Origin of the sequence: Lutibacter sp. (assembly GCF_016342705.1) — a bacterium.
Classification (GTDB): domain Bacteria; phylum Bacteroidota; class Bacteroidia; order Flavobacteriales; family Flavobacteriaceae; genus Lutibacter.
On the sequence record NZ_JAEINV010000005.1, the window covers coordinates 115,344 to 173,014 of the forward strand.

Genomic DNA, 57,671 nt, shown 5'->3' on the forward strand with positions numbered 1-57,671 from the left:
TAGGAATGGCTATTGCTTCAAAAATTAAAGGTAATTTTAAAAAACAACATATTGCTGTTATTGGTGATGCTTCAATTGCAAGTGGAATGGCTTTTGAAGGATTAAATCATGCAGGTGTAACAGATGCCAACTTATTAATTATTTTAAATGACAATACTATGGGAATTGACCCAAGTGTTGGAGCTTTAAAAAATTATTTCACCAATGTAAAGGCTGGTAAAAAAGTTAGAAAAAATAATATTATTGAAGCTTTAAATTTTAGTTATTCTGGCCCCATTGATGGTCATAATTTACCAGCTTTAATTATAGAATTAGAACGTTTAAAATCTATAAAAGGCCCTAAGTTTTTACATGTGATAACTACCAAAGGAAAAGGATTAAAGAAAGCGGAACAAGATCAGGTTAAATATCACGCTCCAGGAAAATTTAATAAAGAAACTGGCGAACTTGTTCCAAAAACTACTGAAATTCAACCACCAAAATACCAAGATGTTTTTGGAGAGACCATTGTTGAATTGGCTAAAAAAAACCCTAAAATTGTTGGAATTACCCCAGCAATGCCCACAGGAAGTTCTTTAAAACTAATGCTTGATGAACTTCCTGAAAGAGCTTTTGATGTTGGTATTGCAGAACAACATGCAGTAACTTTTGCTGCAGGTATGGCAACACAAGGATTAATTCCTTATTGCACCATATATTCAACTTTTTTACAACGTGCTTACGATCAAATTATTCATGATGTAGCATTGCAAAATTTACCTGTTATTTTTTGCATTGATAGAGCTGGACTTGTTGGTGAAGATGGCGCAACTCATCACGGTGTTTTTGACATTGCTTATTTAAGATGCATTCCAAATTTAGTGGTTTTTGCTCCTTTAAACGAAATTGAGTTACGAAACATCATGTATACAGCTCAATTAGGAATTAATTTCCCATTAGCAATTCGCTATCCAAGGGGTAATGGAACGCTCATAAACTGGAAGCTCCCAATGCATACAATTGAAATTGGGAAAGGCGAATATATTTTTCAGGGACAAGAAATTGCAATCCTTAGTATTGGAACCATCGGAAATTCAATAATTGAAATTAAAAATGAATTGCCTAAAAACAAATTCTCGTTATATAATATGCGTTTTGTAAAACCTTTAGACGAAGATTTATTGCATTTCATATTCAAAAAATACAAAACTATTGTTACTATTGAAGATGGAACTGTAATTGGCGGGTTTGGTAGTGCTGTTTTAGAATTCTCCTCAAAATTTGGTTATAACAACACTAAAATTAAGCAATTAGGAATCCCAGACACTTTTATTGAACATGGCAAAAATTACGAATTATTCAAAAGTATTGATCTTTCTAGTCAAAAGATATTACAATTATTACTAAAACTATAATTTTAACTACTTTTTATACTAAAATTAATAAATTTACGTTTTATTTTTTTATTAAAATTACACCATGAAATTTAAACTCTTCACCCTAATAGTATTACTAACTGTTTTATCAATAAATGCTACTATATTAAATGATTCTTTAGCACTTAAAAAAGATTCCATAAGCAATTGGAAAAACACCAATAAAGTACGTTTAATATTCACCCAAAATTCTTTTGTTAATTGGAGTGCTGGCGGAAATAATTCTATTGCAGGAATAGTGAAAATTAACTTATTAAGAAACTATAAAAACAATCATACAACTTGGTTTAATGAATTAAAAACCAATTACGGATTAAACAAAGAAGAAAAAAGAGAATTAAGAAAAACAGAAGATTTATTTGAAGTAAATTCTACATTTGGCTATAGACAAAACACCAAATCAAATTGGTATTATTCTGCAAAATTTAATTTTAAAACACAATTTACAAATGGTTATAAATACCCAGATACAGAAAAACCAATTTCAAAGTTTTTTGCACCTGCATATTTATTTTTAGGTGTTGGTACAGAGTACACAATTAAAGAATCAAACTTTAAACTGTATTTATCTCCTCTTACCAATAAAACTACTTTTGTTTTTGATAAAACCTTAGCAAATGAAGGTTCTTTTGGTGTTAAAAGGGCTATTTATGATGCTGATAAAAACTTAATTACAGAAGGAGAAAATACAAAAATTGAATTTGGAATGTTAGCAACCGGAGAATGGAAATCTGAGGTTATGAAAAACATTCAAATGGCACATAAATTAATTTTATATTCAGACTACTTAAATAATTATGGAAATATTGATGTTGACTGGGAAATAAATTTTGATTTAACCATTAATAAATATGTGACCGCCAATGTTGGTTCTCATTTTCTTTTTGATGATGATGTAAAACAAAAAGAAGATGTTAACAATGACGGTACATTAGATATTTTAGGCCCTAAAATTCAAATTAAACAACTTTTAGGAGTTGGTTTTATATATAATTTTTAAGAATCTACAAATCAAATTTTATACCTTGAGCAAGCGGTAATTCCGTTGTGTAATTAATAGTATTTGTTTGTCTTCTCATATAAATTTTCCAAGCATCAGAGCCAGATTCACGTCCGCCGCCAGTTTCTTTTTCACCACCAAAAGCACCTCCAATTTCAGCACCAGAAGTTCCTATGTTTACATTTGCGATTCCACAATCTGAACCTGCAACCGATAAGAATTTTTCCGCTTCACGTAAATTAGTGGTCATAATTGCAGAAGATAAACCTTGCACAACACCATTCTGAATTTCTAAGGCATTTTCAACTTCACCACTATATTTTAATAGATATAAAATTGGTGCAAAAGTTTCGTGCTGAACAATTTCAAAAGTATTTTTAGCTTCGGCAATTGCAGGTTTTACATAACAACCACTTTCATAACCTTCCCCTTTTAAAACACCACCTTCAACCAATAATTTTCCACCTTCTTCAACTACTTTTTTCAACGCATTTTCATACATTTTTACTGCATCTTTATCAATTAAAGGGCCAACATGATTTTTCTCATCTAGCGGATTTCCTATTCGTAATTGCTTATATGCATCAATTAATGTGTTTTTTACTTGCTCATACATAGATTCATGAATAATTAATCTACGAGTTGATGTACAACGTTGTCCGGCTGTACCAACAGCACCAAAAACAGCACCAATAATACTTATTTTTAAATCGGCGTTTGGCGTAATAATAATCGCATTATTTCCTCCTAATTCTAATAAAGACCTTCCTAAACGTTCTGCAACAGTTTTAGCAACAATTTTACCCATTCTAATAGAACCAGTTGCTGAAATTAATGGAATTCGATTGTCAGTTGTCATAAATTCACCAACTTTATAATCACCATTTATAATACAAGAAATACCTTCAGGTAAGTTGTTGTTTTTTAAAACACCAGCAATAATCTGTTGACAAGCAATACTGCACAGAGGTGCTTTTTCTGAAGCTTTCCAAACACACACATCTCCGCTAATCCAAGCCAAAGCAGTATTCCAACTCCATACAGCTACAGGAAAGTTAAATGCTGAAATTATTCCAACAATTCCCAAGGAATGATATTGTTCGTACATTCTATGTCCAGGACGTTCCGAATGCATTGTTAAACCGTGTAATTGACGCGATAAACCTACGGCAAAATCGCAGATATCTATCATCTCTTGTACTTCACCCAAACCTTCTTGTAATGATTTTCCCATTTCATAAGAAACTAACTCACCTAAAGGTTGTTTTAGTTCACGCAATTTATCGCCAAACTGACGTACAATTTCACCTCGTTGAGGAGCAGGAACTATTCTCCAAATTTTAAATGCTTTTTGGGCGCTTTCAATTACTTTTTCGTAATCTTCTTTTGTTGTAGTTATAACTTTTCCTATTAATTTTCCATCAACTGGAGAGTAAGATTCAATTTGCTCACCATTTCCAAAGGATATTGTACCGGTTGACGTTCCTTGATTTATATCTTTTAAATTTAATGATTTAAGTGATTTTTGAAGTTTTGAAGTTTCCATAATTGGATTTTATATATTTTGTTATTAACAAATTTACAAATAATAAATGGTCTAAATAAAAAAGCCGTTTTAAATTTAAAACGGCTTTCAACATTCAATATTTGGTAACCAACCAAATAATAAACCAACTAAAACTTATAATTTAAACCTGTATAAACTCCTAAATAATAGGGTTGTAAACTACCGGAGTTTTTAGAAAAGGTATTTGTTTGCATTTTAAACATTGGAGATACATTTATGTATAGATTTTTATGAATTAAATAATCTATATCTACTCCAATATTTCCACTAAAATTAATGGATCTTAAATTGTTTGATGAGCCTAAACTTTGAGAAAAATCATTGGTTTCAATAAAAACTTCATCTCTATTTAATAATAATGTACTAAAACCACCAACTAAATTCACTCCAAATTTTCCATCAGTAACGCTATATTTTAATTCAATAGGAATTTCAACATAGCCAAATACTTGATTTAAACTTCCTTTATTTGAATCAATTGAATTGCTTTTTGCAGTATCCATTGTAGTGCTTCTTGATAAAAGTGGCTCGGCCGATAAGTTTGAAAATCCTACAACTGCAACTGAAGGATTTACATATATGTCATTTGTTGTAAAACCTAAATTTATAAGATTGACACCAGATTGTAATGTGAATTTATTATTAAGTTCGTAAGCAAATTTTACGCCGTAAGAATAGGATGAATTACCAGAGGATGCGTTGTTGCTAAATTGAGAATCTACTCCAGTTCCATCACCCAAAGAACTTATATAAATTGGAGCAAAAATAGTAGCAACGGTAAATTTACTATTTCTGTTTGGTGCTTTTCTACTTTCATTTATATTTTTAAAAGGCTTTTTATTGGACTCTGATGCTGAAAATTTACCAAAAGTATTTTTAGAACTTTCTCTGGTGGTCACTTCATCATTATTAAATTCATTTTCACTTTTATTAATATTTGAACTTAACTGTGATGCTTTCAATTTTAGATTGGTAGTAGTGGTAATTTTTTTAACCGCTTTTTTATTCTTATTTTCAATTTCAGCAGTTACATCTTTGTTTAGTGTGTCATTTTTAACAGCCCTATCTAATAAAGAATTTATAGAAAATTTACTTTCAGGCATTAAATAAATTGTGCCAATACTAAAAAACAATACAAATATTGCTGCTATACTAGCTATTTTTAGCCAAAAAGGAACGCGACTTTTTACAGGTTGCACAGCTATTTGTTTTTCAATAGCAGTCCAAGCTTTATTTGGGGGAAATACTTCAAAGTCTTTTAAATTCTCCTGAAATATTCTGTCAATATTTTTATAATCTCTCACTTCTACCTTTTATCTTAAACAGATTGTTGTCCTCTTTGATGTATCTCAATTTTTTGCTTTAAAATTGCACGTGCTCTTGCTAAATTGGATTTTGATGTTCCTTCAGCAATTTGCATCATTTCTGAAATCTCTTTATGAGAACATCCATCAAGTACATAAAGGTTAAAAACCATTCTGTATCTATCTGGCAGTTCTTGAATTAGATTCAGTAAAAAATCTAAAGAAATTTCATCATCATCAATGTCAACAATCACCTCGTCAGGAATTTCTTCTGTAACAATATTTAGCACTGTTTTTTTTCTATACTTTAATAAAACAGTGTTAACCATAACGCGTTTAATCCAACCTTCAAATGATCCTTCAAAATTAAATTGCCCAATTTTATTAAAAATGGTTATAAAACCATCTTGAAAATTATCCTGAGCTTCTTGCTTATTTTTTGAATATTTAAGACATATTGAAAACAACTTACCTGCAAAAAGTTGGTAAATTTCTTTTTGTGCCCTTTGATCATTCTTCGCACATTGTTTTATGAGTTTATTTAAACCCAAATGCTAGCGTTTTAATTGTTAATAAGATACCTAAAAAGATAATAGGTTGCGTAAATTTACATTACTTTTGCGATGTTTCACAATTTTATGAAGAAAATTAACAGTCTAAAATCTAATAATTCTCCTGATTTCGAGAAACTTGCACTTGAAATATTTCAATTTCAGGCAAAACACAATTTGGTTTATAAAGAATTTATAGATTTATTACATATAAATCCGAATAAAATTTTCAAAATAACAGAAATTCCTTTTTTACCTATTGAATTTTTTAAATCAAGAAAAATTGTTTCTACTAATGCTGTTGTTCAACAAACATTTTTAAGCAGTGGCACAACAGGAAGTTCACAAAGTAAACATTTTGTTGCCGATCTCTCTTTATACGAAGAAAGCTTTTCAAAAGGATTTGAATATTTTTATGGAAATATTGAAAATTATACAGTTTTAGCTTTATTACCGGCATATTTAGAGCGCGAAGGCTCCTCTTTAATTTACATGGTAGATGATTTTATAAAAAAATCTAAAAAACCAAAAAGTGGATTTTATCTGGATAATTTAGAAGAATTAGCCAAAAATTTAAAAGAATTAGATAAAAAAGGTGAAAAAGTACTACTTATTGGTGTTTCTTTTGCTTTGCTAGATTTAGTTGAAACCTATAAGTTTCAGCTAAAAAACACCATAATAATGGAAACTGGCGGAATGAAGGGCAGAAGAAAAGAATTAATTAGAGAGGAATTACACCAAATTTTAAAAGATGGTTTTGATGTAGAAGAAATACATTCTGAATACGGCATGACGGAGTTATTAAGCCAAGCCTACTCCAAAGGAAATGGTGTTTTTGAATGTCCCCCCTGGATGAAGGTTTTAACGCGCGACACTGAAGATGCATTAACTATTTTAACTGAAGGAAAATCTGGCGGAATTAATGTTATTGATTTAGCGAACCAAAATTCGTGCTCCTTTATTGCAACACAAGATTTGGGAAAAACCAATAATAAAGGAACTTTCGAAGTGTTAGGCCGTTTTGATAATTCCGATATTAGAGGTTGTAATTTATTGTTGATGAAGTAAAAAAGTATTAGATGATTAACAGTTTCAATTTAAAAATAATAAAATTTTATACACTTTTCTTTATCTCCATTATAAGTTATTCGCAAAATGATACCTTACCTTTTAGAGTTGATTCTTTTTTTGATTTTAGCAAACCGGAAACATTAGGGTTGCCAGTTGCCAAAAATAAAGAAACAATTACTATTTTTTCTCCTCATAAAAATTCTAATAAATATAACCATGGTGTTGTGGTATTTCCGTTTAAAGATATGCTTTATGCACAATGGCAAAGTTCATCAATAGATGAGGACGGGTCCGATACACAAGTTTTTTATGCACGAAGTATGAATGGAAAAGATTGGAGTAAGCCTATTGCTTTAACATCGAAATGTGAAAATGGAATTAAAACAAATGGTGGTTGGTGGAGTGATGAAGAAACTTTAGTTGCTTATATATGCATATGGCCGAATACTGATAAAAATATTAAAGAAGGTTATACAGAATATATAACTTCAATAAATGGAATAGATTGGACTTTTCCTAAAAGTGTTTTAAATAAAGATAAACAACCAGTTCTTGGAATTATTGAACAAGATATTCATAAATTACCAAATGGTAGAATTATTACAGCTTTTCATATGCAACCAGGCTTAACAGTAACGCCTTATTTTACTGATGATCCATTAGGTCTTTTGGGGTGGACTGCTGGGTTAATGAAGAATTTACCTTCAAAAAGGAACATGAGTAGAGAGCTAGAACCTAGTTGGTTTTATAGAAAAAAAGACAATGGAATAGTCATGATTTTTAGAGATCAGGAAAGCACTTTTAAAAAATTAGCATCGGTAAGTGTTGACAATGGAAATACTTGGACTACTCCACAAATTATTGATACACCAGATTCTAGAGCCAAACAAAGTGCTGGAAATTTACCAAATGGCATAGCATTTATGGTTAGTAATCCATCGGGAAATAAAAATAGATTTCCTTTAGTAATTACTTTGAGTAAGGATGGTTTTGTTTTTGATACATCATATTTATTAAGGAGTGGATCAGAAAGTGATCTACAACCAATGCGATATAATGGCAAGTACAAAAGAATAGGTTACAGTTATCCTAAAAGTGTTATTTGGAATGAATACCTTTATGTTTCCTACGCCACAAATAAGGAAGATGTTGAATTAACTAGAATTCCTATTAGCAGTTTAGAATATTAAACATTGAAAAACTATTTTATATGGCAAAAAAAAAACTGCAAATTAAGCAGCCTTTTTTATCTTTATTGTTATTTTTAGTGAAGATTTAAATTAAATAACTTTCAATAAAAAATAACTTTTTTTACCGCGCTGTAATAACACAAATTTATCGGCAATTAAATCAGAAATTGTAATTACAAAATCATCTTTCACCTTTTCTTTATTTACAGAAATTGAGTTTTCACTTAAAGCTCTTCTCACTTCTCCGTTAGATTTTAAAAAGCTTGTTTCAGAAAAAGCAGGCACTATTTCTAATCCATTTTCAATAACAGAACGCTCAATATCGGCTTGAGGAACTCCATCAAAAACATCTAAAAATGTTTGTTCATTTAAACTTTTTAAATCTTCAGCGGTTGAGTTTCCAAATAAAATATTGGATGCTTTTATAGCGTTTTCATACGCTTCAACACCATGGGTCATTTTGGTTACTTCTTCTCCAATTTTCTTTTGAAGAATGCGTAAATGTGGTGCTTGTTTGTGTTCTGCAATTAAAGCTTCAATAGTTTCTTTATCTAAAAAAGTAAATATTTTTATATAGCTTTCCGCATCTTCATCCGATGAGTTTAACCAATATTGGTAAAATTTATACGGTGAAGTTCTGTTAGCGTCTAACCAAACATTTCCACCAGCAGTTTTTCCAAATTTAGTTCCGTCTGCTTTTGTGATTAATTTACAAGTTAACGCGTATGCTTTTCCTTGTGCTTTTCTTCTCACTAATTCAGTTCCAGTGGTAATATTTCCCCATTGATCTGAACCTCCCATTTGAAGTACACAATTTTTTTCCTTAAATAAATGGTAAAAATCGTATCCTTGAAATAATTGATATGTAAATTCAGTAAAACTCATTCCAGCTTGCGAATCGGCATCTAAACGTTTTTTAACTGAATCTTTTGCCATCATATAATTTACAGTTATATGTTTACCTACATCGCGCACAAAATCAATTAATGAAATATCTTTCATCCAATCGTAATTGTTTACTAATTCGGCAGCATTTTCAGATGTGCTATCAAAATCTAAGAAACGAGCTAATTGACCTTTAACTCCAGCAACGTTTTTGTTTAAAGTTTCCTCATCTAACAAATTACGCTCATCTGATTTTCCTGAAGGATCACCAACCATACCAGTTGCACCACCAACCAAAGCAATTGGATTATGTCCTGCTTTTTGAAAGTGCATTAAAATAATAATAGGTACTAAACTTCCAATATGCAATGAATCGGCAGTTGGATCAAATCCTATATAACCAGTAGTTTTATTTTTTAATAAATATTCTTCAGTTTCGGGCATTATATCGTGTAACATGCCTCTCCAACGTAGTTCTTCAACAAAATTCATTATCAAAATTTTTAATTTAGGCAAAGATAAAATTTTACTTCTAGTTAACTATTCAAAACAAGTAGTTTTTTGTAAGTTTAATGTACATATAAACCAACATTTTTGTTATTTTCGTTTTATGATATTAGTTACTGGAGGAACAGGTTTAGTTGGCGCACATTTATTGTATCATCTTTCATTAGAAAATGATGTAATTAAAGCTATTCATAGAAAAAAAAGCGACTTAAATGCTGTAAAAAACGTTTTTAGTTTTTATTCTGAAGATTTTGAACAGTTGTACGCAAAAATTAATTGGGTTGAAGCCGATATAACAGATATTTGTCAATTAGAAGTTGCTTTTGAAAATGTAACAGAAGTGTATCATTCAGCTGCGTTAGTATCTTTTAATCCTGCTGATTATAAAGCAATGCGAAAAATTAATATTGAAGGAACTTCTAATATTGTTAACTTTTGTATTGATTATACTATTAAAAAACTCTGTTTTGTTAGTTCTATAGCTACTATTGAAAAATCTTTAGGAAAAAAACTGATAACTGAAGAAAACGAATGGAATATTGAAAAAAATAATTACGGATACGCCATTACAAAATATGGTGCCGAAATGGAAGTTTGGAGAGCTTCACAAGAAAATGTAGATGTTGTAATTGTAAATCCAGGAGTTATTTTGGGTGCTGGGTTTTGGAACAATGGTTCTGGCGCTATGTTTTCTAAAATAAATAAAGGAATGCCTTTTTATTCTGAAGGAATTACGGGTTTTGTTTCAGTAACAGATGTGGTAAAAACAATGATGCTTTTAATGAAAAGTACTATTAAAAATGAACGCTTTATTTTAGTTTCTGAAAATATAAGTTTTAAAACCGTTTTTAATGAAATTGCAACAAATTTAAATAAAAAATTACCTTCTATAAAAGTTACAAAATTACTAAGTGAAATTGCTTGGAGATTAGATTGGTTTAAAGCAATTATAACAAAAAAACAACCAATACTCACAAGACAATCAGCCAAATCTATGCATAATAAACATCATTATTCATCAGAAAAAGTAAGAAAAGCACTTAATTTTCAGTTTAAACCTATTATAGAAACTATAGAGGAAATTTGTATTTTATTTAAAAAATAAATTGAAGAATTATTTCACAAAAGCATCAACTTCTTGATCCCTTAATACATTTTTAAAATTTGATAATGAATCTTTGGTTCTTCGTTCTTTCTCGTATTGATTTAACATATCGCTTAATCGAGTTTCTACCTTTCTAATAATTTGATTATATTCATCAACTTTTGTAGAATAATAATAGTTACTTTCTTTAAATTGAACGCTATCAATATTGTATTTTTCAAATACTAATGGGTAATAATTTACTTTTCTTTTTAACTGCAGGTTTTTAACATTTTCAGCTCCTGAAGCCACCAATAAGTCCGTTAACAAATCAACCATTTGATTTTCCGGAATTAAATTGTCTGGCTTTTTAATAATTGTATTACTAGTACAATTCATTAAAAAAATACTTAAAAATAATATGCTTAAAAATTTATTCATTTGTTCTATTAAACTTCAATCGTTTCCCTTTAAATGTATCATTAATTATACCATTTTTATACACTAAATTTCCATTTACAAAGGTGTGTGTAATTTTTGAATAAAAAGTATCTCCTTCAAATGGAGACCAGCCACATTTGTATAAAATGTTAGATTTATTAACTGTCCAAGGTGAAGCTATATCAACCAACACCAAATCGGCATAATATCCTTTTTTAATGAATCCTCTTTTTTCAATTTTGAAAATTATTGCAGGGTTATGACACATTTTCTCCACAATTTTTTCTATAGAAATTAACCCTTGCTTATACGCTTTTAAAATTACTGGTAAGGCGTGTTGTACTAAAGGACCTCCACTTGGCGCTTTTGTATAGCTTTGTTGTTTTTCTTCCAGCGTGTGTGGTGCGTGATCTGTGGCAATTACATCAATCTTATCATCAATTAAGGCTTTCCATAAACCTTCTTTATCTTTTTTTGTTTTTACCGCCGGATTCCATTTAATGAGCGTTCCTTTTGTTTTATAATCTTCTTCATCAAAACACAAATGATGCACACAAACCTCAGCCGTAATTTGTTTTTTTGCTAAAGATGTTTTATTTGAAAATAACGCTGTTTCTTTCTCTGTTGATAAATGAAAAACATGCAAACGAGCGCCTGTTTTCTTTGCTAATTTTATAGCTTTTGAAGACGACAAATAACAAGCTTCTTCACTTCTTATTTTGTGATGCAATTCAATAGGAATATCTTCTCCGTATTTTTGTAAATACGTTTCTAAATTCTTTTTAATAGTTGCTTCATCTTCACAATGAACAGCTATTAACATTTTTGTTGAAGAAAATATTTTTTCTAAAACTTCTTCATTATCCACCAACATATTTCCTGTTGAAGAACCTAAAAATAGTTTTATTCCAGCAACATTAGCTGGATCTGTTTTTAATAATTCTTCTAAATTATCATTAGTTCCGCCAAACATAAACGAATAATTTGCAGCAGAAGAGTTTGCTGCTATCTCAAATTTTTCTTCTAATAATGCTTGTGTTGTAGCCTGTGGAACAGTATTTGGCATTTCTATAAACGACGTAATTCCACCAGCAACAGCAGCTTTACTTTCCGACTCTATAGTAGCTTTATGGGTTAAACCAGGTTCACGAAAATGAACTTGATCGTCAATAACTCCTGGAAATAAATATTTTCCTTCAGCATCTATTACAGTGGTATTTGAAGATTTTAAACTAATAGATGTATCAATATCAACAATATATTCGCCGTCAATTAATACATCTCCTTCAAATATCTTTCCCTCATTAACAATTTGAGCGTTTTTTATAAGTGTTAAACTCATGTTTTTTTCTTTATGATTGCAATCCTTTTAGTTTCATTTTAATTACACCAAAAATAGCTTCTGAAATTATTGATGAGCTCATTTTTGATGTTCCTCTTTTTCTGTCTGTAAAGATAATAGAAACTTCTTTGTGTTTAAATTTTCTTTTCCAAGCATTAAACTTCATCTCAATTTGAAATGCGTAACCTACAAATTCAATATTATCTAGGTTAATACTTTCTAATACTTTTCTATGATAACAAACAAAACCAGCTGTAGTATCATAAATTGGAATCCTAGTAATTATTCTAACGTATTTTGAAGCAAAATATGATAAAAACAAACGTTTAAAATCCCACTGAACCACATTTATTTTATTATTAACATATCTAGATCCAATTGAATAATCTGCACCATCCACTGCACAAGCATTATAAAGTTTAATTAAATCTGATGGATTGTGCGAAAAATCTGCATCCATTTCCATAATATATTCATATCCTTTAGCAAGCGCCCATTTAAATCCGTGAATGTAGGCGGTTCCCAAACCATTTTTTTCTTTTCTTACTTCAATAAACAAGTTTGAAAATTCTGATTGTAATTGAGAAACAATTTCAGCTGTTCCGTCTGGCGAACTGTCATCAACAATTAAAATGTCAAAATTATTCTCTTGAGAAAAAACAGCTCTAATAATGGCTTCAATATTTTCTTTTTCGTTGTATGTTGGTATTATTACAAGTGTTTTTGACATATAGCAAAATTATGGGCAAAGATAAAACAATTTATTGCTAATTTTGCCTCTAAACTTTAACTTAAGTTCATGTTTGAAGCAAAAGAAATAATTTCACAAAATAACGATTGGATTACTCTAGTTTTCCTGGTGATTTTATTTCTGTTAACAATTAACAAATTATTGTTTAATGATAGAATTCTACATAGTAGTACTTTATTTCTTCAAAAAAGATTTTTATTAATTTATTTTAATAAAGAAAAAAGCATCATTTTTAATCTCTTTCAAATAACATTTTTTTTAATTAAAGTTTTAGTAATATCTTTAATTACATATCATGTAAATTATTTTTTTAAAATAAATACAAGTATTTATGGAGCTAAAGGATATGGCGTGATACTTATTTGTATTGTTTCCTACTTTTTAATACACTACTTAATTGGTATATTTTTAGCAGAAATTTTAAGTTTTCAAAAAACATTTAGAAAAATAGTTTACGACAAAATAAATTATTTTAATAACTTAATCTTATGGGTATTGCCTTTTTTAATTATTTACTCATATACAGACAGTTTTAAAGTGTTATTTTTCAATATTCTACTCTTCCTTTCATTACTATTACTGGTTTTACGATACAGTTTGCTATTGTACAATAATAAAAACCTAATTTTTAATAACATATTTTATTTTATTTTGTACCTTTGCGCACTTGAAATAGCACCTTTTGTGATTATTTTAAAACTAACCATTTAAAGACAAAATTGAAGTTTATGAAAGTGAAAACAATTTTGGTTTCCCAACCAGCTCCAAAAGCCGAAAACTCACCTTATTCAGATTTAATAGAAAAGCAAAAAGTTAAAATTGACTTCCGCCCATTTATACATGTAGAAGGTGTTCAGGCTAAAGAGGTAAGAGCTCAAAAAATTGATTTAAAAAACTATACCGCAATTATTTTAACTAGCAGAAACGCAGTAGATCACTTCTTTAGAATTGCTGAAGAAATGAGATTTGTTGTGCCAGATTCTATGAAGTATTTTTGTGAATCAGAAGCTGTTGCGTATTACCTTCAAAAGTATGTTGTTTATAGAAAACGAAAAATCTATGTTGGTGAAAAAACCTTTGTTGATTTAGCAAAAATTATAAAAAAGTATAAGGATGAAAAATTCTTATTACCATCATCAGACAAGTTAAAAGATATTGTTCCTGAAATATTAAACGACTTGGGTGTAAAATGGGATAGAGGTATTTTTTATAAAACTGTAACGAGTGACTTATCTGACTTAACAGATGTTTTTTACGATATTTTGGTGTTCTTTTCACCATCAGGAATTGATTCGTTATTTAAAAATTTCCCGGAATTTCAACAAAATAACACAAGAATTGCTGCATTTGGAGATTCAACAATTAAAGCTGCTACAGATGCGGGTTTAAAAATTAATATTCCTGCGCCAACTCCAGAAACGCCTTCTATGACAATGGCATTAGAAAAATACATTACGGAAGTAAATAAAAAATAAGTTTTATTAAATATTATAAAAAACCCGAGTTATACTCGGTTTTTTTTATGCAAATAAGTTTGCATAAATATCATCAACCTTTGCCACTTTAACTATTTTAATAGATGTAAAAGATTTGCTTATTTTATTAAATTTTGAAATAAATATTTTATGAAATCCTAATTTTTCAGCTTCTAAAATTCGTTGTTCAACCCTATTTACAGGTCTTATTTCTCCAGCTAAACCAATTTCAGCAGCAAAACAAAAATCTTGCGGAATAGCGTCATCTTCATTTGACGATAAAATAGCAGAAATTACAGCTAAATCAATTGCAGGATCGTCCACTTTTATACCTCCGGCAATGTTTAAAAACACATCTTTTGCGCCTAATCTAAACCCTGCACGTTTTTCCAACACAGCTAGTAACATGTTTAATCTTTTAGTATCATACCCTGTTGCTGATCGTTGTGGTGTTCCGTAAACAGCTGTACTAACTAGTGCCTGAACTTCAATCATTAAAGGCCTCATTCCTTCTAAAGTTGCAGCAATAGCAGTACCGCTTAAATCGCCTTCTTTTTGAGATATTAATATTTCTGAAGGATTTTCAACTTCCCGCAAACCAATACTTTGCATTTCATAAATTCCTAATTCTGCAGTGGAGCCGAAACGATTTTTATTGGCTCTTAATATTCTGTACGTATGATTTCTGTCGCCTTCAAATTGCAAAACCACATCCACCATATGCTCTAAAATTTTTGGACCAGCAATGGCTCCATCTTTAGTTATATGGCCAATTAAAAGCACAGGTGTTGCTGTTTCTTTAGCAAATTTTATAAACTCAGCAGTAGTTTCTCTAATTTGAGATATAGAACCAGGAGATGCTTCAATATATTCGGTATGTAATGTTTGAATAGAATCAATAACTACAACATCTGGCTGCACTTCTTCAATAGCTCTAAAAATATTTTGAGTATTTGTTTCGGTTAAAATTAAACAATTAGTGTTTTTACTTTGAAGACGTTCCGCTCTCATTTTAATTTGAGATTGACTTTCTTCTCCCGAAACGTACAAAACTCTTTTTGGAATACCCAAGGCAATTTGCAATAGTAATGTAGATTTCCCAATGCCGGGTTCACCACCCAAAAGTGTCATAGACCCTTTCACCAAACCACCGCCTAAAACCCTGTTTAATTCGTTATTTAAGGTAGAAATTCTATCTTCTTTATCAAACGGAATTTCGTTAATTTTTAACGCCTTATTTGTTTTTTTAGTGGTAGGTGTTTGCTTCCAATTGCGCTTTTCTTCCTTTTGAATTACTTCTTCAACAATGGTATTCCATTCGTGACAAGAATTACATTGCCCTAACCATTTTGCATATTGGGTACCACAGTTTTGACAAAAAAAGGTTGTTTTTGCTTTAGCCATTTTTAAGTTTTATTGAAAAAAGTAAATATAGTAAGAAAAGAAGAATTACTTCTTATACTTATTGTAAATTGGAATTAGTAAAAATGAAAGTCCACCAAATAAAATAACCATTATTGTTTGTGCAGTCCACATTATCCAACCAAAAGCACGTGCTGGATTATCATCAACTTTATACAAAATAAGTGCACTTGCAACAAAAATTGGATAAGAGCCCAAACCTCCATTGGTTAATGCCATACTTAATCCGCCAACTACAAAACCAACAATTATTGCCGCAAAAGGTAAATTAGTTGTTTCTGGCAAAGCAAAAGTTACTACGTAAAACATTAACAAATACATTACCCAAATAAAGAGTGTATGAAAAAGGAATTTCCACTTTTTTTTCATTGAAAAAATACTTTTCACACCATCTAACAGACCGTTAATAAATTCTATTAATTTATGAATTATGGGGTTTGATGATTTTTGAAGTAATTTAAATGTTGCAAATCCAATGATTGGTAACACAACAAAAATGATAATTTTTGAATAAAAACTGCTTTGACCATCATCTTTAAATATGTAGCTACTTACTAAATCTGTTTGCAAATAAAATGCAATTCCCATTATTATTAACAACATAATTACATCTGTAACTCGCTCGGCTACAATAGTTCCAAAAGCTTTTTCAAAAGGAATGTTTTCATATTTTTTAATACTTGCCGCTCTTGCAAACTCACCAGATCTTGGCACAAATAGGTTTAATAAATAAGCCATTAAAACGGTCATAACACTATTGGCAAGTCTTGGTTTGTAACCTAAAGGTTCTAGTAAAAATTGCCACCTATAAGCTCTGGAAACATGACTAAGAACACCACAAAATAAAGATAATACTACCCACCAATAATTGGCAGTTTTAAAAGATGTTTCAATAGAAAAGATATCACTTGGGGAAAGTCGAGACCACGAGTACCAAATTAAAAATACTCCCAAGGCTATTGGGAGTATTATAAAAATTATCTTTTTAAAATTTAATTTCAAATTAAGTTAAGGTATTATCATTTTCATTTGGAAAAATAAGCGTTGGCTTAAAAGATTTTGCTTCTTCAAAATCCATAACTCCGTATGAAATAATAATAACAATATCTCCTTTAGCAACTTTACGAGCTGCAGGACCATTTAAGGTTATCTCACCACTTTTTCTAGGACCAGGAATTGCATATGTTTCAAGGCGCTCACCATTGTTAATATTTACAATTTGAACTTTTTCTCCTTGAATAATATTTGAAGCATCCATTAAATCCTCATCAATGGTTATACTGCCAATATATTGCAAATCGGCTCCAGTAACCTTTACTCTATGAATTTTTGATTTTACTACTTGTATTTGCATGGTGCAAAAATAATAATTTTGTGTTAATATGTTAGTTTTTATAGACTTATATTATCAATAAGTCTAATATTTCCAGCAAAAACGGCTATAAAAGCTCTATATTTTTGCGTTTTATTTTTAGTTTTTATAGGTAAAAGTGTTTCTTCATCGGCCATTTCAAAATATTCTAATTCTAAAAGTGGCTGCTTTTTAAATTCATTTTCAACCCATTGCATAACTTCTAATGCATTTTTTGTGCCAAATTCAATTTTGGCTTGTTTTAATGTTTTAAAAATAAACGGAGCAATATTTCTGTGCTCTTTTGTCAGCCTTGCATTTCTTGAGCTCATTGCTAAACCATCTTCTTCTCTAAAAATATCACAAGGAACAATTTTTACGTGAAGTTGGTTTTTTACAACCATTTTTTTAATTATTTGTAATTGCTGAAAATCCTTTTCTCCAAAATAAGCTTTAGTAGGAGTTACAATTTCAAATAATCTTTTTACAATAGTACCAACACCATCAAAATGTCCTAGTCTAAATTTCCCCTCCATTTGATGTTCTAAGCCGTCAAAATTAAAAGATGCAGATTTTATATTATTTGAATAAATTTCTTCCGCAGTTGGCGTAAAAACTAAATCGCAAAAAACCGATTTTAATAACGATAAATCTGCATCAATTGTTTTTGGGTAATTTACCAAATCTTCTTCTCTATCAAATTGAGTAGGATTCACAAAAATACTAACAACTACAAGGTCGTTTTCTTTTTTTGCCCTTTCAACTAAAGAAATATGCCCTTGGTGCAACGCTCCCATAGTAGGTACAAAACCAACTGTAGTTCCTTTTGGCAACGATTTTATTTTTTGTTGAATCGATTTTATTTTAGCAAAAACTAACATAAGGTATTTGTTAATAAACGTTAAAAGCGTGCAAACTTACATTTTTCAAGTCAAAATCTACATAAATTTTCGTAATTTTGCATAATCTTTAAAATAAAGAGTTTGATTATGAGAGATAAGAGAGTATTGATTGTTTCTTCAGAAGTTGTACCCTATTTACCTGAGAATGAGTTGTCAACTAGTTCTTTTGAGGCTGCTAAAATGATTCATGATAAAGGCGGGCAAACAAGAATTTTTATGCCTCGCTACGGTTTAATTAATGAAAGAAGGCACCAACTGCATGAAGTTATTCGCTTATCAGGTATGAATCTGGTAATTAATGATATGGATATGCCATTAATTATTAAAGTTGCATCAATTCCGAAAGAAAGAATGCAGGTTTATTTTATTGATAATGACGAGTATTTTAAAAGAAAGGCGCTTTTTACCGATGAAGAAGATAATTTATTTGATGATAATGATGAAAGAGCCATATTTTTTGCAAAAGGAGTTGTAGAAACAGTTAAAAAATTAAACTGGTCACCCGATGTAATCCACGTTCATGGATGGATGGCTTCACTTTTACCTCTGTATATAAAAGAGTATTATAAAGATGACGCTTTGTTTGCTAATAGTAAAATAATAACATCATTATATAATAATGGTTTTGAAGGTGCGTTAAATACTGAATTTGCTAATAAAGTAAAATTTGACAATATTAGCGATTCAAAAGTAGAATCACTTACAAATCCAAATCATTCAAATATTTTAATTAATGCAATTGATAACTCAGATGCAGTAATTAAAGCTAGTTCTAAATTAGCACCTGAAATAATAAGCCATTTAAAAAATTATAAAAACCCTGTCTTAGAATACTTTTCAGCGGACGAATTTGATAGTGCCTACACAAATTTTTATTTAACACAGGTATTATAAATTATAAAAAACAGCATTTTATATATGACAACAAAAGTTGTACAAAAATTTAAAAACTTTGGGCTTTTAGCCCTTTTTGTTTTAAGTATAATTTCTTGTGAAAAAGAAATTGAAAGCATTGGAGTAAACCTTATTGATAATAAAGTTTTTGATAAAGATGTGCTTGTAACAGAAGTTACTTCAGAAAATGTTAATATAGAAAGAGTTCCTTCAAATGGAATTTCGCAATACCTATTAGGCGTTTATTCTGATAATGAATTTGGAACATTAAAAGCATCTATTGCTGCTCAACTATTATTACCATCAACAGGTGAAGCTTATGTAAATGGATATGGAATTAATACCACCATTGATTCTGTATTAGTTAATATTCCTTACCAATCAACTGCAGAAGATGATTATAGCGATGGTAAACCAAAATTTTCTGTTGATTCAGTTTTTGGCAATAGCGAAACAGCTTTTAAATTAAGCGTTTATGAATTAAAAACCTTTTTAAACACCTTAGATCCAAACGACCCAAGTAAAACAGCCGTTTATTATTCTGATAAAGTTTTTCAAAAAGGTGACATTCCTTTGTTTTCAGAAGATTTTAAAGTAAACCCGGATGATACCGTTGCATACATAAAAAGGTATGAATTAGATGGAAAAACTGTGTATAAAACAGATACAATTAAAGAAACCGATAAAAAACCATCTATTAAAATACCACTTAATAAAGCAATAATTAAACAATTATTTGTTGATAATGCTTCAGGGTCAGAATTTAGTACAATCGATAATTTTAACCACTATTTTAGAGGCCTTTATTTTGAAGCAGAAACATCATCAAACAATAATGCCCATTTAGTTTCATTAAGTATGGTAAATGCTAAAATGACCATTTATTATTCTAAAACTGTTGATGAAACTTCAGATCAAGATTTGGATGGAGATGGTACAAAAGGAGAAACTGGTGTTAGAACAAACCATAATTATACATTTTCATTTACATCATTAAAGTCTAATTCTTTAAATAGAGATTATACCAATTCAAAACAAAGTGGTCCTGATAGATTATATGTTCAAGGAGCCGCTGGATCTTTAGCTACAATAGATTTATTTGTTGGGCAAAATTTGAGTGAATTACAAAATAAAAACTGGCTAATAAATGATGCTCGTTTAACTTTTTATGTAGACCAAAATGCATCTAGCAACATTGCTCCTGAAAGGTTAATGATATACAATTACCAAGAAAACACTCAAATTACAGATATGGCCACTGAAGGCTCAGCTGTTGTAGGTGGTCTTCTTGAAAATGATGATGATGGTAAACCTTATAAATATGTTTTTAAAATCACAGACTATATTTCTGAATTATTAAAAGCAGATGAACCTTTAGACCTTGTTAAATTAGGAATAAAAGTATATAACAACCCTACCGATGCAGTTACAAGTGTTACTGACTTAACAATAAAAGAATATAGTTGGACCCCAAAAGGAGTTGTATTATATAACCAAAATGCAAGTTCTGGTGATAAAAGAGTGAAGCTAGAAATTTCATATACTGAATTAAACAAATAAACTATGTGTGGTATAACGGGTTATTTAGGACATCGTGAAGCATATCCAATTGTAATGAATGGATTGCAAAGGTTAGAATACAGAGGTTATGATAGCGCAGGAATTGTTTTAGCTGATGGTAAAAATGTAAAACTTTATAAAACTAAAGGAAAAGTATCATCACTAAGGAAAATTGCCGAAAAAAATGATATTAAAGGAACACTTGGACTTGGTCATACACGATGGGCAACTCACGGAATTCCTAATGATGAAAATTCACATCCACACTTTTCCAATTCAGGCAATATTGCAATTGTACATAATGGTATTATAGAAAACTACGATACTATTAAAAAAGAGTTAATTGCTAGAGGCTACACATTTAAAAGCGATACAGATACCGAAGTTTTAGTTAATTTAATTGAAGAAGTTAAAATTAAAAACAATTGTAAACTCGGGAAAGCAGTTCAAATGGCACTTTCAACAGCTGTTGGTGCTTATGCTATTGCTGTTTTTGATGTAAATGTACCTACCGAAATTATTGTAGCAAGACTAGGAAGCCCAATAGCAATCGGAATTGGAGAAAATAATGAAGAATTTTTTGTAGCGTCAGACGCTTCACCTTTTATTGAATATACAAAAGATGCTATTTATTTAGATGATGAGGAATTAGCAATTATTAAACTAGGTAAAGAAATTAGAATTAGAAAAATTAAAGACGATTCTTTTGTTGAACCCCATATACAACAACTTAAACTTAACTTAGAGCAAATTGAAAAAGGTGGCTATGAACACTTTATGTTGAAAGAAATTCACGAACAACCACATGCCATACAAGATACTTATAGAGGAAGACTATTAGCTAGTAAAGGCATTATTAAAATGGGGAGCGTTGATAATAATATTGGTAAATTTTTAAATGCCAACAGAATTATAATTGTTGCTTGTGGTACTTCTTGGCATGCAGGATTGGTAGCTGAATATTTATTTGAAGATTTAGCAAGAATTCCTGTTGAAGTAGAATATGCATCTGAATTTAGATACAGAAACCCAATAATTAATAAAAATGATGTAGTTATTGCAATTTCTCAATCTGGTGAAACTGCTGATACTTTAGCCGCAATTAAATTAGCAAAATCTCATGGAGCTTTTGTGTTTGGTGTTTGCAATGTAGTTGGATCATCTATCGCAAGAGAAACAGATACAGGAGCTTATACACATGCCGGGCCAGAAATAGGAGTGGCATCAACAAAAGCCTTTACTACACAAATTACTGTGCTAGCTTTAATGGCCTTGAAATTAGGAAACCTTAAAGGCGAAATTTCAAATTCAAGGTTTAATTCTTATTTACAAGAAATGACTTTAATACCTTCAAAAGTTGAGGAGTTATTAAAAATAAATGATGAAATTAAAAAAATTGCAGCTATCTATAAAGATGCTACAAATTGCTTATACTTAGGAAGAGGATACAACTTTCCTGTTGCATTAGAAGGTGCCTTAAAATTAAAAGAAATATCATATATACATGCAGAAGGTTATCCAGCTGCAGAAATGAAACATGGTCCAATAGCATTAATTGATGAACACATGCCTGTAATTGTTATTGCTACTAAAAAAGGACATTATGATAAGATTGTTAGCAACATTCAAGAAATAAAATCTAGAAATGGAAAATTAATAGCAATTGTCACTAAAGGTGATACCATTGTTAAAGAACTTGCAGATCACGTTATTGAAATTCCTGAAACTGTAGAGCCTTTTACTCCATTATTATCAACAATTCCATTACAACTACTTTCATATCATATTGCAGTAATGAGAGGTTGCAACGTAGACCAACCTCGGAATTTAGCAAAATCTGTAACGGTAGAATAAAAAAACACCAAAAAATAAAAAAGGAGGCTTAAAATTGCCTCCTTTTTTATTTTTATTCTCCCATTTTAGCCCAACTATCTCTCAGTGGAACTGTTCTGTTAAAAACTAAATGTTCATTTGTTGTGTCTTTATCAACACAAAAATAGCCTAAACGTTGAAACTGAAATCTATCTAATATTTTTGCAGTTTTTAAACTTGGCTCTACAAAAGCTTTAATAATATTTAATGAATCCGGATTTAAAAATTCTTTAAAATCTTTGTCTTTATAACTGTCAGGAGCCTCGTCCGTAAATAACCGATCATATACTCTTACTTCAGCTTTTTCGGCATGTTTTACTGATACCCAATGTAAAGTGCCTTTTACTTTTCGCTTGCTCTCTTCAGTACCACTTCCGCTTAAAGAATCTTCATCGTAAGTACAATGAATTTCGGTAATATTACCAGCCTCATCTTTCACAACAGATTCAGCTTTAATAATATAAGCATTTTTTAAACGTACTTCACTTCCTAATTTTAATCTGAAAAACTTCTTATTAGCTTCTTCTTTAAAATCTTCTTGTTCAATATAAATTTCGCGAGAAAAAGGGATTGCTCTACTCCCAAAACCATCTTCATAATCATTATAACTGGCATCTAAAAACTCCTCTTTTTCTTCAGGATAATTGGTAATTATCACTTTTATGGGATCTAAAACTGCCATTACTCTTGGCGCCGTTTTATTTAAATGATCTTTAACACAAAATTCCAACAATGCAACATCAGTAACATTATCTCGTTTTGCTATTCCAGCAATTTCGCTAAAGTTTCTAATAGATTCTGGAGAATAACCTCTTCTACGCAAACCAGAAATTGTAGGCATACGCGGATCGTCCCAACCAGTAACTATTTTTTCTTCAACCAATTGCAGTAATTTACGCTTACTCATAACCGTATAACTTAAATTTCTACGGGCAAATTCACGTTGTTTTGGTCGTAATTTATCTGCATCAACAACTTGATCTAAATACCAATCGTATAAATCTCTATGGCTTTTAAATTCTAGTGTACAAATGGAATGCGAAATTTGCTCTAAATAATCAGATTCACCGTGAGTCCAGTCGTACATTGGATAAATACACCAGTTATTTCCAGTTCTATGATGATGTCTTTTTAAAATTCTATACATAATTGGGTCGCGCATATGCATATTGGTATGTTTCATATCAATTTTTGCACGCAACACATGAGATCCTTCTTCAAATTCACCATTTTTCATTTTCAAAAATAGTTCCATATTCTCTTCAACACTTCTATTTCGGTTCGGACTATCAATTCCTGGCTCCGTTGGTGTGCCTTTTTGAGCAGCCATTTGTTCCGAACTTTGATTATCAACATAGGCTTTTCCTTGTTTAATAAATTCCAGTGTCCAATCATATAATTGCTGAAAATAATCTGAAGAATACAATACCTGATCCCACTGAAAACCTAACCATTGCACATCATGCTGTATAGAGTCTACATATTCTTGTTCTTCTTTTGCTGGGTTTGTATCATCAAAACGCAAATTAACTGGCGCATTGTATTTTAAACCCAGGCCAAAATTTAAACAAATTGATGCCGCATGGCCAATGTGTAAATATCCGTTTGGTTCTGGCGGAAATCTAAAACGTAATTTTTCTTTTGGCAAACCATTAGCTAAATCTTCTTCAATAATTTGCTCTAAAAAATTCAGAGATTTTTTTTCTTCACTCATAATTTCAATAATAAGCTACAAAAATATTGATTTTTTTCGGCAAATCAACTAAAAATAAGAAGAGACACAATAGTACCGACTGTTAATTTCAATTTTGGGCATTCCTTTTCAGGTCGGGCTTTCGTTACTCGCTTTTTTAAAGTGCAAAAAAACACTTAAAAAAGAGCTCAAACATGTCACTCAATCCCTAATGCAAAAGCAAAAAACCATTCATTTTTAGTTAAAACAAGTTATCTTTGTATAAATTTCATAAAATGGGAACAATAAAAGTCACAAATATTAGAGTATACGCCTACCACGGATGTTTAATTGAAGAAGGTAAAATTGGTTCAGATTACCGAGTTGACTTAAAAGTAAAAGCAGATTTATCTAAAAGCGCTCGTACGGATAACCTTGAAGACACAGTAGATTATGTGCATTTAAATAAAATAGTAAAACAAGAAATGGCTATTCGCTCTAAGTTATTAGAAGAAGTTGCCAAACGTATTTTAGATAGAATTTTAACAGAAATACCCATTGTTAAAGAAGCTAAAGTAGCAGTTTCAAAATTAAATCCGCCCATTGGTGGAAATGTTGCCATGGTAACCATAGAAATGAGCAAAAAGAGAAGCTAATTTTATACTTTAAAATTTAATTTTTGCAGCAAACAAACAATACTCTAAAAAAAACTTGCCAACTTACTAAAATTACTTAAATTTGCAATCCAATTAAGGCGTCGTGGCCGAGTGGCTAGGCTGGGCTCTGCAAAAGCTCCTACAGCGGTTCGAATCCGCTCGATGCCTCAAAAAAAACCTAAGCATAAGCTTAGGTTTTTTTGATTTCTTTAACATATAGATAGATTTAAAAAAATGTATCTTTGTAATACCCAAAAACTTAACTGAAAACGATATAGTACTGAATATTAGTTAATTTTTTGAATTAATATTTTTAATATAGTATGACAATTTACCCTATAGAAACAGGCAACTTTAAATTAGATGGAGGTGCTATGTTTGGTGTAGTTCCAAAAACCATTTGGCAACGCACAAACCCTGCAGATTCAAATAATTTAATTGATATGAGTATGAGAACCATGCTTATTGAAGATGGAAACAGACTTATTTTAATTGACACAGGAACTGGAAACAAACAATCAGACAAGTTTTTTGGATACTATTACTTTTTTGGAAATTTTTCTTTAGATACTTCATTAGCACAACACGGATTTCATAGAGATGACATTACAGATGTTTTTTTAACGCATTTACATTTCGACCATTGTGGAGGTGCCATTCAATGGAATAAAGATAGAACTGGTTACGAACCCGCTTTTAAAAATGCGAAGTTTTGGAGTAATAAAAATCATTGGCAATGGGCAGTAGAACCAAATATTAGAGAAAAAGCATCTTTTTTAAAAGAAAATATCAATCCAATTGAAGAAAGTGGACAATTAAATTTTGTCAATCTTCCATCCGGAGATTTTGCACAAAATACCGAATTAGGTTTCAATATTTTATTTGCAGACGGGCATACTGAAAAACAAATGATTCCACACATTCAGTATAAAAATAAAACCATTGTTTTTATGGCAGATTTATTGCCAACCGTTGGTCATATTCCGTTAGCGTATGTTATGGGTTATGATACCAGACCATTATTAACAATGGATGAAAAAGCAAAATTTTTAAATAAAGCAGCTGACAATAATTATCTATTGTTTTTAGAACACGATGCTACTAATGAATTGTGCACCGTAAAACAAACCGAAAAAGGAGTACGATTAAACGAAACATATAAATTTAACGAAGTTTTTAATAAATAATAAACACCATGAGAATATTTAAATACACGTATTTGGTAGCGATAGCTACACTAACGTTAACAAGTTGTAGCTCTGTTAAAAATATGGCAGTTCCAACTATGGATACAGCTGTAAACATAACATCAGCCAAATTAGGAACAGTAACAGAAGAGCAATCTAAACATTGGGCTCATGCAGATTTAGCTACTGATACTATTCCCGGAATGAGCTTAAAAAAAGCATATAAATTTTTAGAAGGGAAAAAAGGAACTACAGTAATTGTTGGAGTTGTTGATTCCGGTATTGACATTGAACATGAAGATTTAAAAGATGTTCTTTGGATGAATACTAAAGAAATTGCAGGAAATGGAATTGACGATGATAAAAATGGATATATTGATGATATTTATGGATGGAATTTTTTAGGTGGAAACGGCGTTGCCGCTCCAGAGCAATTAGAAATAACAAGAATTGTTGCTAAATTAAACCCTCGTTTTGAAGGTAAAACAATTGAAGATATAAGCGCTGAAGATAATGCAGATTTTGAAAAATATCAAGAATATGTAAAAGCATATGAAGCTTCTGGCTCAAGACATTTTACTACTTTAGAACGTTTAGCTGAAATAGATGAAACTATAAATGCTGTAAAAAAACACATTGGAAAATCCACACTTTCTTTAGAAGATTTAAATGCAATTGAAACTGAAGACGAAACTCTAAAAGGTCAAGTACAAGGTTTAGCTGCTCTGTTTGGAAGAGGTTTAGACGAAGAACAATTTAACGAGTATTATGAAACTCAAAAGAAAAACAAAAATTACGATTTTGATTTTGATGGAAGAGCAATTGTAGGTGATAATCCAGAAGATATTACAGATGTTGTTTATGGAAACGGAAATGTAATCGGTTCAAAAGACGAAGAATCTCACGGAACACATGTTGCCGGAATTATTTTAGCTACAAGAAATAATGGTGTAGGAATGAATGGTGTTGCAACAAATGCAAAATTAATGTCAGTTAGAGCGGTGCCAGATGGTGACGAACGTGATAAAGATGTTGCTTTAGCAATTCGTTATGCAGTAGATAACGGCGCAAAAGTTATTAATATGAGTTTTGGTAAAAACTATTCTCCTAACAAAGAATGGGTTTTTGATGCTTTTAAATACGCTGAAAAACACGATGTGTTATTAGTACACGCTGCTGGTAATGATAATAAAGATATTGATGTGAAACCAAATTGGCCAAACGATTCTGCTGATAAGGTAGTGGAATATGTAGATAACGTATTAACCGTTGGGGCTATGAGTGTTAATAATGATGAAAACTTACCAGCAAATTTCTCTAACTACGGAAAACTAAATGTAGATGTTTTTGCTCCTGGAGTTCAAATTTATTCTACGGTTCCTAAAAACGAATATGCAAAATACAATGGTACTTCAATGGCTTCTCCAGAAGTTGCTGGTGTTGCTGCTTTGGTAAGATCTTACTATCCTCAACTATCTGCAAGTCAAGTAAAACATATTATTATGAATTCAGGAACTAAAATAGATATGGAAGTATTAGTGCCAGGGGAAAATGGCAAAAAAGCATATTTCTCAGCATTATCAGTTTCAGGAAAAGTAGCAAATGCATACAACGCGTTGCTTTTAGCTGATAAAATGGTAAACGGTAAATAATATTATAATTTTCTGTTAAAAAGCACACTCCAAAAGGGTGTGCTTTTTTGTTTTATAGCGTTATAAGTTATATTGCACTGTTTAATAAATTTTAAAATGAAAAAATCCCTGTTTTTACTGCTTTTTATCTATACAATAACATTTTCTGCACAAAATAATACTACGTATTGGCAGCAACATGTAAAGTATAAAATGGATGTTGATTTTAATGTAAAAACGTTTCAATATAAAGGGACTCAAAAATTAGAATACACTAACAATTCTCCAGATGAATTAGAGCATGTATTTTATCACTTGTTTTATAATGCTTTTCAACCAGGAAGTGAAATGGATGCCCGTTTGCAAAGCGTTCCAGATCCAGACGAAAGAATGGTGACAAACATTGGAACAAAGATTAATCCAAAATATGAAAGTAGAATTTCAAAATTAAACCCTAATGAAATTGGGTATTTAAATGTACTTTCATTAAAAGAAAATGGAGAAACTGTTAAATATGTTGCGGAAGGAACTGTTTTAAAGGTTAATTTAAATAAAACACTCAAACCAGGCGAAACTGTAATTTTTGATATGGTTTTTGAAGGACAATTACCTGTTCATATTAGACGTGCAGGAAGAAATAATGAAGACAATGTAGCAATTTCAATGGCGCAATGGTATCCGAAAATAGCGGAATATGATTTTGAAGGCTGGCACGCAAATCCATATATTGCTCGTGAATTTCATGGTGTTTGGGGAGATTTTGATGTGACTATTACTATTGATAAAAACTATACAATTGGTGGAACAGGTTATCTTCAAAACCCACAAGAAGTTGGACACGGTTATGAAGATTCATCAAAAAAATTGGAAATTAAAAAAGGAAATACATTAACATGGCATTTTATTGCTCCAAATGTTCATGATTTTAGCTGGGCCGCAGATCCAAATTACACGCATGATATTTTAAAAACACAGTTTGGCACTGAACTACATTTTTTATATAAAAATGATGAAAAATATAAAAAAGCTTGGAAAGAAGTACAACCATATGTAGAAAAAGCGTTGAATTATTTTAATGAGAATATTGGAGAATACCCCTACAAACAATATTCTGTTATACAAGCAGGTGATGGTGGAATGGAATATGCTATGTGCACTTTTATTACTGGCGGAGAAACTTTAGGGAGTATTAGAGGACTTATATATCACGAATTTGCACATTCTTGGTTTCAACATGTTTTAGCAACCAATGAAAGTAAACATTCTTGGATGGATGAAGGATTTACCACCTATATTTCTACTTTAGCCTCTAATAAAATTATGAAGGGGATTGAGGATGTTCCAAATGAAAATAGTTATAAAGGCTATTTTTACGCTGTAAAAAATGAACTCGATGAACCGCTTACAACACACGCAGATAAATTTAATACAAACGCAGCATTTAGTATTGGCAGTTATACAAAAGGAAGTATGTTTCTATCACAATTAAATTATATTATTGGAGAGAAAAATTTAAAAGAAACCATTAAAAAATATTTTTCCGATTTTAAATTTAAACATCCAACACCAAACGATTTTAAAAGAGTTGCCGAAAAAGTTTCAGGAATTCAACTAGAATGGTATTTAAACGAGTGGATTGAAACCAATCATACCATAGATTACGCCATTGCAAATGTAGATGCTAATAAAATAACTTTAGCTAGAGTTGGGCAAATGCCAATGCCAATTGATTTGGAAATAATTTATTTTGATGGAACAAAAGAAAAATTTTATATTCCGTTACGAATGATGTTGGGTGAAAAGCCAACAAATGACACCATTTTAAAAGATTGGGCTTGGGCTTACACAACCTATAGTTTTTCTGTTTCAAAAGAAATTAAATCTGTTAAAATTGATCCTTTGGGTTTAATGGCTGACATAAATACTTCAAATAATTTATTTGAAAAATAATAATATTAAAAATAAAACAAACGGTATCTTATTGTATTTAAATGGTTTAAAATAAAAAACAAACGGACTTTTATTTGGAATTATAAATTTTTTATTTTAATTTCGAGAACTCTTCTAAAAATTAGAAGACAAAAAATTTATAAAAGACCATTAACCCCAAACTTTTATACCATGAATACAACCTCAATTTTAAACAAATTTACCTCAGAAAATATTTCGAATGTAATTATTAGAAATTACAAAACATATTTAAAACACTACGAACTCAAGTGCCTTAAACCTATGACTTTGGAAGAATTTTCAAAAAATTATAACATTCATTAATTTTATTTCCATTTAAACAATTTGGAAATAGTTTTAGAAATTTCATCTAACTTTTCAATAGGTTCTAAAATTGAAGGATTCTTTAAATCAATTTGATTAGAGATTGAATTATAAATTTGAAGTGGGTAAATAAGAATAAAACTATTAGTTTTAAATGATTTATTTAAGTCGCTATTCAACTGAGACAGATGATTTTTTAATTGCTGCTCTCTTTTGCTAACAACCACAATAATAGCATCATCCTTTTGAATTTGTTTAGAAATTATTTCAAAATCATCCCATTTTTCAAACTCTTTAAATTCACATGCTACAGGATGGTTTTTGTTTATTTCAAAAATATAATTTAACGTTTCAGACGTACCGTAAAAGACTAATTTTGTACCCGTATTTTTCGCAATATTCCAAATTTTTATCAGCCAAAAAGGAAAACCAATTTCTTTTTCGGCTCTTGGTGGCATTATAATTAAATGTCTTTTAACAGTTGCTAAAGGTTGTTTAGATTTATAAATAAAGGTTGTTGTATTGCATTTTGATAAAACACCTTCGGTTAAATCACCTAAAAAAGAATCTGAAAGTTCGCTTTTTTGATGTAATCCCAAAATTAAATAGGTTATTTTATGTTCTTTAACAACGTTTAAAATACCATTTGAAATATCTACATCATAGCGTAATAATTCTTGTAAATGATTGTCTGATGCTGAAGCTATTTTAGTAGCATTACTTAAAATTTTATGAGCACTTTTATGTGCATTAGTATCTGTAGTTGAATTATTAACAACGGTTAAAGCGTACAAACCATCTTTATTTTTTTTAGTTTTTATTGTAATTCCAAGGTTAATTAATTCGTCGGTTGTTTCAACATTGCTAATTGGAATTAAAATCTTTTCTTTTATAGTAGTCTCTTCTTTCGTATCTGAATTTTCTAACAAAGCAATATTTGTTGCTCCTTTTTGGGCCACAAAAGATGCTATTGTACAAGTAAATAAAATCATTAGAATTGAACCATTTAAAACACTTTCATTCAACAATCTTATTGGTTCTCCAAATTCATTTTTACCTAAAATAATATTGTAACCAATTAAAACAGCCGCCAAAGTTGCTGCAGCTTGCGCATTACTTAACCCAAAAATTAAACGCCTTTCATCTTTTGTAAAGTTGAATGTTTTTTGAGTTAGCCAGGCAGCCATAAATTTTGCAAAAGTTGCAACTATAATCATAATAGCACCAACCTTAATAGTTTCAAAATCTTTAAAAAACATTTTATAATCTATTAACATTCCAACTCCAATTAAAAAAAATGGAATAAAAATGGCATTCCCAACAAACTCAACTCTATTCATTAGTGCTGAAGTTCTAGGAATTAATCTATTTAAGGAAAGTCCAGCTAAAAAAGCCCCAATAATAGCCTCAATACCTGCTAATTCAGCTAAAAAAGCTCCAAAAAACACCATGGCTAAAACAAAAATGTACTGAGAAATATTGTCTTCAACTTTTTTAAAAAACCATCGGGTAATTATTGGAAAAAAGAAAATTACAAAGAAGCCAAAACTAACCACTGACACTGTAAGTCGTAACCAAAATGCGGTGTTTACTTCGCCTGAAGTCATTCCAACAATAACGGCCAAAACTAATAATGCTAAAATATCGGTGATCATTGTGCCACCAATAGCAACCGTTACAGCTTTATTTTTAGTAACTCCAAGTTTGCTAATTATTGGATATGCAATTAAGGTATGTGATGCAAACATACTTGCTAATAAAACAGACGTAATTACTGAAAAATTTAACACATAAATCCCTACAAATATTCCAATTATCATTGGAATTGAAAATGTAAATAGCCCAAATATTAAACTTTTTTTACTGTTTTTTTTAAAATCAACTAAATCAATTTCAAGTCCGGCTAAAAACATAATATATAATAATCCTGCTGTTCCAGAAAGTATAATTCCATCATCTCTTAAAATTAAATTTACGCCATTTGGTCCAATAAATGCTCCAGCAATTATTAATCCCAACAAAGCTGGAATTTTAATTTTATTCAGTAAAATTGGGGTAATTAAAATGATTACCAGAATTATTAAAAATTTTAAAACTGGGTTCGTTAGCGGTAAAGTTGTTTCAAAAATATTGAGTAGTAACATTCTAATTTATAACAATTTAAACAACAAATAAATGACACATTTTTGTGCTAATGTAATCATAAATTTGATTGACTAATTGAATGAATTAAAAAATAAATTTAGCCCTTAACTATTTGTTTTACTGTAATTTAAGCAACTTAATTGTTTAGCACCCATTTTACACGACCAACTTCACCGGTTTCTAATTGAACTTTTATTCCGTGTGGATGAGTGGATGAGTTTGTTAAAATTCTTTTCACAAAACCTTCAGTAAGCTCACCTGTGCGCTGGTGGTTTTTTTGAACAATTTCAACTTCAGAACCTATTTGTATGTTTTTTCGTTGGCTTCCTTGTAGTTTTTTATTTTCCATAATATATTTTTTGAATGCTATTTACTGAGTCTTTTCAATAACATTTTTAAAAATTAATTTTTCTTTAGGAATAAAGCCTTTTAACATTAAAACAATACCAAAAACCATTAATAAAATTCCCATTGCACGTTTAATTTTATAGGTAACTTTTGGTGTTAAATGTCTTTTTAATTGTTTTGCGAGTGTTATTTTACCAATATCTGTAATTAAATAACTTAATAAAATTACGGAGAAAAAATTAAATATTTTTGAAGGATTCATTTCTAGATTTGAACCTACAACCACTATCATTCCTAGCCAAAATGCCAAAACACCAATATTTATAAAGTTGAGTAAAAATCCTTTTGCAAAGAGTTTAAAGTAGTTTGTTTTTTCTGGAAGTACTATAGTTTCATCTTGAATGGCAGCTTTCTGGCTTTTGTCCAAATATGTAATAATTCCGTACACGAGTAAGATTAAACCACCAATATAAAAAAGCCTTGGATCGTCTTTAATTTCTTCTAACAACCTTTTGCTTCCAAAATAAGCAATTAAAATAAAAGTAATATCGCCTAAAATTACGCCTAAATCGAACATAATTGCTGCGCGCGCTCCTTTAATAATACTGGTTTGAATAAGCATAAAAAAAACAGGACCAATCATAAAGGCTAAAAAAAAACCGATAAATACTGCTTCTTTAATTTCGTTAAAAGTCATTTTTTGGTGTTAAAGCTGTGAAAATACTACATTCTTATTAAACATCATCGTAATCTACAGTGATTTTTGAAGTTGTTGGATGTGCCTGACATGTTAAAATAAAACCATCGTTAATTTCTTGTTTAGATAAAATGGTGTTTTTATCCATTGACGCTTTTCCTTCGGTTACTTTTGCTAAACAGCTGCTGCAAATTCCTCCTTGGCAAGAATATGGTGCATCTAAACCTTCTTTTAAAGCAGCGGTTAAAATAGTGGTTTTAGCATCCATTGTAAATGTAGTTTCCTCATCGTCAACCAACACTGTAATTTCGCATTCACCTTCAAAAGTTTCATTTATTGAATTTTCTTCAGAAGAAAGTGGTGTAGAAAACAATTCAAAATGAATTGCTTTTTCATTGATTCCGTTTTCAATAAGTGTTTCTTTCGCACTATTAATCATGGCTTCTGGCCCACATAAAAAAGCGTTATCAAAACTAATTTCTTTAAATTTATTTTTTACAACAAAATTTATATTTCCTTGGTCTATTCTTCCAAATAAAGCATTTTCATGTTGCGCTCTACTATACACATATTGTACATTAAAAGTTCCAGAATACATTTTTTGTAAAGCATCAATTTCTGTTTTAAAAATAGTATCGGCTTCGGTTTTATTTCCGTAAATTAAGGTAAACGTACTATTTGGCTCTTCGGTTAATACAGCTTTTATCATGGCCATTATTGGTGTAATTCCGCTTCCTGCAGCAATTGCCAAATAATTTTTTTTATGCGTTGCACTTGTTTCTAAAACAAACTTTCCTTCGGGTTTACCAACTTCTAAAATATCGCCTGCTTTTAAAATTGTAGTTGCAAAAACAGAAAATGTTCCGTTGTCAACAGCTTTTATGGCAATTCTTAAGTCGCCATTTTTAGGTGATGAACAAATGGAATAAGCTCTTCGTAATTCTTCTCCCCCAATTTCCTTTTTAATGTTTATATATTGTCCGGCTACAAACTGAAATTCAGGTTTTAAATCTGTTGGAATATCAAATAAAATTGAAACGGCATTATTAGTTTCCTTTTTTATTTCTTTAATAGTTAGTGAATGAAATCTTGACATTTTCAATATTTTAAGACTACAAAAGTAAAGAATCTAAATGCAATTTTTTGTTAAAAAACATACCTAAGAATGTTATACATAAGAAAATTATGTATATATTTACTTCACAATTGGTTTATTCAAACTGGTTTTAAAAACTACTACAATGGGAAATCAGAAATTATTTAAAGGCTCTTTACAAACTATTATTTTGAAGTTATTAGAAGAAAACGATAAAATGTACGGCTACGAAATAACTCAAAAAGTAAAGGAATTAACCAAAGGAGAATTGTCTATTACCGAAGGTGCATTGTACCCAGCATTGCATAAATTGGAAGCCGAAGGATTGCTAGATGTTGAGGTTGCCACCGTTGATAACCGTTTGCGTAAATATTACAAACTTACAGAACACGGCACCAAAGAAACTGTAAACAGATTGGCGGAATTAGAAGAGTTTATTGCTACTATGAAAACTATTGTAAACCCAAAATTGGCTTAAAAAAAATTGCTTTACTATGAAATTAACCAAAGAACAAATAACATATATCGATGATTATTTAAAACATCACAAGGTGAAGTATTGGGATATTCGAATAGAATTTCTTGACCATATTGTTACCGCTGTTGAAGAAAAATTAGCTACAGGAATTTCTTTTGACGACGCTATGATTGAAGTTCATAAAAGTTTTGGAAACTCTATGAAAATGTTGTGGAATTCTGGAATAGAATATGGAATTTTTGTAAATAGTGATGGGTATAAAGATTTAATACTTTCTAAAAGAACGGAAACAAATAAAAAATATAGGATATTAATGTACAAGGAATTAAAACAATTTTTTGTGGAACCAATCAATTTTATTGTAATTCCATTATTAGTGTTTTTAAGTTATTATTTTATTTCCCAATTAAACACAAAAGTTTCAAAAGGCATTATGGCGATTTTAATATTTTCACCTGCAGTTCTGTTATATTATTATCCAATAAAAATGTGGTTTGCTAAAAAACGGGGAAAATCAATTAATTTGGATTATGCTTTGTTTCACGCTGGATTATTATTGCTATCTATCAATTTATTTTTTCAGTTATTTAGTCCAAAAGGTGCTTTTCATTTGCTAAATGATATTCAATTTAGATGGTTATTAGTCTTTTTCACTCCGTTTTATATAATATTCAATTATTGTGGATTTAAAATGTATAAAAGAACCTTTATTTATTTTGATGAACTATACAACAAACTCCAATCGCTATGAAACTAACTCCCCAACAAATACAAGAGCTGTACAAATTTACTCGGCAGCATTATGTTGAACATTATGATGTGCAAACCGAGTTAGTTGACCATTTAGCAAATGATATTGAACAAATTTGGACAACACAACCCAACCTTTCTTTTGAAGATGCCAGAACAATTTCTTTCAAAAAATTTGGTGTTTTTGGTTTTATGGATGTGGTTGCTGAACGCCAAAAAGCTTTAAGCAAAAAGTATTGGAAAATAATATGGCGTTTTGCTAAAGATTGGTTTCAATTGCCCAAAATTATTTTAACCACATTTATTTTTGTAGCCTTTTTAGTTATTTGTAAAACAATTTATGCAAAATATATATTACTAACTATTCTACTTTTACTTTGTTTGTATGTTTTTTACAAATCGTACTTTTTAAATAGAACTTTTAAAAATAATTTCAAAAATAATGGCAAAAAATGGATGTTAGAAGAAATGATTTTTAAAACTGGTATGGGTTCTTTTTTAGCATTACCAATCAATTTTTTTAATTTAATAAATTTAACCCATCTTGATAAAACTTTGATACTTTCAAACTGGATTGTTTTATTATATGCTTCAATTTTTACTTTTTTAATAATTGCTTTTTATATTGTAATTGAAGTTTTACCAAAAAAAGCCGAAGAATTATTAATTGAAAATTATCCAGAATATAAATTAGTGTAACAAAATCAACTAAACAAACACATATATAGCATAGTCAATAAACCAAACCGTATGATTAAACATTTTTTAAATTTTGAATGGAAACAATTTTTTCGTTCATCATATTGGCAAAAAAGTATAGCACTTAATATTTTAATGGGTTTTTTAGCTTTGTATTTTATGCTTACTTTTTTAGTTTTAGGAATTAGCATTTATCCAATATTAAAAAAACAATTTCCAGAGTCTGATCCATTAATTATGGTGAACGGATTTTTATTTTATTGGTTTTTAGGCGATTTAGTAATGCGCTTTTTTATGCAAAAATTGCCGGTTTTAAATATTAAACCGCTATTAATTCTTCCATTAAAACGAAGTTCAATTTTAAATTATGTTTTAGGAAAATCTGCCATTTCATTTTTTAACTTTTTACCACTTTTTGCTATTATTCCTTTTGGCGTAATTTTAATTTTTGAAGATTATAACACAACAACATCCTTAATTTGGATGTTATTAATGTATATTTTTACATTAATAATCAATTTTTTAAACTTTATTATTGAAGCCAAATCTGCCGAAACTGAATTATCTTTTTTGCCAATTATTGCCATAGCTTCCGGTTTATTCGCATTAAATCATTTCGAAATTATTTCAATTTCAACAGCATTAGGAAATGCCGTAAACGCTATCATATCAAATCCAATATTAATTATAATTCCAATTTTAGTTTTAGTTGGTTTATATGCTATGAATTATGCAGAGTTAAAGAAAAAATTATATGTAGATGGTTCATTAAAAGCAAAAGCCGATGTTGCAACCACTACCGATTTAGCTTGGACTCGCAGATTTGGAGATATTGCTCCTTTTTTACAACTAGATTTAAAATTATTGTGGAGAAATAAACGTCCGCGTTCTTCACTTTTTATTGTAGTTATTGGGTTATTTTATGGTTTAGCTTTTTACCCTAATCCAACCTTTCAAAATTTAACTCCAATGATTGTTTTTGTTGGAATATTTGTAACCGGAATTTTTATGATCAACTTCGGGCAGTTTATTCCAGCTTGGGATAGTGGTTATTATAAATTGTTAATGAGTCAGAATATTAAATACAAACAATATTTAAATTCAAAATATTCATTAATGACTATTAGCGCAGTACTAATGTTTGTACTAAGTATTCCGTACGTGTATTTTGGATGGAAAATTTTGGCAATTCATTTTGCCGCAATGGTGTATAATATTGGCATAAATTCTCACGTATTATTATACGGAGGTTCTTTCAACAGAAAAAAAATAGATTTAACACAGCGCGCAGCTTTTAATTATCAAGGAACGGGTGCCGTACAATGGATAATTGGTTTTCCGTTATTGTTAATACCAATTTTGTTTTTCTACATTCCTTATAAATTTATCAATTTTGAAGCTGGAGTTATAACGTTAATTGTTTTAGGTGGCATTGGAATTGTTTTTCATCAAAAAATAATGAATTTTATAACCAAACAGTACTTAAATTCAAAACATAAAATGATCAGTGCTTTTGATCAAAACAATTAATTAACTACTCGACAAAAAATATATTACAATGATAAAATCTACAGAACTTTCAAAAAAATACGGTGATGTTACCGTTTTAAATATACCATCATTAGAAATTCCAAAAGGACAATCGTTTGGTTTAGTAGGAAATAATGGTGCTGGAAAAACAACCTATTTTAATTTATTGTTAGATTTAATAAAACCAACCACTGGAAAGGTATTAAATAATGAAATTCAAGTAAATAAAAGTGAAGATTGGAAACCATTTACGGCTGCTTTTATTGATGAAAGTTTTTTAATTGGGTATTTAACTCCAGAAGAATATTTCTATTTTATTGGTGAACTTCGCGGAATGAATAAAGCTGATATCGACACTTTTTTAAGTCAATTTAAAGAAATATTTAATGATGAAATTATAGGTAAAAAGAAATATTTAAGAGATTTATCTAAAGGAAATCAGAAAAAAGCAGGAATTGTTGCGGCGTTAATCGGCAATCCTGAAGTAGTTATTTTAGATGAACCTTTTGCAAATTTAGATCCAACAACACAAATCCGATTAAAAAAATTATTGAAAGATTTAACGGTAAAAAACAAAACTACATTGTTAGTTTCTAGCCACGATTTAGGTCACGTTACCGAAGTGTGCGAACGTATTGTGGTTTTAGATAAAGGTGTAATTGTAAAAGATTTAGAAACTTCTGAAGAAACTTTAAAAGAATTAGAAACCTATTTTTCCGTGTAATTCAATTAAATACACAGATTTTTGTATTTTTACATCCCACTTACAATAAATGCGTTATTTAGTAAGTTAAGAGATACGTAAAACATATAATAATTTGAATAATTCTATAAAAATAATTGTTGCTTTTTTAAGCATCATCCTAACCGTTGCTTGTTCAACAAAAAAGGATGCCTTTTTAAATAGAAATTTTCATTCTATTAACACAAAGTACAATGTTTTATTCAATGGAAATGAAGCTTTTAAACAAGGTGTTGATGAGCTAAATGCAAATTATGAAGATAATTATTGGGAAATTTTACCAATAGAACCTTTAAAAATTGATGAATTAGCAATTCCCGGCATGAAAAGAGACGAAGATAGTTCGCCTCAAGCATTTGAAAAAGCCGAAGAAAAAGCTGTTAAAGCAGTTCAAAAACACTCTATGTTAATTGCACGCCAAGAACGCAATAAACAAATAGATGACGCTTATTTACTATTAGGAAAATCACGCTATTATTCAAAAAGATTTGTGCCTGCGTTAGAAGCTTTTAACTACGTTATTTTAAATTACCCAAGAGCTAATTTAATTCATGAAACTAAAATTTGGCAAGCCAAAACTCACATTCGATTAAGAAATGAAGAGCAAGCTATTGAAAATTTAAAAAACCTTTTAAAATCGGATAAATTAGACCAAAAAACTATTGAAGATGCAAACACTGCTATTGCAATAGCATATTTTAATTTAGATAGTACACAGCTAGTTATCAATCATTTAAATAAAGCAATTAAAATTACTCCAAAAAATAAAGTAATTACAAAAGCTATGTTTACAACTAAAAAAACAAACATAGTAAAGCCAGTGCTGTCAACTAAAAACGCAGAACAAACTGCACGTAATTTGTTTATTTTAGGACAACTTTATAAACATCAAAACAAAATAGATTCTTCTAACAATGCATTTAATACGTTAGTAAAAATAAAAAAAGCCCCGTTTAAATATAAAATACATGCTCAAATTGAAAAGGCAAAAAATGTAACATCTAACGAAGCTAAAACCTCGGCTATTGAGGCTCTAAAAAAATTGACTAAAGACCGATATAATAAAAATTATTTAGATGAATTATATTATCAAATAGCAAAAATTCAAGAAACTAAAAACCCAGAAATTGCCTTAGTTAATTACAAAAAATCCATACAATCCAGCATAAAAAATAATTTTCAAAAAGAATTAACCTACGAAGCTATTGGAAATCTATATTTTGAAAAAGCACAATTTGTAACGGCAGCTTCTTATTATGATAGTATTTTTCAAATTACTAAAGATGATACTTCTAAACGTGTTTTTAAACTAAAAAGAAAAAGAACAAATTTAGATGATGTTATTCTTTATGAAGGAATTGCCGCTAAAAATGATAGTATTTTAACTATTGTTGCAATGAGTAAAGATGAGCAAATTACTTTTTTTAATACCTATATAGAAACCTTAAAAGCTAAAGAAGAAAAACTTCAAAAAACTATAAATACAGGTTCAAATATTCCTATTAACAAAAATAATTCTGAAGCTGTAAAAGGTAATTGGTATTTTTATAATCAGCAAACCATTGGTTATGGTGAGCAAGATTTTAAACGTATTTGGGGAGATCGTCTGTTAGAAGATAACTGGAGATTGAGTAATAAATCTAAAATTAATTTTCCTGGTGTTTTTCAAAAGGAAGAAGAAGAAACCGTTGTTGCAATAAATAATTCAGAAAAACTAGAATTATCATATTATTTGGACCAAATTCCTTCAATAAAACAAACTATAGATAGCTTAAAAACAGATAGAGATAATGCATATTTTAAATTAGGCATCATATATAAAGAGCAATTTAAAGAAATAAATTTAGCAAAAGAAAAACTAGAAAAACTAATATCATTTCAGCCTGATATTTCATATTTGGTTCCTGCAAAATATCATTTATATAAAATATATTCTGAAGAAAATAATAGCAAATCGGAAGCATTAAAAAATGATATTGTTACTAATTACCCTAACTCAAGCTTTGCAAAAATTATATTAAACCCTCATAATTCTGAAGTTTTAAATGATATTAATTCAGCTGAAAATGAGTATGCTCTGGTGTTTTATGATTATAAAGATGGAAATTTTGATTTGGTAATTGAAAAATCTATCAATGCAATTATTAAATTTCATGGAGACCAAATTATACCAAAATTTGAATTATTAAAAGCCTACGCTATCGGAAAAAAAGAAGGAATCTTAGCCTTTAAAGAAGCATTAGATTTTGTTGCTATGAATTACCCAAACACAGAAGAAGGTAAAAAAGCCTTAGAAGTAATTGAAACCATTAAAACTAAAATTTAATAACCCCAAAAAAAATATAGTATGTTATCTAAAAAAAAACAAAAAGAACCTATTGTTTCTGAAATTAATGTAATTGGAAAAAACACCACAATTATAGGAGATATTATTGCGGAAGGCGATTTTAGAGTTGAAGGAAATTTAGAAGGTAATATAAAAACAAACGGAAAAATTGTTATTGGAGCATCAGGAAAAATAAAAGGAAAAATTGAATGTTCTGAAGCCGATATTGAAGGGCTTTTTTCGGGCGAACTTTTAGCTTCCAATTTATTAACTTTAAAAGCAACGGCTATTATTACTGGAAATGTAATTATTTCTAAACTTGCTGTTGAACCTGGAGCAGAATTTAATGCAACATGCACTATGAAAAACGCTGTTAAGGAATTAAATAATGGACAAACCAAACAAGAAAAAACAGCTTAACAAATACCTTCAATTAACTGGTGTGGCTTTTCAAATGGGTTTAACAATTTATTTAGGCGCATATTTTGGAAAAAAATTAGATGTCTATTATCAAAATTCACATAAAACCTATACCATTATACTTACATTGGTCGCTTTAGTGATTTCAATTTACAGCGTAATAGCCCAATTAAAAAATATAAATGATAAATATGAATAAATCAATTATAAGTTTTAGTATAAAACTGCTTCTAATTATTGGTGTTACATTTGGAGTTCATATTTTAATTCTTTTTTTAATTTCTGCACCAATATTTGAAAATAGAATTATACTTGCTTATGTTGTAAATTTTATATTAGCAATAGCTATATATATCACTTTATATAAACTAAAAATAAAATATTTAGACATTTTAGGGTTTATTTTTATGGGAGGAAGTTTATTAAAATTTGTTGCTTATTTTATTTTTTTCTATCCATTTTATAGAGAAAATGGCACCATCAGTTCTTTCGAAGCCACCTCGTTTTTAGCGCCCTATATAGTCTGTTTAATTTTTGAGACTTTTCACCTTATAAAATTATTAAATAAATAAGGTATAAAGGTCTGTTTTTACATTATTTAGCAAAAGGAAAAACCATAAAAAAATATTTTTTAGTTTTTAATATAAAACCGTACATTTGCAAAATCTTTTAAGAAAACCACTATTAATAAAGTGATATGCACAGAATTAACTTAGTTAAATTACTTACGTTACTACTTTTAACTGTAACAATTTCAGTAAAAGCACAGCATGATACTCATAATGAGGCTCCTGTTGAAAATGCTCATTCAGGAAAAGATTTGAAAACTGAAATTAAAGAATACATAAATCATCACTTGCTAGACTCTTACGATTTTAGCTTGTTTTCTTATACTAATGATGCTGGAGAGCACAAATATGTTGGCGCTCCATTACCAGTAATTTTGTGGGACGGTGGCTTACAAGTGTTCTCTTCTTCAAAATTTCATCACGGTGAAACTGTTGCAGAAGCTGGAGGTAATTTCTATAAAGTTTATCACAATAAAATTTACAAAACAGATGCAGAAGGAACCATTTCTTATGATGAAGCGCATCACCCAACAAACGCAAAGCCTTTAGATTTTTCAATCACTAAAAATGTAGCAGTTATTTTTTTAGTAGGTTTATTAATGTTTTTTATATTTAGCAGAATGGCTAAATCTTACAAAAAGAATAATTTAATGCCAACAGGTTTTGGACGAATGTTAGAACCAATTATCATGTACATTAGAGATGATATTGCAATTCCTAACATTGGAAAAAAGAACTATAAAAAATACATGAATTACTTGTTAACGGTATTTTTCTTTGTTTGGATCATCAACCTATTAGGTTTAACACCATTAGGTGTTAACGTAACAAATAATATTACAGTTACTTTAGCTTTAGCTATAATAACCTATTTGTTAACAACATTTACTGCTAATAAAAATTATTGGAAACATATTTTTTGGATGCCAGACGTTCCTGTATTAATGAAAATTATATTAGCTCCAATTGAGCTACTAGGTACTTTCATTAAACCATTTGCATTAATGATTCGTTTGTATGCAAACATTACAGCAGGACATATTGTGTTAATGAGTATTATTGGTTTAATGTTTATTTTCAAAAGCTGGATTGGTAGTCCGTTATCTTTTGGATTAGCATTTGGATTGGCACTTTTAGAATTATTAGTAGCAGCGCTACAAGCATATATTTTCACTATGTTATCTGCACTATACTTTGGTATGGCAGTAGAAGAACATGATGATCATCATTAAAAATTGAATGTTTAATTAATTAATATATATATTATGGAAGGTCTAAATTACATTGGAGCTGGTTTAATCGTTATCGGTGCTGGTATTGGTATTGGTAGAATTGGTGGACAAGCAATGGAAGCTATTGCTCGTCAACCTGAAGCTTCAGGAAAAATTCAAACAGCAATGCTTATTGCAGCAGCGCTTATTGAAGGTATTGGATTTGCTGCTTTATTTGCAGCTTAAGAAAATTAAAACAATAACTACAACGGTTGGTTGTAGTTATTGTTTAAAACTATTAATTAAAAAATAACAACACATATAATATGGAAAAGCTTATAGAACAGTTTTCATTAGGATTATTTGTTTGGCAATTAGTTTTATTTGTTGGTCTAGTATTTTTATTGAAAAAATTTGCTTGGGGACCAATCTTAAATTCAGTAAATGAAAGAGAAGAAGGTATAAAAAATGCATTAGACGAAGCTGAAAATGCACGTAAAGAAATGCAAAACTTAACTGCTGATAACGAACGTATTTTAAAAGAAGCGCGTGCAGAACGTGATTTATTGTTAAAAGAAGCTCGTGAAATGAAAGAAGGAATGATAGCTGATGCAAAAGAAGAAGCTAAAATGCAGGCAACTAAAGTAATTGAACAAGCACAAGCTACAATTCACGCAGAAAAACAAGCCGCTATTTCTGAAATAAAAAACCAAGTAGCTGAGCTTTCTTTAAGTATTGCAGAAAAAGTTGTACGTGGTGAACTATCAGACAAAGCAAAACAAACTAAGCTTGTTGAAGATATGTTAAAAGAAGTAACTCTATAAGTTAATAAAAATGAGCGGATCTAGAGCAGCAATAAGATATGCAAAAGCAATACTAAGTTTTGCACTTGAACAACAAAAAGAAGTTGAAGTGAATAACGATATGTTGTTAATTGCAAACACCATTAAAGAAAGTAAAGATTTGCAATTATTGCTTACAAATCCAGTTATAAAAACTGAATTAAAAAAAGTAGCGCTTAAAGAAGTATTTGCAACTAAAATATCATCCTTATCACAAGGGTCGATAGACTTGTTAATTGATAACAAAAGATTACCAATTTTAGAAGAAGTAGCAAAAAAATATACTGTTATTTTCGATTCTTTAAAAGGAATAGAAATAGCAAAAGTAACTACTGCAATTCCTTTAACTGATGATTTAAACAAACAGGTTTTAAATAAAATTAAAGAAATTACAGGAAAAGAAGCAACTATTGAAAATATTGTAAATCCAGATATTATTGGCGGATTTATTCTTCGTGTTGGAGATGTGCAATATGATGCAAGTGTTGCAAATAAATTACAAGTATTAAAAAGACAATTTGCTGACGAAAGTTATTTAGCATCATTGTAAAAATATAGATTTTAGTTTTAAAAAATAACAAAAATGGCATCAATAAAACCAGCTGAAGTATCAGCAATTTTAAAACAACAATTAGCAGGATTTGAAGGTTCAGCTTCATTAGATGAAGTAGGAACTGTATTACAAGTGGGTGATGGAATCGCTCGTGTATATGGTTTAGCAAACGTTCAATATGGTGAATTAGTTGAATTTGAAGATGGATTAGAAGGAATTGTTTTAAACCTTGAAGAAGACAACGTTGGTGTTGTATTATTAGGGCATTCTAAATCTGTAAAAGAAGGATCAACTGTAAAAAGAACAGAAAGAATTGCTTCGTTAAAAGTTGGTGAAGGAATTGTTGGACGTGTTGTAAATACGTTAGGATTCCCAATTGATGGTAAAGGACCAATTCAAGGTGAAACTTTTGAAATGCCTTTAGAGCGCAAAGCTCCTGGAGTAATTTTCCGTGAACCAGTTACTGAGCCATTACAAACAGGATTAAAAGCAGTTGACGCTATGATTCCGGTTGGTAGAGGTCAACGTGAGTTAATTATTGGTGACCGTCAAACAGGAAAATCTACTGTTGCTATTGATACCATTATCAACCAAAAAGAATTTTACGATGCTGGTGTTCCAGTATATTGTATATACGTTGCAATTGGTCAAAAAGCATCTACGGTTGCCGGAATTGCAAGTTTATTAGAAGAAAAAGGAGCTTTAGCTTATACAACTATTGTTGCTGCTAATGCATCTGACCCAGCTGCAATGCAAGTATATGCTCCAATGGGAGGTGCTGCAATTGGAGAGTATTTTAGAGATACAGGTCGTCCTGCATTAATTGTGTATGATGATTTATCTAAACAAGCAGTTGCATACCGTGAAATTTCGTTATTATTACGTCGTCCACCAGGACGTGAGGCGTATCCAGGTGACGTTTTTTACTTACACTCTCGTTTATTAGAACGTGCCGCAAAAGTAATTAATGATGATACTATTGCTTCGCAAATGAATGATATACCAGATTCATTAAAAGGAAAAGTTAAAGGTGGTGGTTCACTTACGGCTTTACCAATTATTGAAACACAAGCAGGTGACGTTTCTGCATATATTCCAACAAACGTAATTTCTATTACTGACGGACAAATTTTCTTAGATGGAGATTTATTTAACTCAGGTGTACGTCCAGCAATTAACGTAGGTATTTCAGTATCTCGTGTTGGTGGTAACGCACAAATTAAATCCATGAAAAAAGTAGCTGGTACTTTAAAATTAGATCAAGCACAATACCGTGAGTTAGAAGCATTTGCTAAGTTTGGTTCAGATTTAGATGCAGCTACTATGAATGTGATTTCAAAAGGACAACGTAACGTTGAAATTTTAAAACAAAATCAGGCAGATCCATTTAAAGTTGAGGACCAAATTGCAATTATTTATGCAGGTTCTAAAAACTTATTAAGAGCTGTTCCTGTTGATAAAGTGAAAGAATTTGAAAGCGATTATATTGAATATTTAAATGCAAAACATAGAGATGCTTTAGATGTTTTAAAAGCCGGAAAATTAACTGATGAGGTAATTGATACCTTAACTAGTGCAGCAAAAGAAATTTCAGCTAAATACGCATAAATTAAGACTTTAGTATTAAGTATTGAGAGTTGTAATTCTCAATACTTAATATTCAATACCAAACATAAATGGCAAACTTAAAAGAAATACGTAACAGAATTGCATCCATTGGTTCAACAATGCAGATTACCAGTGCCATGAAAATGGTTTCTGCTGCAAAATTGAAAAAAGCACAAGATGCAATTACACAAATGCGTCCGTATGCCGAAAAGCTAACGGAACTTTTACAAAGCTTAAGTGCATCGCTTGAAGGTGAAGTAGGTGGAGTATATTCTCAACAAAAAGAAGTATCAAAAGTTTTGATTGTAGTTATTACTTCAAACAGAGGTTTATGTGGTGGTTTTAATTCATCTGTAATTAAAGGAACTGCTAAACATATTGAAGATAATTATAAAGGAAAACAAGTAGAGTTGCTTTCTATTGGTAAAAAAGGATTTGATATTTTATCTAAATCTTTTAAAGTGATAGAAAAAAACAGTGAGATTTATGATGATTTAACTTTTGAGAACGTTGCTGTTATTGCTGAAAAAATAATGAGTTTATTTGCCGAAGGTCGTTATGATAAAGTAGAGTTGGTATATAATCATTTTAAAAATGCGGCAACACAAATTACAACGGTTGAACAATTTTTACCAATTGAACCTGTTAAGGGAGCTATAAAAATAAATACAGATTACTTATTTGAGCCTTCTAAAGCTGAAATTGTGTTAGAATTGATTCCTAAGTCATTAAAAACACAATTATACAAAGCTATTAGAGATTCATTTGCGTCAGAACACGGAGCAAGAATGACTGCAATGCATAAAGCAACAGATAACGCAACTGAGTTAAGAAACGATTTAAAATTAACATATAATAAAGCGCGTCAGGCAGCTATTACTAATGAAATATTAGAAATTGTTGGAGGAGCGGAAGCATTGAACAATTAGGCGTAACAAAGTGAAGCCAAACTGATCAAAAAGCAGCATTGAACAATTAGTAAAACTATATTCTTTAAAACTAGTAAAAAGAGTTTATCAAAATTGATAAGCTCTTTTTTTTAATTTTGGTACGTCCTTTGCAATTAGAGTAAAAACTTATATCATGAAAAAATTTATTCCATTTTCAATAATTACTTTAATTCTTATTTCCTTTTCTTGTCGTACAATTTCAAATGCTCAAAGCGCTAATTTTGAGAATTCAACAAAACATTTTTCTGTAATAGATGCTTATTATACAACTTGGGTTGGCGGACAACCTGGTATAAAAGGAATAACCATTAAAATTTACCTTGATAACCCAACTATTACTTTAGACACCTTATATTTCAGAAATAGAAAAATAGCTTTAGAACAAGATAAAATTGATCCTAAACATCCATTTATTAGCAGTGTAACTTTAAGTAAATCTCCAAATTTTATTTTAGATAATGACCCTAAAAAAGAATATGGAAATCCAGCGCCTGAAATAACAAATACTATTCCTTTTCAATTAAATGAAAACGAAGCAGTAATTTCCTACAGTTATAAAAACATCGAATTTTTCAAAAAAATAATGCTTAAAAAATTACAAATCACTGATTAACTGATATTTAAATTATTACTTCTCATCATAATTACTTTTTGGCACGGAAATTGAATTTCTATATATAGAACCCAAAAATAAATGATTATGAGAACTTTAAAATTACTTTTTTATGCCCTTATTATTAGTATCTCATTTACAGCTTGTGTGGTTGTTGAAGATGATTATAATACTAACTATGTTTACCTAGAAGATATTGTTACTGCATACGATTTATGGTACATTGATTACAATCAAACAACTGGTACTGGTGATGTGGCTTTTCTATCAAAAGCATTTACAATATCATTTATTAATGGAAAATTATACGCAAATAATAATTTAGTTGCAATAGGATCCACAGGAAATGGATATGGAATTCAAATAGGAAATTATAATACTTTTAATGGTTTTTTAGAAGTAAACCATAACTTAGATGGTTATTATGATTTTGATATCATTCAAATTTCATCAGACAGAATTAAATTAAAAGATAACTACAATAAAGTAACCTATTATTTAGAAGGCTATCAAAAATATAATTTTGATTACGATCAAATATTTTATGATAATATCGAATATTTTTTACAAGAATATGATGCTTGGGAAAAAACATACACCAGTGCTACAGGAGCCATAAATGAATTTGATAATGAGAATTTTTTAGCTTTTACACCTGAAAATTTAACAACATTTTATAGTTCACAAGATAACAATGGCACAAATATTGACAATATCTTTTGGGATTATGTAGGTGATTATTTTGTAGCAAACGTTCAAGGATATAACAATTTAAAAATTTTAACATTAGATTATGATTCTTGGGGCAATGAAGAGTTTGAGTTGAGCGTTATTAATGACAGAAAAATAAGTTTATATCATATAGATTCTGGAACAACGTATGAATTTACTGGGAAAGGATATATTCAATATAAAAAATCTAGTTCGGCAAATAAAAGTGAAAATGATGTAAGTAATGATGGAAGAAAACGAACTAAAACATATAGAGAAACAAAAGTTAGAAGAGATTTAAAATAAAGTTTGGTTAGTTGATTTTTGGTGGGTTAGTAAAATAACCAACCAACAAAGACCGTTCCCTGATTAGGAACGGTTTTTTTGTATATTTATACTATTAAAACACTATAAAAATGAAATTAAAAACTGCCTTAATAACAGGTGCAACATCTGGAATTGGAAAAGCTACTGCTGAAATTTTTGCAAAAAATAATATCCAATTGGTACTTTGTGGAAGAAGAAACCAACGATTAATTGAATTAAAAAATGAGTTAAGTAAACTAACCAACGTTGCCATATTACAATTTGATGTTAGTAAAAAAGAGGAAGTGTTTAATGCAATTCAATCATTACCAACAGCATTTCAAAAAATTGACATTTTAATAAATAATGCTGGAAACGCACACGGATTGAGCACTATACAAGATGGCGACACAGATGATTGGGATGCTATGATAGATATCAATGTAAAAGGTCTATTATATGTGTCCAAAGCAATACTACCTCAAATGGTTGAAAGAAACGAAGGATTTGTTGTAAATATAGGCTCTATTGCAGGAAAAGAAGTATATCCTAATGGAAATGTTTATTGCGCATCTAAGTATGCTGTCAATGCTTTAAACAAAGCTATGCGGCTAGATTTAAATAAACACAACATTCGAGTTTCCGCAATTCATCCCGGCGCTGTAGAAACTGAATTTTCTGAAGTCCGTTTTAAAGGAGATAAAGAAAAAGCAAGCAACGTTTATAAAGGTTTTAATGCTTTGCAAGCAAATGATATTGCAGAAATAATATATTTTGTAATTAGCAGGCCAGCTCATGTAAACATAGAAGATTTAATTGTATACCCAACTGCACAAGCTAGCGCAACAGTTTTACATAGAGAATAACCCTTAAAAAAATGATTAACAAGCGTCTTTTAATTAAAAACTTACTTACCTATACAGATGAAAATAGCTTTTACGATAAAAAGCAACAACTTTCATTAGATACAAAAGAGGGAAAAGCCAAGTTTTTAAAACATGTTTGCGCACTTTCAAATTCAAACCCTGAAAACAATTCATATATCGTTATTGGGGTTGAAGACCAGTTTAATAAAATTGAAGGGGTAGATTTTTTTGATGACAGTAAAATTCAAAATTTAGTAAATTCTTATTTAGCAAATCCACCCAAAATTCAATATGAAAATATTGCATTTCCCAGTTTGCCCAGATATAAAGTAGTGGGGTTGGTTACTATTCATTCCAATAATAAAGTTACTTCACTCAAAAAAAACATTTGGAAATATGTTAAAGGACGAGTTTTTTTTAGAAGAGGAAGTAACTCTATGTCTACTTTAGGAAACTACGAACTAGTAAACACAAATAAAGAAATAGTAGAAGCCATTGAAAAAAATGCGAGTAGTAATATTGAATTAACTCTAGATGGCGTTTTTGATTTTTTTAAAAGACACGAAGAATACCATCCAACATACAAAGTTTTTAATGAACAATTTGTATTGTGCTGGGCTGGACAAAAAAAAGTTATAAAAGATAAAATATTTTACTCGCGCGTTGATATTGAATTAATTAATGAACAGGTCAGGTTGTTTTACTCAGCATTAGATGAGGTTAAAATAGAATATAATACCCAATCGTTTATCATTACAGAATATGTGTATTTAAGAATAAAAGAGGTGTTTGATTTTTATCCTTTAGAAAAAACAATTATTCATTTTAAAGAAAATGGCAAACATGATATAGTAACTGAACTATTGTTTAAACCTCCACAATTTGACAAAAGTGTTTTACATCATATTTTTAATAATTGTAATGCCATTCTTCAAAAATTAAAAAAGAATATACCGCTTTCTGAAAGTGAACTATTAGATGTTTTAGAAATGCCAACAAATTATATGATTTGTGTTTTAAATGGAATTTCTAATGCATTTTTAAAACTAAAAGAATCTAAACAATATTTAAAAAAACTAGAAGACAAAACCAGCTATATTAAATATAAAGAAGCTGTTAGAGTTTTACGAAAAGTGAGTGTTTAAAAATTTACTTTATTAAAATTCTTTTACTTCCTTGTGCATTATCACTGGTTAATCTTACAATATAAACACCTGAAGAAACTCCAAATATTTCAATTGGCTCAATATTTCCTTTCGCAAAATTTAAACTATTTTTATAAATGGGTTGACCAGAAATAGTAAATACTTCAATTTTTGTTTTACCCGTTAATTGACTTGAAGATATAAAAAATTGGCCATCAGATACTGTTGGAAAAATAGAAGTACCTGTTCTTTCAAAAAACTGATCATCAATACCTAAAGAACTATCTATAGTTATGTTTACTTGTTGATTTGGTAAAAAACCACTTGTTGCATTGGTAATATCCAATTTAAATTGGTCCGTAGTATTAGCACTAGCTGAATTAACATAGGTGATTTTCCCTGTAGCTATGTCATTTTGGTTAAATGTTTCTCCAAGAGATAATGCAACATTACTTAAACGAATATCTCCTTTAGTTGGTAATTCTGCTAACATAAAAACTTGTTCAAAATCGGTGGAGCCATCACTATATGCTTTTGTTTCAGCTTGGTTTAAAACATAGGTGCTATTTGTCCCAACTGTTAATGGACTATTTGTAAATGTTGAGTTTACAATATTTTCAGCATAACAAAACTCTAAAGACCAACTATTTAAAGTTCCAATATCTCCAGAATACGCATCATAAATTTCAATAGTCCAATTACCTAAAGCATCTATTCCATTTAACCCGGATAAAGCTTGAATTGGGGTAAATATTCCCGTAACGGGTTGTGAGCCACAAACTATTGCACTTGCTGCTTCATCATCAAAAGTTACTTCTAAGCCATCAGTATCGCCACAAGAACCATCAAATAAAAGAATTTCTTTATTACTAGTTGGAGGGGAAATTAACTTAATATTAAAATCCGCAATATAAGTATGTGTAATATCTACCGAAACTTTCACCTTACTAATTGTAAAGCTATTTGCAATATTTATTGTTGAAGTTGCAGTCTCTCCATCATTAATTGGAACATTAGCAATTTTCACATCAGGAGCCCTATCACAATTATTATTTGCAGCAGTTATAAATCTCTTTATTTCAGAAAAAACACCAATATTACAATCGTTTTTTGCTCTAACTTTCCAGTAATAAACTGTAGATAAGTTTAAAATTGTCCCTATAGTATAATAATTGTTAGGAGTATTAGTTGTTTCAATAATAGTGTTAAAACCAGCATCTGAGGCTATTACCACATCATAAGAAGTTGCCTGTGTATCTGCTAGCCAAGTTAAATTTGCACTATTTATACTTATTTGATTTGCTCCATCTACTGGTAAAGTTGTAGACACATTTCCAACTTCACTTTTTACAACTAACAATAATTCTTTTGAAACTGTTGGCCCACCAATACCTGTTACAGTAATTACATATTTGCCTGGAGTTACAGCTCCAATATTGTTTATGGTTAATGTAAAACTTGCATCAGAACTATTAAATGTACTCGCGCTTAAACTAGATGTTGCCCCAGAAGGAACTCCAGAAACGGAAATGTTTGTTGAGTTTGAATAGCCTCCCAACGCTGTATAATCAAAATTAAAAATAGCATTTGCTGATGAATTACAAACTTCTACAACACTATTTGTAGATGATAGCGTGTACGTTGAGTTTGTTGCATTTGTAAATTGGCCTGTAAAAACACCTCTACCAAAGGTTGTGGCTAAAATACTGTGATCATCTGTTCTTAAATCTAAATCTACCACTTTCACATCGCGCATTCCATTATAAGAACTTATCCACGTTGGATTTGCTTCATTGAAATTTTTTGATACCCAAATACCTAATTCAGTACCAACAATAACTTCATTTTTTGCTAATGGATTTTGTAAAATACTTTTTACAGGCATATCTGGCAAATTCCCCTCTTTGTTTACCCAACTTGCACCACCGTTTGATGAATACCAAATACTACTTACACCATAATTATGAAATGTCACAAAAATATCATTTTCCGTTTCTCCAAATTCAATTGCTGAAATACTTCCTGCGAATAAACTTCCAGTAATTTCTTTCCATTTCACCAAGCTTAAATTAACATTATTAGCATTGGTTATTTGGAATAATTTTCCGTTTTCAGTTCCTACCAGCAACGTTGAACTTGTTGTTGTAAAAGGAGAAACCTTAAATGCCGTTGGCGAAGAGGTTAATAATGAGTTGGTTAACTTGTTTTTAACTGAGCTACTACTACCTAAAATATACCTGTTAATAGCAACCGAACCATTAGTACCGTTAGAATACATAATATTTAAATTATGATCTAAACCTGCCTGATTGATAAAATCTCCCTCATCATCATTATTATCAATTGTATATGAAGTGCCTAAATAAGGCAAACTAAAATAATAATGATTTCCATACACATATGAAGCTATCATATAATTTCCATCTTTATCTATAGTACTGTAGGCGCCATCACCACCATATAGATCAAAACTAGCATTCGCTCCTGCTGAAGCACCATTTATAAATTGAGACCCGTTATCTTGCGCACCAGCTAAAATTAATTCATTTGAAGTATTTTGTCCGTAACCACCATAATAAAATTGAGTTACATTATAATCTTTATTTCTTGAAGAAATTACATCATTTGTTGCAGCTGTTGATAAACTGGTTGCATAAAAAACACCTCCATCACAACCAATAACAGCTTCATTGTTTGCTTCAGGTCTAAATGTAAATGCGTGTTGATCTGCATGTACATAAGAACAATCTAAAGTATTTAAATTTTCATTATTAGACCATTTTGATATTTGAACCCACTCACTTGCTAAATTGGTATTAATTCCTTGGGAAGTTCTAAACAAATCAATCCCTCCAACATATACAACTGCATCATTTGTAGGATCTACTTCTATTACCAAATCATAAAACGCTTGTCCACGAGTAAAATCATTAGCAGGAATACCATTATCGGCATCATTTGGTTTTGCAAGCTCTGTAATATTTGTAAAAGCATTTGATGTGGCATAAATATGAGGCCCAGCTGTTGTAGTACCTTGTGTTAATGCGTACATTTTATTGGCATTTGTTTTGGAGACTGCCAACTCCACTCTATTAGAATTAGATAAAGTTCGCACTAAAGTCCAAGATATTCCATCATTAGATTTTAAAACAGCTCCTCCTCCATTATTAGAAGTTCCTGGTCTTCCAATAGTACCCATCCACAAAGTATTATTGGGTGAAATTTCAAAATCATTTGGTATATACTGATAAGAACCACTTAAAGGAATATTAGGAGATTCAATTCTAGACCATGAAGCTCCTCCATCAGAGGATTTATACAAACCTGCATTCTGAAATCCGAGCCAATTTGTTGGGTTTGCAGCATCTCCATAAACGTGTGTTCCTACTCCAATAAAAATATCTGTAGTTGCTCCTTTATCCCAGGCAACAATGTCATTAATATAATAAATTCCTGCAAAATCACTTCCAGAAGTTCCACCTCCTGCCAATTGAATTGTTAAATGAGTCCAAGTTGTTCCTCCGTCAATAGTTTTATAAACGCCATTTCCAACAGCAGCACCAAATGTATATTGTTCACCAGTTCCTATATACCAAGTCTTTTTATCAATATCATTCGGATCTACAGTAATACATGAAATATTCATATTACTTGGCACACCCGATACAAGTGTCCAAGATGAATTTGCGTTGGTAATATCTTCATTTTTCCATAAACCTCCGCTTACACCACCTGCAAAAACACGTTTATTTGATGCGTCAATTGGATCAAAAAGTACTACTCTGGTTCTTCCTCCTACATTGTTTGGCCCTCTATCAATCCATTCATTTCCTAAAGTTTCATCACCTGGAACTCTTCTAGACGTATTGTTTCTTTTATCTTGAATTTCAAAAATTTTAAAAGGTTCTGGTTTTCCTGTAGCAGGATTCATTGTTAACTCCCACTCTCTTTCATAATATTTATTTGGAGGAAGCTGCAGTGCTTTCCGCTCTGATTTGGAGAGTTTTAATGTTTTTTTAAAAGGACTATTTGCTAAAAAATTGGCGTGTTTTTCTCTTAACTCTAAAATAGTTAAAGAAGATTTTGTGCCTTCATTAAATATTAAAAGGTAAGTTAGTAATAAAAGAGATACTACTAATAATACTATGTAATACTTTTTATTATTCATTATGGGGTTTCATATAGGTTTTTAATGATTTACTTTAAATCATCCTTTTAATTTTTTATATAATTGTAAGGCATAACCATCCGTTAAACTTGCTACAAAACCACAAATTGTTAATATTCTTAAATACATTGTTTTTTGGGGTTTTTGAATGCTTTCGGGTAATAAATTTAAAATTAATTTATCGTAGTTAGTGACCTTATTCTCAAAGCTATTATTAATTGCTGTTAAAAATACATCTAACAAGGTAGCAATAATATTATATCCAACCAACTCTTTTTCAATTACTTCTCTACTTTTATAAATTTTTTCAACACTTAATTTAATAATGTCATTTATTTGAGCTTCAAAAGCACATTTATCTAATAATGAATGTGGATATTCTCCTTTTAAAATAGCTTCTTCATTTGCTAAAAAAACATTAGATGCCTCTGTAATTAGTGTTCCAATTGCCAAAGCGCGCAAATAACTTAACCTATCTTTTTTAAATTCTAATTGATGATATTTTTTTGAATCAATAGAGTTTTTTACTAGTTTAATTAAATATTCTAAGGCATAATCTTCTTCAATTAAACCCAAATTAATTCCATCTTCAAAATCAATAATTGTATAGCAAATATCATCTGCAGCTTCCACTAAATAAGCTAATGGATGTCTTCTAAATGAACTATTTTCATGGTTTCCTGAATGAATTAACCCTAATTCTTGAGCAACTTCCTTAAAATAAGGTATATCACTTTGAAATATTCCATATTTTTTATCGGCAATATGTGACGTTGGCTTTTTTGGTAATGATTCTTTTGGGTATTTTAAAAAAGCTCCCAAGGTTGCATAAGATAATCTTAATCCTCCTAGGCTTCCAGGTTTACTTTCGTTTAAAATTCTAAATCCATTGGCGTTTCCTTCAAAATCAATAATATCTTGCCATTCTTTTGCTGACAAATATTCCTTATATTTTATACCGTTTCCATTATTAAAATATTCTCCAATGGCCTTTTCTCCACTATGTCCAAAAGGTGGATTTCCTATATCATGCGCTAAAGCGGCTGTTGCGACAATTGCTCCAAAATCATTCATTTTAAAGCCTTCATCCGTTAAATTAGGATGCTTTAAAATCACTTTTTCACCAACTATTCTGCCTAGAGAACGCGCTACAACACTTACTTCTAAACTATGTGTTAAACGCGTATGAACAAAATCTGTTTTAGACAATGGCACTACTTGCGTTTTATCTTGTAAACTTCTAAATGAATCTGAAAATATAATACGATCATAATCAACTTCAAAACCTAATCTAGTTTCATCTTGTTTACTTCTTAATCTTTTTTGAGTATCACCAAATCTTTTAAGCGACAACAATTGACTCCAATTCATTTTCATTATAAATAATTTGTTGCAATATACTCAATAAATTACGTTTACTACAACCACAATAATTTCAAATTTTTACATTAAAATTACAAAATTATAAGTTTTAAATAACCTTTAATTAACACTGTATTTGTTTATTTGAGTATTAAATAATACAATTACTAATGAAATATTTTGCACTGTTACTTACTTTTTTTTCAACTTTTTTAATTCACAGTCAATCCTTTAAAGTTGATTCATTTTTTTCTGAAACCCAACAAACTGGCACAATAAAAGGTGTTATTTTAGATAAAGAAAATAATAATGAACCATTAGTTTTTGCAGAAATAATAGTAAAAAACTCTGCATATAAAATTGAAACTAAAATTGATGGCTCTTTTCAATTTAACTTAAAACCAGGTGTTTATAATTTAGAAGTGCGTTTTATAGGTTACAAAACCATTGAAATAAAAAATGTTGAAGTTACTTCAAATGCTGTTATCAACTTAAATCAATCACTAACTGCTTTAAAAGTTGATCCTTTAATTTCAATAGTAAGTTTACGCTAACATTTAATTAACACTTTTATTAAGTTTTCATAATAACAACATAACCTTTCTTTTACGTAACACTTGTTCCTTTGTCTCAAGAAATTTTAAGACAAAAATGAATAAAATTAGTACAATTATATTTTTACTTTTTAGCACATTGCTATTTAGTCAAAATAAAGGAACGTTAAGCGGAACAGTATTAGACAAAGAATTTGAAAATGCAGCTTTACCATTTGCAAATGTATTTATTAAAGGTACCTCAATAGGTACTACAACAGATTTTGATGGAAAATATGAACTTAAAGCAGATGCTGGTATTTACACATTGGTATTTAGTTTTATAGGTTACAAAACTATTGAAATACCAAAAATACAAGTAAAGCAAGGCGAAAAAATCATTATAAATCAAATATTGAGTACCAGTGAAGGAGTTTCCTTAAGCGAAATACAAATTACAGGAAGTGTAAGTAAAGAATCTGAAAGTGCTTTGTTAACAGAACAACGGAAAGCAACCACCATTGAACAAAAAATTGGTGCCGAAGAATTAAACAGAAAAGGTGTTAGCGATGTAGCTGCTGCGTTAACAAAAACAACAGGAATATCAAAAGAAGAAGGCTCTGGCAATGTTTTTGTTCGTGGACTTGGTGATAGATATAATATTACAACCTTAAACGGCCTACCATTACCATCAAATAATCCATCAAAAAAGAATATAGATCTAGGTATTTTCTCAACAGATATTGTTGAATTTATTGGGATTGATAAAACGTATGCAGTAAAAAATTATGGAGATTTTTCAGGAGCAAACGTTAATATAGCTTCTAAAAATTACAAAGGAACAGGGTTCTTAGAAATTGGTGTTGGAACAGGTGCCAATTCTGAAGCTATTTCACAAAGTAACTTTTACCTAAATGATGGTCCAAATTATTCAGGATTCTACACAAAATCATATCCAAGTTTTCCATTAAGTAATTACAACTTTACTACAAGTTGGGA

The 57,671-nt window shown here is 29.9% G+C and carries 53 protein-coding genes and 1 tRNA gene (2 of these 54 cut by a window edge); 36 read left to right on the forward strand and 18 right to left on the reverse strand.

The window, feature by feature from the left end; all coding sequences use genetic code 11:
• Together dxs and JEY78_RS06385 are read left to right on the forward strand one after the other, a co-directional pair.
• Nucleotides 1-1,394, forward strand: partial view of a 1-deoxy-D-xylulose-5-phosphate synthase gene (gene dxs / locus JEY78_RS06380; protein WP_291848270.1) — the 3' portion only. 376 nt of this gene lie to the left of the window's left edge; the window shows 1,394 of its 1,770 coding nt (coding positions 377-1,770); its start codon lies beyond the left edge, outside the window; the stop codon is at nucleotides 1,392-1,394.
• 64 nt (nucleotides 1,395-1,458) lie between these two features.
• A complete protein-coding gene (locus JEY78_RS06385; RefSeq protein WP_291848273.1) occupies nucleotides 1,459-2,415 on the forward strand; it encodes a DUF3078 domain-containing protein in 957 nt (318 codons plus the stop codon).
• Nucleotides 2,416-2,419: 4 nt separating this feature from the next.
• Here the strand turns inward: JEY78_RS06385 and JEY78_RS06390 are convergent, their stop codons facing one another.
• From JEY78_RS06390 to JEY78_RS06400, 3 genes are all read right to left on the reverse strand, one after another.
• Nucleotides 2,420-3,961, reverse strand: a complete 1,542-nt coding sequence (locus JEY78_RS06390; RefSeq protein ID WP_291848276.1) for an aldehyde dehydrogenase family protein — start codon at nucleotides 3,959-3,961, stop codon at nucleotides 2,420-2,422.
• A gap of 128 nt (nucleotides 3,962-4,089) precedes the next feature.
• Nucleotides 4,090-5,286 (reverse strand): hypothetical protein, encoded by a 1,197-nt coding sequence (locus JEY78_RS06395; protein WP_291848279.1) that lies wholly within the window; start codon nucleotides 5,284-5,286, stop codon nucleotides 4,090-4,092.
• Between the two features lie 14 nt (nucleotides 5,287-5,300).
• The gene (locus tag JEY78_RS06400; protein ID WP_291848282.1) at nucleotides 5,301-5,837 is read right to left on the reverse strand and encodes a sigma-70 family RNA polymerase sigma factor; all 537 of its coding nucleotides are present in this window, start codon (nucleotides 5,835-5,837) and stop codon (nucleotides 5,301-5,303) included.
• 87 nt (nucleotides 5,838-5,924) lie between these two features.
• On the opposite strand from JEY78_RS06400, the gene JEY78_RS06405 reads away from it, so the two are divergent.
• Both JEY78_RS06405 and JEY78_RS06410 read left to right on the forward strand, forming a co-directional pair.
• Complete coding sequence (locus JEY78_RS06405; RefSeq protein WP_291848285.1) at nucleotides 5,925-6,905, forward strand: acyl transferase; 981 nt, start codon at nucleotides 5,925-5,927, stop codon at nucleotides 6,903-6,905.
• 11 nt (nucleotides 6,906-6,916) lie between these two features.
• Nucleotides 6,917-8,098 (forward strand): exo-alpha-sialidase, encoded by a 1,182-nt coding sequence (locus JEY78_RS06410; protein ID WP_291848288.1) that lies wholly within the window; start codon nucleotides 6,917-6,919, stop codon nucleotides 8,096-8,098.
• A 90-nt stretch (nucleotides 8,099-8,188) separates the two neighbouring features.
• On the opposite strand, the gene tyrS is transcribed toward JEY78_RS06410, so the two are convergent.
• A complete protein-coding gene (gene tyrS / locus JEY78_RS06415; RefSeq protein ID WP_291848585.1) occupies nucleotides 8,189-9,481 on the reverse strand; it encodes a tyrosine--tRNA ligase in 1,293 nt (430 codons plus the stop codon).
• Between the two features lie 112 nt (nucleotides 9,482-9,593).
• Between tyrS and JEY78_RS06420 the strand changes: the two genes are divergently transcribed.
• Entirely contained in the window at nucleotides 9,594-10,595 is a 1,002-nt protein-coding gene (locus JEY78_RS06420; RefSeq protein WP_291848291.1) for an SDR family oxidoreductase, read from the forward strand.
• A gap of 9 nt (nucleotides 10,596-10,604) precedes the next feature.
• Here JEY78_RS06420 and JEY78_RS06425 read toward each other — a convergent pair whose 3' ends face one another.
• From JEY78_RS06425 to JEY78_RS06435, 3 genes are read right to left on the reverse strand one after another with little or no spacing between them, the layout of a single operon-like run.
• Entirely contained in the window at nucleotides 10,605-10,973 is a 369-nt protein-coding gene (locus tag JEY78_RS06425; RefSeq protein ID WP_291848294.1) for a DUF4296 domain-containing protein, read from the reverse strand.
• Between the two features lie 34 nt (nucleotides 10,974-11,007).
• Entirely contained in the window at nucleotides 11,008-12,357 is a 1,350-nt protein-coding gene (locus JEY78_RS06430) for a dihydroorotase (protein ID WP_291848295.1), read from the reverse strand.
• A gap of 10 nt (nucleotides 12,358-12,367) precedes the next feature.
• Nucleotides 12,368-13,087, reverse strand: a complete 720-nt coding sequence (locus JEY78_RS06435) for a polyprenol monophosphomannose synthase (RefSeq protein ID WP_291848298.1) — start codon at nucleotides 13,085-13,087, stop codon at nucleotides 12,368-12,370.
• A gap of 69 nt (nucleotides 13,088-13,156) precedes the next feature.
• On the opposite strand from JEY78_RS06435, the gene JEY78_RS15775 reads away from it, so the two are divergent.
• Both JEY78_RS15775 and JEY78_RS06440 read left to right on the forward strand, forming a co-directional pair.
• A complete protein-coding gene (locus JEY78_RS15775; protein WP_367158770.1) occupies nucleotides 13,157-13,819 on the forward strand; it encodes a DUF4271 domain-containing protein in 663 nt (220 codons plus the stop codon).
• 17 nt (nucleotides 13,820-13,836) lie between these two features.
• Nucleotides 13,837-14,583, forward strand: coding sequence for a uroporphyrinogen-III synthase (locus JEY78_RS06440; RefSeq protein WP_291848300.1), 747 nt, complete (start codon nucleotides 13,837-13,839; stop codon nucleotides 14,581-14,583).
• A 45-nt stretch (nucleotides 14,584-14,628) separates the two neighbouring features.
• On the opposite strand, the gene radA is transcribed toward JEY78_RS06440, so the two are convergent.
• The 4 genes from radA to panC are packed head-to-tail and all read right to left on the reverse strand — an operon-like array spanning nucleotide 14,629 to nucleotide 18,237.
• Nucleotides 14,629-15,987 (reverse strand): DNA repair protein RadA, encoded by a 1,359-nt coding sequence (gene radA / locus JEY78_RS06445; protein ID WP_291848302.1) that lies wholly within the window; start codon nucleotides 15,985-15,987, stop codon nucleotides 14,629-14,631.
• Between the two features lie 45 nt (nucleotides 15,988-16,032).
• The gene (locus tag JEY78_RS06450; protein ID WP_291848305.1) at nucleotides 16,033-17,007 is read right to left on the reverse strand and encodes a lysylphosphatidylglycerol synthase transmembrane domain-containing protein; all 975 of its coding nucleotides are present in this window, start codon (nucleotides 17,005-17,007) and stop codon (nucleotides 16,033-16,035) included.
• Nucleotide 17,008: 1 nt separating this feature from the next.
• Complete coding sequence (panD, locus tag JEY78_RS06455; protein WP_291848308.1) at nucleotides 17,009-17,359, reverse strand: aspartate 1-decarboxylase; 351 nt, start codon at nucleotides 17,357-17,359, stop codon at nucleotides 17,009-17,011.
• Nucleotides 17,360-17,397: 38 nt separating this feature from the next.
• Nucleotides 17,398-18,237, reverse strand: coding sequence for a pantoate--beta-alanine ligase (panC, locus tag JEY78_RS06460; RefSeq protein ID WP_291848311.1), 840 nt, complete (start codon nucleotides 18,235-18,237; stop codon nucleotides 17,398-17,400).
• Nucleotides 18,238-18,345: 108 nt separating this feature from the next.
• Here panC and JEY78_RS06465 point away from each other — a divergent pair, with 108 nt between their 5' ends.
• Genes JEY78_RS06465 through glmS form a run of 3 tightly spaced genes read left to right on the forward strand, consistent with a single transcriptional unit; the run spans nucleotide 18,346 to nucleotide 22,566 of the window.
• The gene (locus JEY78_RS06465; protein WP_291848313.1) at nucleotides 18,346-19,152 is read left to right on the forward strand and encodes a glycogen/starch synthase; all 807 of its coding nucleotides are present in this window, start codon (nucleotides 18,346-18,348) and stop codon (nucleotides 19,150-19,152) included.
• A gap of 24 nt (nucleotides 19,153-19,176) precedes the next feature.
• Complete coding sequence (locus JEY78_RS06470; protein WP_291848316.1) at nucleotides 19,177-20,712, forward strand: DUF4270 domain-containing protein; 1,536 nt, start codon at nucleotides 19,177-19,179, stop codon at nucleotides 20,710-20,712.
• 3 nt (nucleotides 20,713-20,715) lie between these two features.
• Entirely contained in the window at nucleotides 20,716-22,566 is a 1,851-nt protein-coding gene (glmS, locus tag JEY78_RS06475; RefSeq protein WP_291848319.1) for a glutamine--fructose-6-phosphate transaminase (isomerizing), read from the forward strand.
• A 52-nt stretch (nucleotides 22,567-22,618) separates the two neighbouring features.
• Here glmS and JEY78_RS06480 read toward each other — a convergent pair whose 3' ends face one another.
• Nucleotides 22,619-24,298: a glutamine--tRNA ligase/YqeY domain fusion protein gene (locus tag JEY78_RS06480; protein ID WP_291848321.1), complete on the reverse strand. Its 1,680-nt coding sequence runs from the start codon at nucleotides 24,296-24,298 to the stop codon at nucleotides 22,619-22,621.
• 254 nt (nucleotides 24,299-24,552) lie between these two features.
• On the opposite strand from JEY78_RS06480, the gene folB reads away from it, so the two are divergent.
• The 5 genes from folB (at nucleotide 24,553) to JEY78_RS06505 (ending at nucleotide 29,680) form a co-directional block, all read left to right on the forward strand.
• Nucleotides 24,553-24,912 carry a dihydroneopterin aldolase gene (folB, locus tag JEY78_RS06485; RefSeq protein WP_291848324.1) on the forward strand — a complete coding sequence of 120 codons (360 nt, stop codon included), beginning with the start codon at nucleotides 24,553-24,555 and terminating at the stop codon, nucleotides 24,910-24,912.
• 97 nt (nucleotides 24,913-25,009) lie between these two features.
• Nucleotides 25,010-25,080, forward strand: a tRNA-Cys gene (locus JEY78_RS06490).
• A 155-nt stretch (nucleotides 25,081-25,235) separates the two neighbouring features.
• Nucleotides 25,236-26,099: an MBL fold metallo-hydrolase gene (locus JEY78_RS06495; protein WP_291848326.1), complete on the forward strand. Its 864-nt coding sequence runs from the start codon at nucleotides 25,236-25,238 to the stop codon at nucleotides 26,097-26,099.
• An 8-nt stretch (nucleotides 26,100-26,107) separates the two neighbouring features.
• Nucleotides 26,108-27,751, forward strand: coding sequence for a S8 family peptidase (locus tag JEY78_RS06500; RefSeq protein ID WP_291848329.1), 1,644 nt, complete (start codon nucleotides 26,108-26,110; stop codon nucleotides 27,749-27,751).
• Between the two features lie 96 nt (nucleotides 27,752-27,847).
• Nucleotides 27,848-29,680, forward strand: coding sequence for a M1 family metallopeptidase (locus JEY78_RS06505; RefSeq protein WP_291848332.1), 1,833 nt, complete (start codon nucleotides 27,848-27,850; stop codon nucleotides 29,678-29,680).
• Nucleotides 29,681-30,006: 326 nt separating this feature from the next.
• Here JEY78_RS06505 and JEY78_RS06510 read toward each other — a convergent pair whose 3' ends face one another.
• The 4 genes from JEY78_RS06510 to JEY78_RS06525 form a co-directional block, all read right to left on the reverse strand.
• Nucleotides 30,007-32,148: a cation:proton antiporter gene (locus tag JEY78_RS06510; RefSeq protein ID WP_291848336.1), complete on the reverse strand. Its 2,142-nt coding sequence runs from the start codon at nucleotides 32,146-32,148 to the stop codon at nucleotides 30,007-30,009.
• 137 nt (nucleotides 32,149-32,285) lie between these two features.
• Nucleotides 32,286-32,498: a YwbE family protein gene (locus JEY78_RS06515; RefSeq protein WP_291848339.1), complete on the reverse strand. Its 213-nt coding sequence runs from the start codon at nucleotides 32,496-32,498 to the stop codon at nucleotides 32,286-32,288.
• A 21-nt stretch (nucleotides 32,499-32,519) separates the two neighbouring features.
• Nucleotides 32,520-33,194, reverse strand: coding sequence for a LysE family translocator (locus JEY78_RS06520; RefSeq protein ID WP_291848341.1), 675 nt, complete (start codon nucleotides 33,192-33,194; stop codon nucleotides 32,520-32,522).
• A gap of 37 nt (nucleotides 33,195-33,231) precedes the next feature.
• The gene (locus tag JEY78_RS06525) at nucleotides 33,232-34,290 is read right to left on the reverse strand and encodes a ferredoxin--NADP reductase (RefSeq protein WP_291848344.1); all 1,059 of its coding nucleotides are present in this window, start codon (nucleotides 34,288-34,290) and stop codon (nucleotides 33,232-33,234) included.
• A 145-nt stretch (nucleotides 34,291-34,435) separates the two neighbouring features.
• Here JEY78_RS06525 and JEY78_RS06530 point away from each other — a divergent pair, with 145 nt between their 5' ends.
• The 19 genes from JEY78_RS06530 (at nucleotide 34,436) to JEY78_RS06620 (ending at nucleotide 50,609) form a co-directional block, all read left to right on the forward strand.
• Nucleotides 34,436-34,768 (forward strand): PadR family transcriptional regulator, encoded by a 333-nt coding sequence (locus JEY78_RS06530; protein WP_291848347.1) that lies wholly within the window; start codon nucleotides 34,436-34,438, stop codon nucleotides 34,766-34,768.
• 16 nt (nucleotides 34,769-34,784) lie between these two features.
• Nucleotides 34,785-35,519 carry a hypothetical protein gene (locus JEY78_RS06535; RefSeq protein ID WP_291848351.1) on the forward strand — a complete coding sequence of 245 codons (735 nt, stop codon included), beginning with the start codon at nucleotides 34,785-34,787 and terminating at the stop codon, nucleotides 35,517-35,519.
• Complete coding sequence (locus JEY78_RS06540; RefSeq protein ID WP_291848353.1) at nucleotides 35,516-36,217, forward strand: hypothetical protein; 702 nt, start codon at nucleotides 35,516-35,518, stop codon at nucleotides 36,215-36,217. Before JEY78_RS06535 ends, JEY78_RS06540 begins: the two co-directional genes overlap by 4 nt.
• A 51-nt stretch (nucleotides 36,218-36,268) precedes the next feature.
• Nucleotides 36,269-37,747: a DUF5687 family protein gene (locus JEY78_RS06545; protein ID WP_291848357.1), complete on the forward strand. Its 1,479-nt coding sequence runs from the start codon at nucleotides 36,269-36,271 to the stop codon at nucleotides 37,745-37,747.
• Between the two features lie 28 nt (nucleotides 37,748-37,775).
• The gene (locus tag JEY78_RS06550; RefSeq protein WP_291848360.1) at nucleotides 37,776-38,471 is read left to right on the forward strand and encodes an ABC transporter ATP-binding protein; all 696 of its coding nucleotides are present in this window, start codon (nucleotides 37,776-37,778) and stop codon (nucleotides 38,469-38,471) included.
• Nucleotides 38,472-38,565: 94 nt separating this feature from the next.
• Complete coding sequence (locus JEY78_RS06555; protein ID WP_291848363.1) at nucleotides 38,566-40,815, forward strand: tetratricopeptide repeat protein; 2,250 nt, start codon at nucleotides 38,566-38,568, stop codon at nucleotides 40,813-40,815.
• A gap of 21 nt (nucleotides 40,816-40,836) precedes the next feature.
• Nucleotides 40,837-41,235 (forward strand): polymer-forming cytoskeletal protein, encoded by a 399-nt coding sequence (locus JEY78_RS06560; RefSeq protein WP_291848366.1) that lies wholly within the window; start codon nucleotides 40,837-40,839, stop codon nucleotides 41,233-41,235.
• Nucleotides 41,204-41,434, forward strand: a complete 231-nt coding sequence (locus JEY78_RS06565; RefSeq protein WP_291848369.1) for an AtpZ/AtpI family protein — start codon at nucleotides 41,204-41,206, stop codon at nucleotides 41,432-41,434. The genes JEY78_RS06560 and JEY78_RS06565 overlap by 32 nt, the downstream gene beginning before the upstream one ends.
• A complete protein-coding gene (locus tag JEY78_RS06570; protein ID WP_291848372.1) occupies nucleotides 41,427-41,807 on the forward strand; it encodes a hypothetical protein in 381 nt (126 codons plus the stop codon). The genes JEY78_RS06565 and JEY78_RS06570 overlap by 8 nt, the downstream gene beginning before the upstream one ends.
• A gap of 125 nt (nucleotides 41,808-41,932) precedes the next feature.
• Complete coding sequence (gene atpB, locus JEY78_RS06575; protein WP_291848374.1) at nucleotides 41,933-43,036, forward strand: F0F1 ATP synthase subunit A; 1,104 nt, start codon at nucleotides 41,933-41,935, stop codon at nucleotides 43,034-43,036.
• Between the two features lie 33 nt (nucleotides 43,037-43,069).
• Entirely contained in the window at nucleotides 43,070-43,261 is a 192-nt protein-coding gene (atpE, locus tag JEY78_RS06580; RefSeq protein ID WP_090223467.1) for an ATP synthase F0 subunit C, read from the forward strand.
• A gap of 80 nt (nucleotides 43,262-43,341) precedes the next feature.
• The gene (locus JEY78_RS06585; RefSeq protein ID WP_291848381.1) at nucleotides 43,342-43,839 is read left to right on the forward strand and encodes a F0F1 ATP synthase subunit B; all 498 of its coding nucleotides are present in this window, start codon (nucleotides 43,342-43,344) and stop codon (nucleotides 43,837-43,839) included.
• A gap of 10 nt (nucleotides 43,840-43,849) precedes the next feature.
• A complete protein-coding gene (gene atpH, locus JEY78_RS06590) occupies nucleotides 43,850-44,407 on the forward strand; it encodes an ATP synthase F1 subunit delta (protein WP_291848384.1) in 558 nt (185 codons plus the stop codon).
• 33 nt (nucleotides 44,408-44,440) lie between these two features.
• Nucleotides 44,441-46,018, forward strand: a complete 1,578-nt coding sequence (atpA, locus tag JEY78_RS06595; RefSeq protein ID WP_291848387.1) for a F0F1 ATP synthase subunit alpha — start codon at nucleotides 44,441-44,443, stop codon at nucleotides 46,016-46,018.
• Between the two features lie 68 nt (nucleotides 46,019-46,086).
• Entirely contained in the window at nucleotides 46,087-46,947 is an 861-nt protein-coding gene (atpG, locus tag JEY78_RS06600; protein WP_291848392.1) for an ATP synthase F1 subunit gamma, read from the forward strand.
• Nucleotides 46,948-47,101: 154 nt separating this feature from the next.
• Nucleotides 47,102-47,581 (forward strand): hypothetical protein, encoded by a 480-nt coding sequence (locus JEY78_RS06605; RefSeq protein ID WP_291848394.1) that lies wholly within the window; start codon nucleotides 47,102-47,104, stop codon nucleotides 47,579-47,581.
• An 87-nt stretch (nucleotides 47,582-47,668) separates the two neighbouring features.
• Nucleotides 47,669-48,598: a hypothetical protein gene (locus JEY78_RS06610; RefSeq protein ID WP_291848398.1), complete on the forward strand. Its 930-nt coding sequence runs from the start codon at nucleotides 47,669-47,671 to the stop codon at nucleotides 48,596-48,598.
• 110 nt (nucleotides 48,599-48,708) lie between these two features.
• Entirely contained in the window at nucleotides 48,709-49,464 is a 756-nt protein-coding gene (locus tag JEY78_RS06615) for an SDR family NAD(P)-dependent oxidoreductase (protein WP_291848401.1), read from the forward strand.
• A gap of 11 nt (nucleotides 49,465-49,475) precedes the next feature.
• Nucleotides 49,476-50,609 (forward strand): ATP-binding protein, encoded by a 1,134-nt coding sequence (locus JEY78_RS06620; protein WP_291848406.1) that lies wholly within the window; start codon nucleotides 49,476-49,478, stop codon nucleotides 50,607-50,609.
• A 4-nt stretch (nucleotides 50,610-50,613) separates the two neighbouring features.
• On the opposite strand, the gene JEY78_RS06625 is transcribed toward JEY78_RS06620, so the two are convergent.
• Together JEY78_RS06625 and JEY78_RS06630 are read right to left on the reverse strand one after the other, a co-directional pair.
• A complete protein-coding gene (locus JEY78_RS06625) occupies nucleotides 50,614-54,777 on the reverse strand; it encodes a proprotein convertase P-domain-containing protein (protein ID WP_291848409.1) in 4,164 nt (1,387 codons plus the stop codon).
• A 39-nt stretch (nucleotides 54,778-54,816) separates the two neighbouring features.
• On the reverse strand, nucleotides 54,817-56,148 hold the full coding sequence (locus tag JEY78_RS06630; RefSeq protein ID WP_291848588.1) for a deoxyguanosinetriphosphate triphosphohydrolase: 1,332 nt from the start codon (nucleotides 56,146-56,148) through the stop codon (nucleotides 54,817-54,819).
• 161 nt (nucleotides 56,149-56,309) lie between these two features.
• On the opposite strand from JEY78_RS06630, the gene JEY78_RS06635 reads away from it, so the two are divergent.
• Nucleotides 56,310-56,693, forward strand: a complete 384-nt coding sequence (locus JEY78_RS06635; RefSeq protein ID WP_291848412.1) for a carboxypeptidase-like regulatory domain-containing protein — start codon at nucleotides 56,310-56,312, stop codon at nucleotides 56,691-56,693.
• A gap of 97 nt (nucleotides 56,694-56,790) precedes the next feature.
• Nucleotides 56,791-57,671, forward strand: partial view of a TonB-dependent receptor gene (locus JEY78_RS06640; RefSeq protein ID WP_291848415.1) — the start only. The gene runs 1,891 nt beyond the window's last position; the window shows 881 of its 2,772 coding nt (coding positions 1-881); the start codon lies at nucleotides 56,791-56,793; the stop codon falls past the right edge of the window.

What these genes read in the sequence shown, in the direction of transcription:
- JEY78_RS06385 (WP_291848273.1), top strand. Translation starts at nt 1,459, where the DNA reads ATGAAATTTAAACTCTTCACCCTAATAGTATTACTAACTGTTTTATCA.
- JEY78_RS06390 (WP_291848276.1), bottom strand. Translation starts at nt 3,961, where the DNA reads ATGGAAACTTCAAAACTTCAAAAATCACTTAAATCATTAAATTTAAAA.
- JEY78_RS06405 (WP_291848285.1), top strand. Translation starts at nt 5,925, where the DNA reads ATGAAGAAAATTAACAGTCTAAAATCTAATAATTCTCCTGATTTCGAG.
- JEY78_RS06410 (WP_291848288.1), top strand. Translation starts at nt 6,917, where the DNA reads ATGATTAACAGTTTCAATTTAAAAATAATAAAATTTTATACACTTTTC.
- JEY78_RS06420 (WP_291848291.1), top strand. Translation starts at nt 9,594, where the DNA reads ATGATATTAGTTACTGGAGGAACAGGTTTAGTTGGCGCACATTTATTG.
- JEY78_RS06425 (WP_291848294.1), bottom strand. Translation starts at nt 10,973, where the DNA reads ATGAATTGTACTAGTAATACAATTATTAAAAAGCCAGACAATTTAATT.
- JEY78_RS06430 (WP_291848295.1), bottom strand. Translation starts at nt 12,357, where the DNA reads ATGAGTTTAACACTTATAAAAAACGCTCAAATTGTTAATGAGGGAAAG.
- JEY78_RS06435 (WP_291848298.1), bottom strand. Translation starts at nt 13,087, where the DNA reads ATGTCAAAAACACTTGTAATAATACCAACATACAACGAAAAAGAAAAT.
- JEY78_RS15775 (WP_367158770.1), top strand. Translation starts at nt 13,157, where the DNA reads ATGTTTGAAGCAAAAGAAATAATTTCACAAAATAACGATTGGATTACT.
- JEY78_RS06440 (WP_291848300.1), top strand. Translation starts at nt 13,837, where the DNA reads ATGAAAGTGAAAACAATTTTGGTTTCCCAACCAGCTCCAAAAGCCGAA.
- radA (WP_291848302.1), bottom strand. Translation starts at nt 15,987, where the DNA reads ATGGCTAAAGCAAAAACAACCTTTTTTTGTCAAAACTGTGGTACCCAA.
- panD (WP_291848308.1), bottom strand. Translation starts at nt 17,359, where the DNA reads ATGCAAATACAAGTAGTAAAATCAAAAATTCATAGAGTAAAGGTTACT.
- panC (WP_291848311.1), bottom strand. Translation starts at nt 18,237, where the DNA reads ATGTTAGTTTTTGCTAAAATAAAATCGATTCAACAAAAAATAAAATCG.
- JEY78_RS06465 (WP_291848313.1), top strand. Translation starts at nt 18,346, where the DNA reads ATGAGAGATAAGAGAGTATTGATTGTTTCTTCAGAAGTTGTACCCTAT.
- JEY78_RS06470 (WP_291848316.1), top strand. Translation starts at nt 19,177, where the DNA reads ATGACAACAAAAGTTGTACAAAAATTTAAAAACTTTGGGCTTTTAGCC.
- glmS (WP_291848319.1), top strand. Translation starts at nt 20,716, where the DNA reads ATGTGTGGTATAACGGGTTATTTAGGACATCGTGAAGCATATCCAATT.
- JEY78_RS06480 (WP_291848321.1), bottom strand. Translation starts at nt 24,298, where the DNA reads ATGAGTGAAGAAAAAAAATCTCTGAATTTTTTAGAGCAAATTATTGAA.
- folB (WP_291848324.1), top strand. Translation starts at nt 24,553, where the DNA reads ATGGGAACAATAAAAGTCACAAATATTAGAGTATACGCCTACCACGGA.
- JEY78_RS06495 (WP_291848326.1), top strand. Translation starts at nt 25,236, where the DNA reads ATGACAATTTACCCTATAGAAACAGGCAACTTTAAATTAGATGGAGGT.
- JEY78_RS06500 (WP_291848329.1), top strand. Translation starts at nt 26,108, where the DNA reads ATGAGAATATTTAAATACACGTATTTGGTAGCGATAGCTACACTAACG.
- JEY78_RS06505 (WP_291848332.1), top strand. Translation starts at nt 27,848, where the DNA reads ATGAAAAAATCCCTGTTTTTACTGCTTTTTATCTATACAATAACATTT.
- JEY78_RS06510 (WP_291848336.1), bottom strand. Translation starts at nt 32,148, where the DNA reads ATGTTACTACTCAATATTTTTGAAACAACTTTACCGCTAACGAACCCA.
- JEY78_RS06515 (WP_291848339.1), bottom strand. Translation starts at nt 32,498, where the DNA reads ATGGAAAATAAAAAACTACAAGGAAGCCAACGAAAAAACATACAAATA.
- JEY78_RS06520 (WP_291848341.1), bottom strand. Translation starts at nt 33,194, where the DNA reads ATGACTTTTAACGAAATTAAAGAAGCAGTATTTATCGGTTTTTTTTTA.
- JEY78_RS06525 (WP_291848344.1), bottom strand. Translation starts at nt 34,290, where the DNA reads ATGTCAAGATTTCATTCACTAACTATTAAAGAAATAAAAAAGGAAACT.
- JEY78_RS06530 (WP_291848347.1), top strand. Translation starts at nt 34,436, where the DNA reads ATGGGAAATCAGAAATTATTTAAAGGCTCTTTACAAACTATTATTTTG.
- JEY78_RS06535 (WP_291848351.1), top strand. Translation starts at nt 34,785, where the DNA reads ATGAAATTAACCAAAGAACAAATAACATATATCGATGATTATTTAAAA.
- JEY78_RS06540 (WP_291848353.1), top strand. Translation starts at nt 35,516, where the DNA reads ATGAAACTAACTCCCCAACAAATACAAGAGCTGTACAAATTTACTCGG.
- JEY78_RS06545 (WP_291848357.1), top strand. Translation starts at nt 36,269, where the DNA reads ATGATTAAACATTTTTTAAATTTTGAATGGAAACAATTTTTTCGTTCA.
- JEY78_RS06550 (WP_291848360.1), top strand. Translation starts at nt 37,776, where the DNA reads ATGATAAAATCTACAGAACTTTCAAAAAAATACGGTGATGTTACCGTT.
- JEY78_RS06560 (WP_291848366.1), top strand. Translation starts at nt 40,837, where the DNA reads ATGTTATCTAAAAAAAAACAAAAAGAACCTATTGTTTCTGAAATTAAT.
- JEY78_RS06565 (WP_291848369.1), top strand. Translation starts at nt 41,204, where the DNA reads ATGGACAAACCAAACAAGAAAAAACAGCTTAACAAATACCTTCAATTA.
- JEY78_RS06570 (WP_291848372.1), top strand. Translation starts at nt 41,427, where the DNA reads ATGAATAAATCAATTATAAGTTTTAGTATAAAACTGCTTCTAATTATT.
- atpB (WP_291848374.1), top strand. Translation starts at nt 41,933, where the DNA reads ATGCACAGAATTAACTTAGTTAAATTACTTACGTTACTACTTTTAACT.
- atpE (WP_090223467.1), top strand. Translation starts at nt 43,070, where the DNA reads ATGGAAGGTCTAAATTACATTGGAGCTGGTTTAATCGTTATCGGTGCT.
- JEY78_RS06585 (WP_291848381.1), top strand. Translation starts at nt 43,342, where the DNA reads ATGGAAAAGCTTATAGAACAGTTTTCATTAGGATTATTTGTTTGGCAA.
- atpH (WP_291848384.1), top strand. Translation starts at nt 43,850, where the DNA reads ATGAGCGGATCTAGAGCAGCAATAAGATATGCAAAAGCAATACTAAGT.
- atpA (WP_291848387.1), top strand. Translation starts at nt 44,441, where the DNA reads ATGGCATCAATAAAACCAGCTGAAGTATCAGCAATTTTAAAACAACAA.
- atpG (WP_291848392.1), top strand. Translation starts at nt 46,087, where the DNA reads ATGGCAAACTTAAAAGAAATACGTAACAGAATTGCATCCATTGGTTCA.
- JEY78_RS06605 (WP_291848394.1), top strand. Translation starts at nt 47,102, where the DNA reads ATGAAAAAATTTATTCCATTTTCAATAATTACTTTAATTCTTATTTCC.
- JEY78_RS06610 (WP_291848398.1), top strand. Translation starts at nt 47,669, where the DNA reads ATGAGAACTTTAAAATTACTTTTTTATGCCCTTATTATTAGTATCTCA.
- JEY78_RS06615 (WP_291848401.1), top strand. Translation starts at nt 48,709, where the DNA reads ATGAAATTAAAAACTGCCTTAATAACAGGTGCAACATCTGGAATTGGA.
- JEY78_RS06620 (WP_291848406.1), top strand. Translation starts at nt 49,476, where the DNA reads ATGATTAACAAGCGTCTTTTAATTAAAAACTTACTTACCTATACAGAT.
- JEY78_RS06625 (WP_291848409.1), bottom strand. Translation starts at nt 54,777, where the DNA reads ATGAATAATAAAAAGTATTACATAGTATTATTAGTAGTATCTCTTTTA.
- JEY78_RS06630 (WP_291848588.1), bottom strand. Translation starts at nt 56,148, where the DNA reads ATGAATTGGAGTCAATTGTTGTCGCTTAAAAGATTTGGTGATACTCAA.
- JEY78_RS06635 (WP_291848412.1), top strand. Translation starts at nt 56,310, where the DNA reads ATGAAATATTTTGCACTGTTACTTACTTTTTTTTCAACTTTTTTAATT.